52 protein-coding genes and 1 tRNA gene (1 of these 53 running past the window's edge) are annotated in these 56,231 nt (G+C 68.9%); 26 read left to right on the forward strand and 27 right to left on the reverse strand.

Annotated elements, in window-relative coordinates:
* Positions 1 to 499, forward strand: a 499-nt coding sequence (locus ACWEOI_RS28450) for a hypothetical protein (protein WP_452361555.1), incomplete at its 5' end; no start/stop codon positions are given.
* Positions 500 to 698: 199 nt separating this feature from the next.
* Here the strand turns inward: ACWEOI_RS28450 and ACWEOI_RS28455 are convergent.
* The 4 genes from ACWEOI_RS28455 to ACWEOI_RS28470 all read right to left on the reverse strand — a co-directional run bounded on the left by ACWEOI_RS28455 (position 699) and on the right by ACWEOI_RS28470 (position 2,476).
* Positions 699 to 1,109: a nuclear transport factor 2 family protein gene (locus ACWEOI_RS28455; RefSeq protein WP_452361556.1), complete on the reverse strand. Its 411-nt coding sequence runs from the start codon at positions 1,107 to 1,109 to the stop codon at positions 699 to 701.
* 11 nt (positions 1,110 to 1,120) lie between these two features.
* Positions 1,121 to 1,576: a hypothetical protein gene (locus tag ACWEOI_RS28460; protein WP_452361557.1), complete on the reverse strand. Its 456-nt coding sequence runs from the start codon at positions 1,574 to 1,576 to the stop codon at positions 1,121 to 1,123.
* 134 nt (positions 1,577 to 1,710) lie between these two features.
* Complete coding sequence (locus ACWEOI_RS28465; protein ID WP_452361558.1) at positions 1,711 to 2,190, reverse strand: hypothetical protein; 480 nt, start codon at positions 2,188 to 2,190, stop codon at positions 1,711 to 1,713.
* A gap of 100 nt (positions 2,191 to 2,290) precedes the next feature.
* A complete protein-coding gene (locus ACWEOI_RS28470; RefSeq protein ID WP_452361559.1) occupies positions 2,291 to 2,476 on the reverse strand; it encodes a YdeI/OmpD-associated family protein in 186 nt (61 codons plus the stop codon).
* 151 nt (positions 2,477 to 2,627) lie between these two features.
* On the opposite strand from ACWEOI_RS28470, the gene ACWEOI_RS28475 reads away from it, so the two are divergent.
* The 4 genes from ACWEOI_RS28475 (at position 2,628) to ACWEOI_RS28490 (ending at position 8,009) form a co-directional block, all read left to right on the forward strand.
* Positions 2,628 to 3,494, forward strand: coding sequence for an IclR family transcriptional regulator (locus tag ACWEOI_RS28475; protein ID WP_452361560.1), 867 nt, complete (start codon positions 2,628 to 2,630; stop codon positions 3,492 to 3,494).
* Positions 3,495 to 3,625: 131 nt separating this feature from the next.
* A complete protein-coding gene (locus ACWEOI_RS28480; protein ID WP_452361561.1) occupies positions 3,626 to 6,238 on the forward strand; it encodes an AAA family ATPase in 2,613 nt (870 codons plus the stop codon).
* 45 nt (positions 6,239 to 6,283) lie between these two features.
* Positions 6,284 to 6,508 (forward strand): hypothetical protein, encoded by a 225-nt coding sequence (locus ACWEOI_RS28485; protein ID WP_433671446.1) that lies wholly within the window; start codon positions 6,284 to 6,286, stop codon positions 6,506 to 6,508.
* Between the two features lie 88 nt (positions 6,509 to 6,596).
* The gene (locus tag ACWEOI_RS28490; RefSeq protein WP_452361562.1) at positions 6,597 to 8,009 is read left to right on the forward strand and encodes a serine/threonine-protein kinase; all 1,413 of its coding nucleotides are present in this window, start codon (positions 6,597 to 6,599) and stop codon (positions 8,007 to 8,009) included.
* A gap of 30 nt (positions 8,010 to 8,039) precedes the next feature.
* Here the strand turns inward: ACWEOI_RS28490 and ACWEOI_RS28495 are convergent, their stop codons facing one another.
* Genes ACWEOI_RS28495 through ACWEOI_RS28505 form a run of 3 tightly spaced genes read right to left on the reverse strand, consistent with a single transcriptional unit; the run spans position 8,040 to position 11,439 of the window.
* Positions 8,040 to 9,161 carry a hypothetical protein gene (locus ACWEOI_RS28495; protein WP_452361563.1) on the reverse strand — a complete coding sequence of 374 codons (1,122 nt, stop codon included), beginning with the start codon at positions 9,159 to 9,161 and terminating at the stop codon, positions 8,040 to 8,042.
* Between the two features lie 11 nt (positions 9,162 to 9,172).
* Entirely contained in the window at positions 9,173 to 10,693 is a 1,521-nt protein-coding gene (locus tag ACWEOI_RS28500) for a protein phosphatase 2C domain-containing protein (RefSeq protein ID WP_452361564.1), read from the reverse strand.
* Positions 10,694 to 10,701: 8 nt separating this feature from the next.
* Positions 10,702 to 11,439 (reverse strand): vWA domain-containing protein, encoded by a 738-nt coding sequence (locus tag ACWEOI_RS28505; protein WP_357090559.1) that lies wholly within the window; start codon positions 11,437 to 11,439, stop codon positions 10,702 to 10,704.
* A 259-nt stretch (positions 11,440 to 11,698) separates the two neighbouring features.
* Here ACWEOI_RS28505 and ACWEOI_RS28510 point away from each other — a divergent pair, with 259 nt between their 5' ends.
* The 3 genes from ACWEOI_RS28510 (at position 11,699) to ACWEOI_RS28520 (ending at position 13,689) form a co-directional block, all read left to right on the forward strand.
* Positions 11,699 to 12,580 carry a hypothetical protein gene (locus ACWEOI_RS28510; protein ID WP_452361565.1) on the forward strand — a complete coding sequence of 294 codons (882 nt, stop codon included), beginning with the start codon at positions 11,699 to 11,701 and terminating at the stop codon, positions 12,578 to 12,580.
* Positions 12,577 to 13,185 (forward strand): hypothetical protein, encoded by a 609-nt coding sequence (locus ACWEOI_RS28515; protein ID WP_452361566.1) that lies wholly within the window; start codon positions 12,577 to 12,579, stop codon positions 13,183 to 13,185. The genes ACWEOI_RS28510 and ACWEOI_RS28515 overlap by 4 nt, the downstream gene beginning before the upstream one ends.
* Positions 13,186 to 13,290: 105 nt before the next feature.
* Entirely contained in the window at positions 13,291 to 13,689 is a 399-nt protein-coding gene (locus ACWEOI_RS28520) for a PPOX class F420-dependent oxidoreductase (protein WP_433671437.1), read from the forward strand.
* 382 nt (positions 13,690 to 14,071) lie between these two features.
* On the opposite strand, the gene ACWEOI_RS28525 is transcribed toward ACWEOI_RS28520, so the two are convergent.
* Positions 14,072 to 14,188: an aromatic-ring hydroxylase C-terminal domain-containing protein gene (locus tag ACWEOI_RS28525; RefSeq protein ID WP_452361702.1), complete on the reverse strand. Its 117-nt coding sequence runs from the start codon at positions 14,186 to 14,188 to the stop codon at positions 14,072 to 14,074.
* Positions 14,189 to 14,270: 82 nt separating this feature from the next.
* The gene (locus ACWEOI_RS28530) at positions 14,271 to 15,215 is read right to left on the reverse strand and encodes a LysR family transcriptional regulator (protein WP_452361567.1); all 945 of its coding nucleotides are present in this window, start codon (positions 15,213 to 15,215) and stop codon (positions 14,271 to 14,273) included.
* A 242-nt stretch (positions 15,216 to 15,457) separates the two neighbouring features.
* On the opposite strand from ACWEOI_RS28530, the gene ACWEOI_RS28535 reads away from it, so the two are divergent.
* A complete protein-coding gene (locus tag ACWEOI_RS28535) occupies positions 15,458 to 16,336 on the forward strand; it encodes a LysR family transcriptional regulator (protein ID WP_452361568.1) in 879 nt (292 codons plus the stop codon).
* 2 nt (positions 16,337 to 16,338) lie between these two features.
* On the opposite strand, the gene ACWEOI_RS28540 is transcribed toward ACWEOI_RS28535, so the two are convergent.
* Positions 16,339 to 16,986 (reverse strand): NUDIX hydrolase, encoded by a 648-nt coding sequence (locus ACWEOI_RS28540; RefSeq protein ID WP_452361569.1) that lies wholly within the window; start codon positions 16,984 to 16,986, stop codon positions 16,339 to 16,341.
* 56 nt (positions 16,987 to 17,042) lie between these two features.
* Here ACWEOI_RS28540 and ACWEOI_RS28545 point away from each other — a divergent pair, with 56 nt between their 5' ends.
* A complete protein-coding gene (locus tag ACWEOI_RS28545; RefSeq protein ID WP_452361570.1) occupies positions 17,043 to 17,798 on the forward strand; it encodes an EI24 domain-containing protein in 756 nt (251 codons plus the stop codon).
* A 9-nt stretch (positions 17,799 to 17,807) separates the two neighbouring features.
* On the opposite strand, the gene ACWEOI_RS28550 is transcribed toward ACWEOI_RS28545, so the two are convergent.
* From ACWEOI_RS28550 to ACWEOI_RS28560, 3 genes are all read right to left on the reverse strand, one after another.
* On the reverse strand, positions 17,808 to 18,557 hold the full coding sequence (locus tag ACWEOI_RS28550) for a ZIP family metal transporter (RefSeq protein ID WP_433671425.1): 750 nt from the start codon (positions 18,555 to 18,557) through the stop codon (positions 17,808 to 17,810).
* Between the two features lie 56 nt (positions 18,558 to 18,613).
* A complete protein-coding gene (locus ACWEOI_RS28555; RefSeq protein WP_452361571.1) occupies positions 18,614 to 19,435 on the reverse strand; it encodes a thioesterase family protein in 822 nt (273 codons plus the stop codon).
* Positions 19,436 to 19,531: 96 nt separating this feature from the next.
* A complete protein-coding gene (locus ACWEOI_RS28560; protein ID WP_452361572.1) occupies positions 19,532 to 19,906 on the reverse strand; it encodes a cupin domain-containing protein in 375 nt (124 codons plus the stop codon).
* 79 nt (positions 19,907 to 19,985) lie between these two features.
* Here ACWEOI_RS28560 and ACWEOI_RS28565 point away from each other — a divergent pair, with 79 nt between their 5' ends.
* Positions 19,986 to 20,432 (forward strand): MarR family transcriptional regulator, encoded by a 447-nt coding sequence (locus ACWEOI_RS28565; protein WP_433671421.1) that lies wholly within the window; start codon positions 19,986 to 19,988, stop codon positions 20,430 to 20,432.
* 16 nt (positions 20,433 to 20,448) lie between these two features.
* Here ACWEOI_RS28565 and ACWEOI_RS28570 read toward each other — a convergent pair whose 3' ends face one another.
* Positions 20,449 to 21,306 carry a GNAT family N-acetyltransferase gene (locus tag ACWEOI_RS28570; RefSeq protein ID WP_452361573.1) on the reverse strand — a complete coding sequence of 286 codons (858 nt, stop codon included), beginning with the start codon at positions 21,304 to 21,306 and terminating at the stop codon, positions 20,449 to 20,451.
* A 188-nt stretch (positions 21,307 to 21,494) separates the two neighbouring features.
* Here ACWEOI_RS28570 and ACWEOI_RS28575 point away from each other — a divergent pair, with 188 nt between their 5' ends.
* Both ACWEOI_RS28575 and ACWEOI_RS28580 read left to right on the forward strand, forming a co-directional pair.
* Positions 21,495 to 21,809, forward strand: coding sequence for a hypothetical protein (locus ACWEOI_RS28575; protein ID WP_433673262.1), 315 nt, complete (start codon positions 21,495 to 21,497; stop codon positions 21,807 to 21,809).
* A 61-nt stretch (positions 21,810 to 21,870) separates the two neighbouring features.
* On the forward strand, positions 21,871 to 22,929 hold the full coding sequence (locus ACWEOI_RS28580) for a crotonase/enoyl-CoA hydratase family protein (protein WP_452361574.1): 1,059 nt from the start codon (positions 21,871 to 21,873) through the stop codon (positions 22,927 to 22,929).
* Positions 22,930 to 22,962: 33 nt separating this feature from the next.
* Here the strand turns inward: ACWEOI_RS28580 and ACWEOI_RS28585 are convergent, their stop codons facing one another.
* Positions 22,963 to 23,427 (reverse strand): MarR family winged helix-turn-helix transcriptional regulator, encoded by a 465-nt coding sequence (locus tag ACWEOI_RS28585; RefSeq protein WP_452361575.1) that lies wholly within the window; start codon positions 23,425 to 23,427, stop codon positions 22,963 to 22,965.
* A 318-nt stretch (positions 23,428 to 23,745) separates the two neighbouring features.
* Here ACWEOI_RS28585 and ACWEOI_RS28590 point away from each other — a divergent pair, with 318 nt between their 5' ends.
* Entirely contained in the window at positions 23,746 to 24,051 is a 306-nt protein-coding gene (locus ACWEOI_RS28590; protein WP_357284238.1) for an excalibur calcium-binding domain-containing protein, read from the forward strand.
* Positions 24,052 to 24,139: 88 nt separating this feature from the next.
* On the opposite strand, the gene ACWEOI_RS28595 is transcribed toward ACWEOI_RS28590, so the two are convergent.
* Positions 24,140 to 24,364, reverse strand: coding sequence for a DUF3618 domain-containing protein (locus ACWEOI_RS28595; protein WP_357090596.1), 225 nt, complete (start codon positions 24,362 to 24,364; stop codon positions 24,140 to 24,142).
* Between the two features lie 142 nt (positions 24,365 to 24,506).
* Between ACWEOI_RS28595 and bcp the strand changes: the two genes are divergently transcribed.
* Positions 24,507 to 24,980, forward strand: a complete 474-nt coding sequence (bcp, locus tag ACWEOI_RS28600; protein WP_433671416.1) for a thioredoxin-dependent thiol peroxidase — start codon at positions 24,507 to 24,509, stop codon at positions 24,978 to 24,980.
* A 94-nt stretch (positions 24,981 to 25,074) separates the two neighbouring features.
* Here the strand turns inward: bcp and ACWEOI_RS28605 are convergent, their stop codons facing one another.
* Positions 25,075 to 26,358, reverse strand: coding sequence for a hypothetical protein (locus ACWEOI_RS28605; RefSeq protein WP_452361576.1), 1,284 nt, complete (start codon positions 26,356 to 26,358; stop codon positions 25,075 to 25,077).
* Positions 26,359 to 26,695: 337 nt separating this feature from the next.
* Here ACWEOI_RS28605 and ACWEOI_RS28610 point away from each other — a divergent pair, with 337 nt between their 5' ends.
* Positions 26,696 to 27,334, forward strand: a complete 639-nt coding sequence (locus tag ACWEOI_RS28610) for a TetR/AcrR family transcriptional regulator (protein WP_357284577.1) — start codon at positions 26,696 to 26,698, stop codon at positions 27,332 to 27,334.
* Positions 27,335 to 27,354: 20 nt separating this feature from the next.
* On the opposite strand, the gene acpS is transcribed toward ACWEOI_RS28610, so the two are convergent.
* Positions 27,355 to 27,777, reverse strand: a complete 423-nt coding sequence (acpS, locus tag ACWEOI_RS28615; protein ID WP_326311540.1) for a holo-ACP synthase AcpS — start codon at positions 27,775 to 27,777, stop codon at positions 27,355 to 27,357.
* A gap of 184 nt (positions 27,778 to 27,961) precedes the next feature.
* Positions 27,962 to 37,300, reverse strand: coding sequence for a fatty acid synthase subunit beta domain-containing protein (locus ACWEOI_RS28620; RefSeq protein WP_452361577.1), 9,339 nt, complete (start codon positions 37,298 to 37,300; stop codon positions 27,962 to 27,964).
* A gap of 390 nt (positions 37,301 to 37,690) precedes the next feature.
* On the opposite strand from ACWEOI_RS28620, the gene ACWEOI_RS28625 reads away from it, so the two are divergent.
* A tRNA-Leu gene (locus ACWEOI_RS28625) sits at positions 37,691 to 37,772 on the forward strand.
* 246 nt (positions 37,773 to 38,018) lie between these two features.
* On the forward strand, positions 38,019 to 39,287 hold the full coding sequence (locus ACWEOI_RS28630) for a YncE family protein (protein WP_452361578.1): 1,269 nt from the start codon (positions 38,019 to 38,021) through the stop codon (positions 39,285 to 39,287).
* Here the strand turns inward: ACWEOI_RS28630 and ACWEOI_RS28635 are convergent.
* The 3 genes from ACWEOI_RS28635 to ACWEOI_RS28645 form a co-directional block, all read right to left on the reverse strand.
* Entirely contained in the window at positions 39,277 to 39,705 is a 429-nt protein-coding gene (locus ACWEOI_RS28635; RefSeq protein ID WP_433671409.1) for a hypothetical protein, read from the reverse strand. The two genes, ACWEOI_RS28630 and ACWEOI_RS28635, sit on opposite strands and share 11 nt — an antisense overlap.
* A 293-nt stretch (positions 39,706 to 39,998) precedes the next feature.
* Positions 39,999 to 40,739: a spermidine synthase gene (locus ACWEOI_RS28640; RefSeq protein ID WP_452361579.1), complete on the reverse strand. Its 741-nt coding sequence runs from the start codon at positions 40,737 to 40,739 to the stop codon at positions 39,999 to 40,001.
* Positions 40,740 to 40,810: 71 nt separating this feature from the next.
* On the reverse strand, positions 40,811 to 41,710 hold the full coding sequence (locus tag ACWEOI_RS28645) for a tyrosine-protein phosphatase (RefSeq protein ID WP_452361580.1): 900 nt from the start codon (positions 41,708 to 41,710) through the stop codon (positions 40,811 to 40,813).
* Positions 41,711 to 41,943: 233 nt separating this feature from the next.
* Between ACWEOI_RS28645 and ACWEOI_RS28650 the strand changes: the two genes are divergently transcribed.
* Positions 41,944 to 42,888, forward strand: a complete 945-nt coding sequence (locus ACWEOI_RS28650; protein ID WP_452361581.1) for a LysR family transcriptional regulator — start codon at positions 41,944 to 41,946, stop codon at positions 42,886 to 42,888.
* Positions 42,889 to 43,287: 399 nt separating this feature from the next.
* Here ACWEOI_RS28650 and ACWEOI_RS28655 read toward each other — a convergent pair whose 3' ends face one another.
* Both ACWEOI_RS28655 and ACWEOI_RS28660 read right to left on the reverse strand, forming a co-directional pair.
* Positions 43,288 to 44,292 (reverse strand): alpha/beta hydrolase, encoded by a 1,005-nt coding sequence (locus ACWEOI_RS28655; RefSeq protein ID WP_452361582.1) that lies wholly within the window; start codon positions 44,290 to 44,292, stop codon positions 43,288 to 43,290.
* Positions 44,293 to 44,378: 86 nt separating this feature from the next.
* Positions 44,379 to 45,086 (reverse strand): hypothetical protein, encoded by a 708-nt coding sequence (locus ACWEOI_RS28660; RefSeq protein ID WP_433671399.1) that lies wholly within the window; start codon positions 45,084 to 45,086, stop codon positions 44,379 to 44,381.
* Between the two features lie 315 nt (positions 45,087 to 45,401).
* Between ACWEOI_RS28660 and ACWEOI_RS28665 the strand changes: the two genes are divergently transcribed.
* Positions 45,402 to 45,632, forward strand: a complete 231-nt coding sequence (locus ACWEOI_RS28665) for a hypothetical protein (protein ID WP_452361583.1) — start codon at positions 45,402 to 45,404, stop codon at positions 45,630 to 45,632.
* Between the two features lie 61 nt (positions 45,633 to 45,693).
* Here the strand turns inward: ACWEOI_RS28665 and ACWEOI_RS28670 are convergent, their stop codons facing one another.
* Together ACWEOI_RS28670 and ACWEOI_RS28675 are read right to left on the reverse strand one after the other, a co-directional pair.
* Positions 45,694 to 46,446, reverse strand: coding sequence for a hypothetical protein (locus ACWEOI_RS28670; protein ID WP_452361584.1), 753 nt, complete (start codon positions 46,444 to 46,446; stop codon positions 45,694 to 45,696).
* 174 nt (positions 46,447 to 46,620) lie between these two features.
* A complete protein-coding gene (locus ACWEOI_RS28675; protein ID WP_452361585.1) occupies positions 46,621 to 48,159 on the reverse strand; it encodes an endoglycoceramidase I in 1,539 nt (512 codons plus the stop codon).
* A 196-nt stretch (positions 48,160 to 48,355) separates the two neighbouring features.
* Here ACWEOI_RS28675 and ACWEOI_RS28680 point away from each other — a divergent pair, with 196 nt between their 5' ends.
* Positions 48,356 to 49,831 carry a glycoside hydrolase family 5 protein gene (locus ACWEOI_RS28680; RefSeq protein WP_452361586.1) on the forward strand — a complete coding sequence of 492 codons (1,476 nt, stop codon included), beginning with the start codon at positions 48,356 to 48,358 and terminating at the stop codon, positions 49,829 to 49,831.
* A gap of 42 nt (positions 49,832 to 49,873) precedes the next feature.
* Positions 49,874 to 50,812: a tyrosine-protein phosphatase gene (locus ACWEOI_RS28685; RefSeq protein WP_433671390.1), complete on the forward strand. Its 939-nt coding sequence runs from the start codon at positions 49,874 to 49,876 to the stop codon at positions 50,810 to 50,812.
* 10 nt (positions 50,813 to 50,822) lie between these two features.
* Here the strand turns inward: ACWEOI_RS28685 and ACWEOI_RS28690 are convergent, their stop codons facing one another.
* On the reverse strand, positions 50,823 to 51,365 hold the full coding sequence (locus ACWEOI_RS28690) for an SMI1/KNR4 family protein (RefSeq protein ID WP_452361587.1): 543 nt from the start codon (positions 51,363 to 51,365) through the stop codon (positions 50,823 to 50,825).
* 116 nt (positions 51,366 to 51,481) lie between these two features.
* Between ACWEOI_RS28690 and ACWEOI_RS28695 the strand changes: the two genes are divergently transcribed.
* The 4 genes from ACWEOI_RS28695 to ACWEOI_RS28710 all read left to right on the forward strand — a co-directional run.
* On the forward strand, positions 51,482 to 52,552 hold the full coding sequence (locus ACWEOI_RS28695; protein WP_452361588.1) for a LysR substrate-binding domain-containing protein: 1,071 nt from the start codon (positions 51,482 to 51,484) through the stop codon (positions 52,550 to 52,552).
* 105 nt (positions 52,553 to 52,657) lie between these two features.
* Entirely contained in the window at positions 52,658 to 54,517 is a 1,860-nt protein-coding gene (locus tag ACWEOI_RS28700) for a glycoside hydrolase family 5 protein (protein WP_452361589.1), read from the forward strand.
* 80 nt (positions 54,518 to 54,597) lie between these two features.
* Positions 54,598 to 56,052 carry a flavin-containing monooxygenase gene (locus tag ACWEOI_RS28705; RefSeq protein WP_452361590.1) on the forward strand — a complete coding sequence of 485 codons (1,455 nt, stop codon included), beginning with the start codon at positions 54,598 to 54,600 and terminating at the stop codon, positions 56,050 to 56,052.
* A 135-nt stretch (positions 56,053 to 56,187) separates the two neighbouring features.
* Positions 56,188 to 56,231, forward strand: partial view of a transglycosylase family protein gene (locus ACWEOI_RS28710; protein ID WP_452361591.1) — the 5' end (the start) only. It continues 223 nt past the right edge of the window; 44 of the gene's 267 nt are visible here — the first part of the coding sequence; the start codon lies at positions 56,188 to 56,190; its stop codon lies beyond the right edge, outside the window.

Consider the following 56,231-nt stretch of genomic DNA (forward strand, 5'->3'; position numbering starts at 1 on the left):
CAGCGAAATCGACAGATTACCTACCGCGTTCAAGATGCCAAGTTCACAACCTGGCCATCTCTGGCACCATGAACCGCTCACTGCACTGAATTCGGCATTATGGTGCGTACCGGTGTTCCGCGACGGCGCGAATCCCATTGAAGGACAACGAGCGATGTCTGACAGTAACGAACCCGCAGTGCGCTACTACGCATTGATCGATGACGAGAGAGGCTACCCCGATGGCTGGCGCGCGCGTCGGATTACCGGGCTTGTGCGCCGGACCGCCACCCGACCTGTGCCGACCGACGAAGCGCTTGGCAGGGACTTCGAATGGTCTCCTACCGAGTACCTCCAGCGCTACAACCCCGGAACGGACGAGCCTCACGAGGAGATCTCCGCCGAGTCAGCCGAGCGATTGATAGAGAGTTGGCGCGCCTCGTGGACGAGCCGCGAGGCCGAACGCGCCGAACGCGCACGCCCCGAGTCAAACCCACCCATCGACGATGCACAAACCTGATCGGCTTGGGGCGCGGACAAACCGGCCGGGCATGGGAGCCGTTCCCGACTCAGCTGTCCCAAGTCCCATCGACCGATCGGTCGGCACCCACCTCGCAACGGAGCTCCACGCCGTACCTGGTCCACGTCTCAATTCCCGCAGTGGCAAGAGCCGCCCGGTCAGCGGCATGAGCGGATATCTTGCAGGACCTAGGATTCGATCACTCGGTCAGCGTGGCCAGTACCGCGGAGGTGTCGTGGTAGTACGGGCGAAACTCGGTGATCAAGCCGTCTCGAAAGCTGATCCATTGCAGTAGTGACGTTTTCAGTGTTCGGCCGGTGCGTCGTGCGCGCAGTCGGCCGCGGCTGTAGACCACGACCCGATTCTGATCGCTGAGGAACTGCTGTTCGTCGAACCACAGACCGTCCCAGTTCTCGCCCATGGCGGCTATGAACTTCCGGAAGCCCTCGTGCCCACGCCATTCGCCACCGTAGGGCAGACTGGATGCCTGGTACATAACGACGTCCGAGGCCAAGTGCGCAGCCATCTGCTCGAACTCGGCGCCCTCGGTGAGGTACGCGGCCTCGGCCGCATAGAAGGCCTGCAGAGTGGTCATCACATCAACTGACATTCTCCCGATCCTCACAGCGACTGATCCTCCACGCTGGCGGGATTCCGACTTCGCGATTCGACACCGGTGTCAGTGCCCAGATTCACGCTCATCGGCATGAGCGAACGTTCGACGGTCGTGCCCGAGGCTATGACCTGCTCGCGCGCGGCCGCATGACGAACGTCTGTGTAGTAGACCGTGCCGAACGCGATGTCGGAGTATCGATCCCAGTGAGCGCGCCCGTGCCGACCGCAGAGCAGGCTGTCCCGTTCGTCGCCCCGGTACTCGATGACGACGACTGGTTTGCTGGAGGTGAAGTCATCGATCGCCTTCCACTGCTCGTACGGATCGGTGTAGCGATCGAACTTGATCCACCTGGCAGGCATATTCGTGGCACCTCTGTTTGCATGGGGCCGCTGGCTTCCAGCGCCTGGCGGCGGGTCCGTGGCGGTGGGCTGGCCTGCTGCTCCATTCTCGAGTGGTTTCAAGCAGTTTCCTGACTCGGAGGCACCGAAAATGGAGCAAAAGGCCAGCTTCGACCTCCGTCACAGGGTCGCTGGTTCGATCCGGCTAGAAGACCAACCTGACCGACAGGACGAAAACCATTGCTGCGTAAGGGCGGTCAGAGTTGTGTGTGCCCGGAGCCGGTGAGGATGATCAGGGGCATCATCAGAACACCGAGAATGTCGTTTCCGGTGCACTGGGCCGAGGCGCTGGAGCTACCGGTCGGTTGGCTGCCGCAGTTCTGGACCGTCATGGACTTGGTCGACGAACCCTGTGTGGCGGTGAGGCTGTAGACGCCTTCGGGGAGCTTCGAGCGATAGACGTACTGGATGGTCCCGGTGCCGGCCGTGGATCCGGCTTGCGGGGCGAACGTGCCGACGTTCAGCCCGCCCAAGGTGACCGTGACCGGCGCCAGGGCGTCCGCGCCGCTCGTGGACACGAAGATCGTGCAGGTATTGCCTGCCCCTTCACATCCTCCGATGCCGGTGTCGATCTGTGTCAGATTCACATTGTCGACCGTGGCCGACGCCGATGCCGCCGCGACGACCGGTATCGCCAGCATGGCCACCGTGGCGGCGGCCCAACTCAATTGCTTCATCTGTACTTTCCCGTTGGAGTGGCGTTGCCGGCACCTGAGTGCCGCTCCGACGGTAACCGCGTGGCGAGGCCCTGCGCGTACGAATTGAAATGCCGGTACTTCAACCTCGCAAGGTGGCGATGGCTTTCTCGATGCGGCGTTGGCGGGTTTCGGGCTTCTTGGCGCTGTCGATGGCGTGGACGTGTTCGCGTTTGCGGCTGTGGGAGAGGTTGTCGTAGGCGGCGCGGGCGAGGGGGTCGGCGTCGAGGGCTTGGGCGATTGCTCCGGCTCCGATGGCCGCTCCCATTTCCTACACCAAGATCATCGCGGAGCCTCGAAGCGCTGGGTCCCGCGCCGCGCCGGGCACTCTCACCTCTGGATTGTGTTTTCCTGAGAACAGGGGCGGTGTGTGCGACAGTCGGATCGATGGTCGTCCCGTACCTGGGAGGAGTCGGCAGATGACCGATGATCACACGGTGGTCGGCCGGGTGGTCGCGATTCTGGACGCGGTCGCCGACGCGCCGGCACCCTTGCCGCTGCGCGAGCTGACCCGGCGGACCGGGATACCGAAACCCACCGTCCGGCGGATCGCCAACGACCTGGTCGCGCGGGGCATGCTGGTGCGCACCGAGGACGGCTACTGGGCCGGGTCACGGCTGATGAACCAAGGGCTGCAGTCCGCCTACCAGCAGCGGATGCCAATGACCGTGCAGCCGTATCTACAAGAGCTGCACTATGTTTCGCGCGGTGAGATCGCCTGGTACGCGACGGTGCACGATGGCAGTCTGGTGACGGTCGGCGCCGCTTTCGGACCGCGGTACGCGGCCGCCATGCAGCGCGGGTGGTGGCCCAATCTCGAGATGTTCGGCAACAGCGCGGTGCTGTTCGCCTCGGGTCGGCTCCAGTTCGCGCACGCGCCGGACCGCGCGGACCGGGTGCTGTCCACCGGGTGGAGTCCGATGACGCCGCAGTCCGTGACCGATCGGCACACCATGACCGACCTACTGAAACAGGCCTACGACACCGGATACACCGAGGAACAGGAGCAGGTCGCGCTCGGATACCGGTGCGCCGCGGCCGCATTGCGCGACGACGCCGGTCGGCTCACCGGCGTGGTGGGTGTCACCGGCTGCACGAACTCGGTGACCGCCGCCGACCTGCGGACCGCGCTGTCGAAATCAGCCGACGGTCTCGAACGCGATATCCGCGAAGTCGTCGGAAGGGTGCCAGACCCCGCCACAGTGCTGCCGTCCTATCTACGACTCCGATCCGGGGTCGGATACACCTGGCCCGCCTTGCCCACGGCTACCCGAGTCACTGAATGACACGGTGTGGTGCGCTGCCGCCCGGTGCGGCCGATACTCGTGCTGCGCAGCGCAATTCACCGCCGATACACCGGCGGCGACGGCAGCCGATGCGCCACACCTGAGAATCCGGGGGGGAGGTCGCGGTGTCCATGACGACCGATAACGCTCTGGTGCAGTCCGTTTGGCCACTGATCGGGCGGACCGAGGAACTGCGCCGCGCCCAAGCGGCGGTACGCGGCCCGCGCGCCGGGGTCGTGCTCGCGGGCGCGTCCGGGGTCGGCAAGAGCCGGCTCTCCAGGGAACTACTCGAAACGCTCTCCGGCCGCTACGAGGTGCGCTGGGCCGCCGCCACCGCCTCGGCCCGGTCACTGCCGCTGGGCGTCTTCGCCGAATGGGTGCCCGCCACCGCGGGCACCGATCCGATCCGACAGGTCCACGCCGTGGTGAACGCACTGTCGGCGAGCCCGGAGAATCGGCCGGTGATCGTCGGCGTCGACGACGCCCACCTGGTCGACGATCTGTCGGCGCTGGTCCTGCAACAGCTCGTCGATCGCCGAGCCGCCCGCCTGGTCCTCACCGTGCGATCCGGGCAACCCGCCCCCGACGCCGTCGTCGGCCTGTGGAAGAACGAACGGGTCGAGCGGCTCGAGGTGCTGCCACTGGCCCGCGAGGAATCCGACCGCCTGGTCGCCCGGGTGCTCGGCCAGCCGCCGGATCCGCCCACCGCACACCGGCTGTGGCAGCTGACGCGCGGCAATGTGCTGTTCCTGCGTCATCTGGTCGAGCAGGAGCGGGAGGCCGGACGGCTGCTGACCCGGCCCGGATCAGCGATGTGGACCGGCAATCCGGTGATCTCCGGCACCCTCGGCGAACTGATCGACGCGCAGATGGGCTCGCTGTCACCGGAATTGGCGCTGGTCGTCGACAGCGTCGCGGTCAGCGAACCGGTCGACGCCACCGTCCTCGTCGACGTCGTCGACGAACTGGCGTTGGATCTCGCGCTCGCCCGCGGACTGGTTCGCATCGACCACACCGGCCGCCGCGAACTGGTGCTCCTGGGCCATCCCCTCTACGGGGAGATTCGCCGGGACCGCACCAGCCCGGCACGGCTGCGACGCCTGCGCGGCCGGATCGCCTCGGCCGGCGGCACGGTCGCGGCCGACGGGCCCACCGCACTGGTCCGGCAGGCGCTCATGGCGCTGGACTCCGATCTGCCACCGGATTCCGGATTGTTCACCGCCGGCGCCGGCGCCGCGATGCAGCTGCTGGACGGTGCCGGCGCGGCCCGGCTCGCCGGAGCCGCGCGGGTGGCGGGCGGCGGCTACGACGCGATCCTGCTCGAATTGTCGGCCACCCAGTTGATCGGCTCCCCGGAGAACGTGGAGAGCCTGGTCGCCGACCTGGATCCGGACGAGATCGGCATCGGGCCCTGGGAAACCGCCGACCTGGTCGTGCGCCGGGCCGCCAACCTGACCTACGGCGCCGGCGAACCCGCCCGAGCCGCCGAGATTCTCGCCGCCGCCCGAGCCGAGCTCCCCGCCGCCTGCGCACCCGTGCTCGACGCGTTCGCGGCCGGAGTCGACGCCATGGCGGGCCGGCTCCCCACGGACGCGGTGGCCGGTCTGCCGGACCACCCGGAGCTCCCGGACTTCGCGCGCCTCACCGGGCTGTGCGCGTTGTTGACGATCCACGCGTCGACCGGCGATGTCGCGGCGGCGGACGCCGTCGCCCAACGCGGCGCGCAACTGCTGAACCGGTCCGCCGCCGCGGCCCCGCTGGTGTTCTTCCTGACCTGGCATCACCTGCGCGCGCTGCTGCTCGCCGGGCGGCTCGCGGCCGCCGACCGGATCGCCGAGCGGATCGAGATCCGCACCGTGGGGCTCCCCGCGCTGTTCGGCCGATTCGCCGTGCAGCTCCGCGGCCACGCCGATCTGGCCGCGGGCCGCCTCGGCACCGCCGTCCCCGCGCTGCGCCGGGCTGTGGACGTGTACGCGCGCGACGGTTCGAACGCGTTCGGGCTCATCGACTCTCGGATCGATCTCGCCACGGGGCTGGCCATGTCGGGGCACGCCGACGAGGCCGACGCCGTACTCGCCGAGCTGACCGCCGAACCGAACCCGTTCCCTATCCTCGACCCGCCCCTGCTGCTGGCGCGGGCGTGGACCGCCGCCGCGCAGGGGGCCAGGACCGTAGCCGTCGACACCGCCCGGGTCGCCGCCGGGCGCGCGGCCGAATTACACACTCCCGCACAGGAAGTGGTCTGCCTACAGGTCGCCACCCGATTCGGAGACCGTGGCGCGGCCGCACGCCTGACCGAACTCGCGACCCTCGTCGGCGGCCCCCGGGCCGGGACCGCCGCCGCGCACGCCCGGGCCTGGGCCGCCGGGGACGGCGAGGGCCTGCTGGCCAGCGCGGCCGACGCGGAGGCGGGCGGCGACCGGGCCACCGCGATCGACGTGGCAGCCCAGGCCGCGGCGGTCTTCCGCCGCCGCGGCCTGCGCGGATCGGCGATGTCGGCCTTGGAACGCGCACACCGGCTCGCCGACGAATGCGCCTTCGCCACACCGGCTCTCAACGCGGCGGACGACCGGTCCACCCGTACGGACCGGCAGCGGGAGATCATCGCGCTGGTCGGTGAAGGCCTCACCAACCGCGAGATCGCGGCCCAGCTGAACGTCTCGGTCCGCACGGTGGAGGGACACCGCTACCGCGCCGCCCGCCGCCAGACCGGAAGTGTCGGCGCCACGCCGGGATTGGCGTAGTGGACTACCCCAGGCGGGCCGCCCGACCGGGCGGACCATCGAACGGTGAACGATTCGGTCGACCCACGTGAGGCCGCGCTCCGGCGGTTGCCCACCGCGTACTCGCTGGCGCTCCGGCTCCGCGAGGCCGGGGTGGAACCGGACCTGATCTGTGAATACCTCGGCATCGAACCCGAGGCGCTCGCCCCGCTGCTGGACATCGCGGAGGCGAAACTCACGTGTGCGCTCCAACCGGACGGATCGAGGGAGACGGCCTGGGAATTGGAGTAGCGCACTACGCCAGCCCGCGACGGCGCGGGCACGCACGATGAGGTCGGTCCCGTCCGAGGGCCACAGGACGAGGCGAAAGCGAGGCGGCGTGCTAGGACCGCTGCTGCCCGGCGATCCGGGCCGGATCGGGCCGTTCGTACTGCACGGACGGCTCGGCGCCGGCGGGATGGGCGTGGTGTACCAGGGTTTCGGGCCCGACGGCACCGTGGTCGCGATCAAAGTGCCCAAGCCCGAGCTCGCGCACGATCGCGAATTCCGGGCCCGCTTCCGGCACGAGGTGGCCGCCGCCCGCCGAGTGCACGGCGACTTCGTGGCCGAGGTCGTGAACGCCGACGTCGACGCGCCCCGGCCGTGGATGGCGAGCGCGTTCGTCGGCGGGGAACCCCTCCAGGACGTGGTGGCCCGGCGCGGGCCGCTCACCGGCAGCGCACTCGACGAGTTCACCTCCGGACTGGCACAGGCGATCGCGTCCGTGCATCGGGCCGACGTGGTGCACCGGGATCTCAAGCCCGGCAACATCCTGCTCACCCTCGACGGGCCGAAGATCATCGACTTCGGGCTGGCCTTCACGCCGGACAGCACCCGGATCACCGCGCCCGGCGTGGTGATCGGCACGATCGCGTGGATGGCCCCGGAGCAGTTCGGGACCGGGGACGCGGGGCCACCGGTCGACATCTTCGCGTGGGGCACGTGCGTCGCCTTCGCCGCGACCGGCCGGATTCCGTTCAATGGCGAGAACGTCTCGTCGGTGATGGTCCGGATCGTGCGCGGCACACCGGATCTGGACGGGCTGTCCGGCAAGTACCAGAGAATGCTGGCGGTCAGCCTGAGCAAGGATCCGGAATTGCGGCCGACCGCCGAGGACCTGGTGACGGCCTTCGCGCGGCCGAGTCCGCCACGCCGCCCGATGCCCGCCACGCCGCCGGATCATGTCGTGATCGATTCCAGACCACGGGATTCCGAACCTACCGAGCCGGCCGACCCGTGGCTCACCTACCTCGCTCCCGCCGATCTGCCGGACACGGTCCCGGTTCCGCTCCCCCACACCACCCTCCTGAATCCGGCTCGCCGCACCGATCCCACCGTCGTGCACACCGATCCCACCGTGGTGCACAGCGCCCCGCGACCACCCGCACCCGATCCCGCGGCGACCGTGCCGACCACCGTCGTCACCGATGACGATCCTTCCCAGCCGATTTCGTCCCAGCGGCTGCGGCCATCGCACGCGACCGACCGGTCGGGCTCGGCATCGCGGCAGCGGGCACGCCGCAGCCGGGTGCCGACCTACCTTCCCCTGGCGTGGATTTCGCTGATCCCGCCGCTCGGCCTGCTGTTCGGACCGGCGGCGCTCGTCCAGGCGACCCGAGCCCGGGTGTACGCCCGCCGGGCGTATGCCGAACCGCCGCAGCGAACCCGGCTCGCGACCCTGGTGGGCGTGGCCGGGCTGCTCATCGGGGCACTGAGCGTCCTGGTGGCGCTCCGGCTGCTCACCGGCCACTGAATCGGCCGTTCCGACGTCACGGCGGGTCCGTCAGCCGTGCATCGCGATCCCGAGCACCACCAGGATGATCAGGGCGGCCAGCGCCGCCGCCAGCAGAACCGGCACCAGCTTCGACGCCCGGTCGGAAGCCTCGACCGGCAGATCCTGGACTGCGGCAACAGGTTCCGCCACCATGGTCATCTCGGCGAGGTGCGCGACGCGCATGGCGGGCGACCAGCGTTCGAGCAGCACCGTGTCGGTGCGCCGGAACGTCCCCCCGTCCGGACGCACCACCGACTGCCAGGCCCGCGCCAGCGACCGCAGGTCGGCCGAGGTCAGCGCCGGCGCCGGTGAGGTCAGCAGGGCATCGATGGCTTCGAAATCCGACATCGGCAGCAGCTGGCCGAAGCGCCCGTAGTCGATCCGGTCGGCCGCCAGATCCTCCGCGAGGCAGCGGATCGCGAGCAGCGCGAACTTGAACAGGTCGGTGGTCGGCGTGAAACCGTCCCCGTTCGCGTACTGCGGCCGCCAGGGCAGCGGATCCAGATTCGGCATGGCGGAATGGCCATCGATCAGGAACGAGTCGCAGTCCAGGAAGTAGTTCTCGGTCACGACCGGCTGCCCGGCGGGCGCGGCGCCGGTGACGAGAATATTGTTCGGCTGCAGATCACCGATCACGATCCCGTTGTCGTGCAGGAAGTCCAGATCACCGAGCAGCCGCCCGAGCCGGGCCAGCTTGTGCGGGAAGTCGTAGTACTCGAATCCGCGCCGCGTCGCCACCTGCTCCGGCACCGCCAACCGGGTGAAATGCCTCGGCTTCCAGCCGCTTCCGGGATTGTGGAAGTACATGGCCGGGGCCTCGGGCAGCACCACGCCGACGATCTCCGCGCCGTCGGTGACGACGGCGCTCGGCCATGCGCATCGGGCCAGCAGTCGTTCGCGGTCCTCGGGGGCCAGCCGCCGCGGCCAGGCCACCAGCTGCCGCAACCGGTCGCCGTCCAGGTCGGCGCGGGCCTCGTCCCGGAATCGCTTGAATACCAGGTGGTCCCGATCCGGCACCGTGCACCGCCAGATCTCCGCCGCGCCGCCCTCCCCCAGCGGCCCACCGGGATCCAGGCGCAGGCTGCGCAGTCGGTACCACGCCTGGCCATCGGTGGATTCGGCCGCAGTCATCGACACCCCGGCTATCGGCCGACCGGCCAGGCCGCGACGATCGTCCGGTCGTCGTGCAGGCCGGGCAGCTGGAAACCGACGATCTCGGCGAAGACGTGCTCGGCCGGCGCGGGGCCCGCGAGCTCCGGGAGGATCGTCGAAAACTGCTGCGGCACCAGTCGAATCGCGTCCGCCATACCGTCGCTCGCCAGCACCACCATGCGCCGGCCGGACAACACCTCGGCGCCGGTGACCAGGCGGTCGGCATTGCGCGGCAGCGACGCGGTGACATTGCTGACCCGGCCGCCGGACTTGGTGTCGTTGCGGGTGAGCCAGTTCGTCGCCCCGGTACCGAGATCGACGGTGAGCGCGTCGCAGTCACCGACCGCTGCCCACAGCATCGGATAGCCGCCGGGACCCACCGGACCCAGCGCGGCGAAGGTCAAGGTGCAGGCCGGAACCGAGGTCCGCTTGCCCTCCGCGGTGCCGTGCGGATCGCGATAGCCGATCTCGGCCGCCAAGCGGGTGAGGTCCTCGGCGCCCAGATTGCGCGCGACCTCGGCGGCGACGTCGCGCGCGAGCACGGACCACTGCGCGGCCACATCTCCGGGACGGTACCCGGGCACGCGCTTGTGCAGGGCCTCGATGGCGACGCGGCACGCCCGCTGCGCCGCGACATGCGAATTCTCCGCGGAACCGAGGCCGTCCGCGACCGCCAGGAAGACCCAATTGTGTTCCGGTGCACCGCCGATGGCGTAGGCGTCCTCACGGGTGTGCCCGTTTCGCGCGTGCTGCAATCCGACCTGGGTCGCGGCATAGACCTCGAAACTTCCGCTTCGACCGCGATCCACGGTCAATCCGCTGACACCGGAGGTGGTGACCGCCGCCAACTCGACCGGCCGGGCGGCCTTGGCGACCGGAGGCGGTTCGGCCGCGGAAGGCCGCGGGGTCTCCCCGGGTAGGGCACCGGAGGCCGGAGCCGGACTCCGATCACCGATGGCGGACAACACCACTACCGCTCCTCCCGTCACCAGGGCGGCCGCGGCGGCCACCAGCGCCGCCGGGAGCAGCCCTCGGTCCGCGGTGCGCGGCGGGTCGGCCAGCACGAGCATCACGTCGCCGTTATTGCCCGTTCGGCTCAGATACGCGGCCGGGTTCTTCTGGGTAGAGCTGATTCCGAGCGTCACGCACGGCACATCACGGCCGTTCGGCGGTCTATCCGCCCGGTTCGGATTCGGAAAGACCAGTCCCACAACGCCGCCGGGCAGCCCCGGAATCTCGCCCGCCGCTGTAGTGGTCGAAGGCTGGCCGTTCGGATTGCTCTCGGTGGACCCCGCGGGCGGCACCGAGCCGGCCGGGCAACCGCTGACCGGCGGGCGACTCGCCGCCGCGGATACGGCGCTCTGGTCCACCGGTTTCGGCGAGGAATCACCGAGCCACTGGACGATCAGCGCCACCAGGAAGAAGCCGATCGTCGCGACCAGCACCACCAGCGACGTCGTGTGCACCCGCACGAACCGCCGCCGCAGACCGGGTCGCCTCGGTCGAGTCATCGAATTCCTCACTCCAGCCGCCGCATTCCCGCGGGTGTGCGGAACAGGAAGGCTCCCTGTCCCACGCTGCTGCTGATCGAGAACTTGATGCTGTTGATGATGGCGCGCAACAGATCTCCCGGCGCCACGCCGCCCGTCGCCACACAGGCCGCACCGACCGGGTCGATCGACCGCAGCTGCCGCACCGTGCCCTCGGTGACCTCACCGATGCCCAGGGCCACCACCACCGGCCGGAACGGATGTCCCGGCGCCTCCAGCGCGTGCCGGACCGGCAGCCACACCTCGTCCCGCTGCAACTGGCCGTTGACCTGTGGATTCCCATCGGTCAGGAAGAACACGACCGGCGTGTAGGACTGCAGTCCCGCACGGGCGAAACGCTGCTGATCATCGCGGAGCATCCGGTTCAGGAACGAGAACACCTGGGCGTAATCGGTCGAGCCCTGCCTGGGCAGGCGCGGTAGCGCCGGATCGGACCGCAGCGGGGTCAACGGGAGCACCGGGACCGGGGAATCGCCGAACGCGATCACACTCAGATGCGCGGTGTCGTAGGTGGTCGGGTCGTCCGCGAGCACACCCAGCATGTCGGGCAACGACTGCTCGATGGTGTCCAAGGGCGTGATCGGCTGTCCCGGATTGAAATCCGGATCCCACATCGACCGCGAGACGTCGCACACGATGTAGAACGGGAACACCCGGCGGGCGCTGACACCGGCCTGGGTCACCCCGAAACGAGATTCGCTACGCATCACACCACCGCCGCCACGGCCTCATGCCCGAGTCGCCTTCCCGCGCCACTCGGCGCGCCTCTTCGTCGACCATGCCCCCGATCGCCGACGGCGGCGGAGGTAGCGGACTACTCGATTTCGGGACGGCGACTACTCCAGCCCGAACCGATCCGTGCCGACCGGCAGGCACCGGAAATGAGGTAGCGCACTACCTCCGTATCCGGACAGGGACCGGCCCACCATGGGTCATGGCCGTGAACCGGCCAGGGAGGAACCCGCGATGCCACAGGCGAACTCGCACCGCCGCCATCGATGCCTCGACAGTGCCCGGCTGCTGCTCGCCGTCGTCGCGGTCCTGCTGTGCGTGGGCACCGGCTCGGTCGCGATCGCCGCTCCGACAACGACTCCCAGCTCCCCGTCGGTGCCGCCCCAGGGCGGCGGTACCCACGACGGACCGGGCCCGTCACTCATCGTCCCGGCGACCGCGCGGCGTGGAACCACGATTTCCGTCTCCGGCGACAACTGGGTCTGCACCAGCGATCTCACCCTGACCACGAGTTGGTCGAGCAGCGCAACCACGAAGGTGACGAACTACTCCTTCACAACCCGCCTCGCGATTTCCGATCACGTGCCGCTCGGGCCGCAGACTGTGACCGCCACCTGCACCTACGTGAATGTGCGAACGACGGCGCCCGGGTATGCGGCACCCTGCTGCTCGGACACCATCACCCGTAGCGCGCCCATCACCATCCAAGCGGCGCACGTGGATCCACCGGTGCCGAACGGACCCACAGGCGGCAACCACGGCGGAACGCCACCGCAGGTCGAAATAGCGCCGCCGCCCAGCTCGACCGACGCGGGCGGGCCGGAATCCACCCCACCGGTCGTGCCGGCGGCCGTGATCGGCGTCGTCGCCGTGGCCGGAATCGCCCTGACCTCCGTGATTGTCCGGCGCCGCCGATCCGCCGCCCCGCAACAGCTCTACCGGCAGCCACCGCATCGCGCACCGGCCCGTCAGCCGACGGTCCGAGTGTCGGTCTCACCGGATATGAACCCGCAGACGGGCATTCGCGAGATCGGCCGTCCGACACGTCCGCTCACCGTCCACGTCCGCATGCACCTCGGCACACCCGAGGTATTCGTCAGGGAGCTGTCACGATGACCACCCCGTTGATCTCGGCGCGGACGGTGGCGCTCGGCTACTCGGCGCCCGCCGCCGACGACCTCGCGAACTACCTGCGTTCCAGCGGAATCGACCGCATCGCGCTGCGCGGAGCGCTCGCGATCACCGAGCCGCTGCGCACGGCGGCCCTCGCCGAGATCGCCCAGGCGATCGACGGGTTGCTCAATATCAGCCTGGCACAGGTCGCTGTCGAGGGCTGGTGCCGCTACGACAAGTTGCTCCGCGCCGCGGATCGCACCCGCCGCGGCGGCAGTTCCGAGAAGGTCCCGCTGCTCGAACACGAAATCTCGCACACCTACCACCCGGCCCTCGAGGTCTATGTGGATGACCAGCAGGTCAGCAGATTCGAGATCACGGTCGACATCTCGCTGCGCGTGTTGCCGCTCGAGGCGACCGTCCGCGGTGGCAGACTCGTCGAGCTCGGCCCCGGTGACTGCACCGCGACCGTATCGATCGGCACACCGGACCTCGGGCCGATCCTGGTGCGGGACCACACATTCCAGACCTCGAGGGCCTTCGACCTCCGTCGCCCGATAACCCTCTCGGGTCCGAGCCCTCGAACCGGCACTCCCCGCCCGCGGTAGCGATCCGAAAATCTAGCAACGCTAGACAGGTCCTGCGATCGATGTTACCGTTGCTCCAGAATCTAGCGCTGCTAGATTCAAGGTAACCGACGAGGAGTAATCGCCATGAGCTTCACCACCAATGAACAGAAGTTCCTCGCTGAGGCCGGGCTCGGTCGACTGGCCACGGTGTCGCCCGACGGGGTCGTGCAGAACAACCCGACCAGCTACCGGGTCAACGCCGACGGCACCATCGACATCGGCGGCATGCGAATGGTCGCCACTCGAAAGTACCGCAATATCCAGGCCGGCAGCCGCGTGTCATTCGTTGTCGACGAACAGGTTTCGCTGGACCCGTACGAGATTCGCGGCATCGAGGTCCGCGGCACCGCCGAGACGATCGAAGACATCGATCCCCCGTTCCCGGTCCAGGAACGCGCCATCATCCGCATCCACCCCGAACGCATCATCTCCTGGGGCATCGACGGCGCCTCCTTCGACTTCACCAGCCGCCGCGCCGAGTAATCAGGCGGCGGAGGCGATCCCCTCGCCGCCCGGCGGGACGGGGGTTGGGTCGGTACGATCCTCTCGCGGTTCATCGGGGGTGGATCGCCCCGGTGGGTCCGGGAGTTCGAGAGTGAGTCGACGTGACCAGCGAGCAGTTTCAGTCCTATCCGAATCCGGAGGCTTACGATCCGTTCGGGGGTGGGCGGTCGCAATCGGCCAGACCGACACCGCCTCGGTCTGTGGTCTACGCGTTCTACCTCATGCAGGCAATCCAGCGCCTACTTCCGCCCTGCCCCGCACAGCACGCCGCAATCCCCCGGCCCGGGTCAGCCCGGCCCCTGGATCTACTGACGCAACCTTCGTCATGCCCCGGCAATCACTTGCCGGGGCATGACGCGTTTCAGTGGGTCATCGGGGCGCCGAACCAGGTCGACAGGGCCCGGTGGAGGGCGGAGGTGGCGGATTCGGCGGGTTGGGCGAAATCCGCTGCCCAGGCGATGTAGGCGTCGGGGCGGATATCGACTCCAGGACAGGGTCCTCATCGACGACCGGTTCCGAGGTTTCGGGTTCCTGGTACAAACAGGATTTGGAACGCCAGATCATGAGCTCTCTTCCACGGCCGCGCGCACGGCGCGGATCAATTCGGTTACCAGGGGTTCCGACGCCCGCGCGGTCCAGACCACCGCCGCGTCGATGGGCGGCGCGTCGGTGATCGGGACCACGCTGGTGGCGGGGTCGGCGTAATGGCGGCCCAGGGACTCCGGCGCGAGCCAGATGCCCTGCCGCCGGGCGGCGATGATCGGCCCGTCCGCGGTGTCGAGGACCGTCGGCTCCGGACGTCCGGCGGCGGGACGCAGGGCGGCGGCCCAATACCGTTCGACCGGATCGGACAAGAAGATGGCCGGGAGCACCAGGGTCTCCGCGGCCAGGTCGGCCAGCGGCAGCCGCTCCCGCCCGGCGAGCCGGTGATCTCGTGCGAGCACCGCCACCCACGAGTCCTGCCCGATCACGCTGTAGCGCAGGACGTTTCCTTCGAGCGGCAGCCACATCAGGCCCGCGTCCGCCCGGCCCGACTCGAGTTCGCGCAGGCTCTCCGGCATCGACCGGACACTCACCAGCACCACCCGCAGCCCGGGATCGGCCTCCTCCAGCCGGTCGGCGATCCGGATCAGGAACGACGAGGTCGAACGGGGGCTGCACACCACCCGCAGCTGGTTGATCGACTGCCCCGCAACGGTATTCATCCGTGCGGACAGTTCCATCAACCCGGCCACCATGGTTTTCGCGCCGTCCGCGAAGATCTCGCCGGCAGCGGTGAGACTCACCCCTCGAGAGTCTCGCACCAGAAGCATCACTCCCAGCGCCCGCTCCAGCTGTTTGATCTGCGCGGACAGCGTCTGCTGGGTGGTGTGCAGCCGGACCGCCGCCCGCGTGATGCTGCCCTCCTCCGCGACCGCCCGGAACGACTCGAGCTGACGCATGTTCAACTCCGGCAGCACCGAGCGGGGACGGCCGTCCGGTGGCCGATCCGCCGGGTCAGACATCCCGCGGCCACCGGTGCAGCGGAACCCGTTCCGCCACCGAATCTGATGTCGGAGAACCGACAACGGACGTCATTCGACAACTCCTCGAAAAGGGATCGCGACCGAACCGGTCACCGAGACGGAACCCCTGCTCACACCGGACGTCAGGGGCTCACGTACTAGAGTGGTCGCCCGGCCACCGCCGAACAACGACAGAACCAGCAATGCCGCATTAACCGCGGAGTTAACGAGACAGGGATTCCGTGGAGCTGCGCGAGATCGAGATCTTCTTGACGCTGGCCGAAGAACTGCACTTCGGCCGGACCGCCGAGCGACTCAATGTCACCCCGGCGCGCATCACGCAGGCGATCAAGAAGCAGGAGCGGCAGATCGGCGCGCTGCTGTTCGAACGCACCAATCGCACGGTGCGGCTCACCTCGGTCGGCGAGCAACTACGCGACGACCTGCGACCTTTGTTCGAGGGATTGGAACGCAGTGTGCGGCGCGCCAAGCAGGCCGCCCGCGGGCACACCGCGGTCCTGAAACTGGCCCTGCTGCCGTTCAATATCGCCGAATTCCACACCTACTGGAACGAATTCCGCGCCCGCCACCCGCAATGGGAGCTCCAGGTCCACCGACTTCCCTACACCGACGTCTTCGGGTCCCTGCGCAACGGCGACTACGACGTGATCGCCGTGTGGGGCCCGGTCCCCGACGACATCACCATCGGCCCAGCCCTTTTCAGCGACGACCGCGTCCTGACGGTCAGCCACCACCATCCCCTCGCCGACCACGACACCGTGTCGGTCGAGGACTTCGCCGACCACCCGCACTCCATGCCGCCCGGCAACCCCCGCGAATGGGAGGAGACCTACCTCCCCTTCACCACCCCCGGCGGCCGCCCCATCAACCGCCTGCGTCCCGTCACCAATGTCGACGACCTCATCGAATGGGTCCTCAACGGCGACATCATCCACCCCTTCCCCGCACACGTCACCGAGTTCTGGAAGATGTCACACGTCCGCTTCATCCCCATCCCGGACCTGCCGCCACTCACCTACCACCTCTGCTGGCGCGCCGAGGGCGAGACCGAACCCATCCGCGCCCTCGCCCAGGTCCTCACCGACCTGCGCGGCGCATAGGCCTACTCCCAGGCGAAACGGGGCTGGTCGAAGTGGTCGACGCGGGTCGCGCGGCCGTGCAGAGCCACCTCGCGGAACTGGTGCAGGATCGCGGCGGTGGGGGCGTGCAGGTGGCCGCCGAGCAGGGGGAGCTGGATGGTGGGGCGGTCGGAACCGGGGACGGTGGCGAAGCGTGGGTCCACGTCGAGTTCGGCGAGTGGGATCCAGTGCACGGAAGCCACTTCGGCGGGGTTCGGGGCGAGAGCCGGCGGATCGGCGACCCAGGCCACGACGGGGGTCATGATGTAGCCGGAACGGGTCGGGTAGTCGTCGAGGAGACCGAGGACGGCCGATCGGGGCAGGGCGATGCCCAGTTCCTCGTGGAGCTCGCGCAAGGCGGCGGCCTGCGGATCCTCGCCCGGGTCGAGTCTGCCGCCGGGGAGGGCCAGCTGGCCGGCGTGGGCGCGCAGGCTAGGCGCCCGCTCGGTCAGCCAAATACCCTGCTCCGCACCGCGATCGACGATCGCGATCAGGACCGCGGCGGGCTTGCGGCCCTCCGGGTCGACGGTCCGGCGGGGAAACGCGTCCATCGCCTCGGCGACCACTGCCCGCAACCGATTCGCGGGCACGTCGTTCCAGCGGTATCCGCTGCGATCTTGATCGACGGCCATGCGCCGAACCTAGATCGCGGCGGCGGGCAGCGTCAAGCAGCCAGTATCGTTCCGGCATGCGCGATTTCGGGATGGGATTTGCCCAGTTCTTGGCGGGGCAGCGGTGGGCGGCTCGGCATCGCCGGGAGTACGGGCTGGGACTGGTGCCCGCGCTGATCACGCTGGTGATCTACGGGGCGGCGCTGGTCGGGGTGATCGCCTGGGGCGGGGACGTGACGGAGACGCTGACGCCGTTCGCGAACGGATGGCCGAGTCCCTGGCTGGGGTTGTTCCGCGGGGCGCTGATGGTGGCGTTGATCGCACTGGCGGTGCTGGTGGCGGCATTGACCTTCACCGCGGTGACCCTGTTGATCGGATCGCCCTTCTACGACGTGATCTCCGAGCGGGTCGACCGGTCGGTCTCGCCGGACGGGAGCGCCCCGGAATCAGGGCTGGCCTGGTGGGTCGAGTTGTGGATATCCGTGCGGGACAGCGCCCGAATCCTGGTGCGAGCCATGCTGTGGGCGGTACTGCTGTTCGTCCTGGGGTTCGTACCCGTCATCGGGCAGACGGTGATCCCCGTGCTCGCGGTGTTCGTCACCGGATTCTTCCTGACCCAGGAACTGACTTCGGTTGCGCTGCAACGACGCGGGGTGCACCTGAACCAGCAGATGGCCATGCTGCGGTCCCGCAAGGCCGTGGCCTGGGGCTTCGGCGCACCGCTCGCCGCGGCGTTCCTCATCCCGGTGGTGGCCGTGTTCCTCATGCCCGGAGCGGTCGCCGGGGCCACACTGCTGAGCCGCCAGCTGCTGGGGGAACCGACCCGGGCCTGACCCCGCCGCTCACAGGGTCGAGAGTGCGAAGGCGGTGAGGAATCCGGCGACGGTGACCAAACCCGTGACCAGGTGGGCGTTTTCGAAGGCCTCCGGAATCATCGTGTCGGCGATCATGGTCAGGATCGCGCCCGCCGCCAGCGCGATGATCGCGGCCAGGACAGACGCGGACAGCACGTCCGACAAGGTGAAACCCAGCATGGCCGCCGCCGCGCTGAGCACGGCGATGCCGCCCCACAGGCCGAATATGTAGGCGGGAGTGCGGCCCGCGCGGCGCATGCCGGTCGCGCTGGACAGGCCCTCGGGGATATTGCTGATGAACACCGCTGCGACGGTCGCGACGCTGACCGCGCCGCCGGAGGCGATGCCCACACCGATGATCATCGATTCGGGGATGCCGTCGAGCAGTGCGCCCAATGCGATCGCGGTGCCCGAACCTTCCTGATCGGCCTCCGAAGGCTGTTGATCACCGGACCGTTTGCGATGCCGAGCGCCACGGCGAGCCAGCGCGCTGTTCGCGCCGGTGTACACCACGGCCCCGGCCAGCGCGCCGACAGTCGTGGGCGCCAGACCGCCGCGCGCGTGCGCCTCGTCGATCAATTCGAACGAGACCGCCGACAGCAGTACGCCACTGCCGAACGCCATGACGGTCGCCACCAGCTTGGCGGGAACCTGGACCAGGTAGCCCAGACCCGCGCCCATCACCAATGCCGCGCCAGCGAGCAGCCCCCAGCCACCCGCCTCGACCACAGTGCCCATGTCCAGTGACTACCACCGGATCCGGCCCGACGGTGCGCGACCGGCCGATGGACGACTCAGCTCGTGACGACGGGCAGGGACTGGGCTTCGGCGAATGCCGCCATGTCGACCATGCGGCGGGCATTGGACAGCGCGGTGATGGTGCACACGCCCAGCGCGCCCGTGCGGTCGTAGAGGGTGGCGGTGGAGACCGCGATGCCGTTCGCGGACACGTGATCCCGGGCGTGCACGCCGATCTCCGGGCCCTCCGGCAGGCGCGACAGGGTCATGGTGACATCGGTGTTGATGTAGCCGACGCCCGCGGTGCCCCAGTTGCACACCAGGTTGGTGGTGTCGGCGGCGAAGGCCGCGCGCTCGAACGGGGTGATGGGCTCGCCCGCGATCAGGGGCGGGACATTGTTCCAGGCGGTCTTGCGGTGCGGGTTCACACCGGAGGCGAAATCGTGGGTCCAGTCGGCGGATCCGGATTTGAACAGCGGTGGCGCGCCCTCGGGACGGTCGAGCCGCTGGTCGGGGACCGGCAGGTCCTGGGTGGGCTGCCAGATCTCGCCGGGCGGCTCGGCCGCGGCGATCAGGAATTGGACGGTCGCGCGGGCCCGGACCTGGTCCTGCTGGACGATCGAGGCGTCGACCACGCGAATGCGGTTGCCGTCACGCACGATCGAGCTGTGCAGTTCGATCGGCTCGTTCAGGACGGGGCTGAACATGTCGACGGTGAAACGGGCGGGCACGAACTCCGGGCCGGGGCTGTGGGTTTCGAGCTCGTGGGCCAGCAGCCCGCAGACGGCGGTGCCCGCGAGCTGGCTGGAAGACCAGGCGCTGACCGCCATGCGGGTCGCCGTGTAGCGACCGTCCTCCCGAGTGAAGAACGCGGTCATGATGCCTCCCCTGCCTGGTGGTGATCTTCCAAATTAGAACACGTGTCAGAAACGCGGGGGAAGGCGCGCGTCCCGATCAGCGGGCAGCGGGCGGGGTCAGTTCACCCAGGGCGGGTTCACCACGGTGCCGTCGAGCAGCTCGCCGGTGAAGCCGACCGGGGCCGTGACCAGCACCTCGGCGGGCCGGTCGGACGGGTTGTCCAGGCGGATGACCGAATCCGCGGGGGCCACGCCCGCGTCACCGGCGGCGAGGCGCGCCGACTCCCCCTGAATGGTCAGCGTGATCGAGCCCGCCAGCACCACGAAGCCCTCCTCGCGGTGGATGCGGTGCGCGACACCCTGGGTGCCGGGCGCGATCTCGAGGCGCCACACGCACAGCTCGCTGCTGCCGGCGCTGGGGCGGATCAAAGGGGTGAAGCGGGAACCGTGCATCTCGTGGGACTGGATATCGGCGGCGTGGACGACGGGCATGGGCACTCTCCTTTAGTCAAGTAGCTTGACCATATAGTCAAGCTTGTTGACTTCTTTGTCAAGTGCCAAGATCTCAGACATGCCCGGACCCGCACAGGACCTGCCGCTGCTGCTGCTCGCGGCCGCCGCCGAGGTGACCGACGCCATCAACGACGGCTGCGTGGCGGCCGGGTTCACCGACATCCGGCCCACCCACGGCTTCGCCTTCGTGCGCATGGCGCCGTCCGGGGCGACGGTCGGCGAGATCGCCGAACACCTGGGCGTCACCAAGCAGGCGGCCAGCCAGCTGGTCGACGAACTCGTCAAAAAGGGCTACGCGCAGCGCAATCCACATCCCACGGATGCCCGCGCCAAGCTCGTCACGCTCACCGACCGCGGCTGGGCCTGCACCCGCGCCGCCGACGCGGCCGCGGCCCGATTCACCGAGCAGTGGGCGGCGACACTCGGGCTCGAAGCGACGGTGGGGCTGCGCAACGCCCTCGCGCGCGTGGTCACGCCGGGCCGCGTGCGCCCCTCGGCCTGGTGACCGATCCGCGTGGCACTCAGCCCAGTTCGAGGGTGGTCGCGCCGAACACCCGATCCAGCCGGAAGTCCCGCACCGGCCCGGTGTACATGCGCGCGGTCTCGAAGCTCGGCGTCAGACCGGCCTCCTCCATCAGGCGCACCGCGGGCTCGTTGACCAGCGGAACATCCACCGCCAGCGGCATTCCCGCCGCATGCGCGGCCAGCGCGGCCAGCAGCTGACGCGCGTCAGCGGGCGTATCCGCGAACAGGGGTCCGACCCGCAGGGTGTCCCGGGCCGGGCGCAGGACGGCGTACCCGGTGAGCGTGCCGTCGACAATGCGCGCGAACGTCCGATGCCCCGGCTCGTCGAGCCAGGCGGTGAGAAATGCCGGGCGATCCGCCGGATAGCACGCGGAGTCGTACGGCAGCAGTTCCGCCGTATCCGCCGGGGCGAGCGCCGTGACGGCGTTGTCAGGCAAGGGCAGTCGCAGCACCCCGATGAATCGCGCACTGCTGTAGGCGAGTTCGAATCCGCTGCGCCGATAGTTGTCCTGCTGTGCGGGCACCCCGTCCAGGCCGACCACCCGGTTTCCCGCGTGCTTCAACCCGGCCTCCCAGGTTGCCAGCCCGAATCCACGCCCGCGCAGCTCCGGCCGCACCAGATAGAAACCCAGGAAGGCGTAGTCCGCGCCGTAGTTGACGACCGAGACCGCGGACGCGGGCTCCCCGTTCACCCGTCCGAGGAAGAACCCGTCGGGATCCTGCGCGAAATACGAAGTGGTATCCCGCCGCCCCGGATTCCAGCCCTCGGCGGCGGCCCACTCCACCACGGTGGCCCACTCCCCCGGCGTCGCCCGGGAAACGACCAGATCATCGATGCGCACGGTCTCCGGCATGCGATCAACGGTAGTCGCAAAACCGCTGCTACTCGGCAGGATTCGCGGAGCCCGGCACAGAGCGACAGCAGCGCGGGCCGGTCGCGCCGGCGGGGGCCCGAGCGGGCGGCCGATCGGGGTCGGAACTCCGGTAGGGTCGGTGTGTCATGGCCCGCGACCTGCGAGGTTGCGCGGAGTTCGAGGAAGAGATGGCCGACTACGCACATTCCGATCACGCCAGCCGGAGCCGCGAGGAGAAGGCTCGGCGGCTGGCCGCGTATGTCTGGGCACGCGGGATCAGCGGGGACGAACTGCTCGAACTCCCGGTGGCGCAGCGGCGGAAACTGGCCCGGGCGGCGGACACCAATCCGCCCAGCACCGAGGAGACCTGGCAGGTGGTGGCCCGGCTGCTCGGCGAGAAGGACGCCTGGGCGGCCCGGAATCCGGGGCATCCGGCGGCCGTGCGCGATCACGCGGACGAGAAGATCCTGTGGGTGAAACCGCCGGTCAAGCCCTGGGAGTAGCGGCAAACCCGTCGCCCGTGAACTCTTGACATCAAGAAATGAACCAGGGTTCACTGCTTGAGTGTCCCCCGACTATGAGAACCACGCCGGCACCCGCCCGGCCGCCTGGCGCGACGACCTGACCGCTGGCGACGACTCGCTGTTCGCGGGCCGCCCGGAACCGGTGAACGAGTACACCGGGCGCACCCTGACCTACGAGGTGACCGGCCGGATCGCGCGCATCACCTTCAACCGGCCCGAACGCGGCAATGCCATCACCGTCGACACCCCGATCGAACTGGCCGCGGCCGTCGAACGCGCCGACCTGGATCCGCGGGTGCACGTCATCGTGGTGAGCGGGCGCGGCAAGGGCTTCTGCGGCGGCTACGACCTGTCGATCTTCGCCGAGAACGGCCTCGAACCGGCCGAGGGCGCCCAGCCCGCCGAGGGCAGCGTGCTCGATCCGGTCGTGCAGGCGCGCAATCACAATCCCTGGGCCACCTGGGATCCCATGGTCGACTACGCCATGATGTCGCGCTTCAACCGCGGCTTCTCCAGCCTGCTGCACGCCAACAAGCCGACCGTGGCCAAGGTGCACGGCTTCGCCATCGCGGGCGGCACCGATATCGCGCTGTTCGCCGACCAGATCATCTGCGCCGACGACGCCCGCTTCGGCTACCCGCCCACCCGCACCTGGGGCATCCCCGCCGCGGGCATGTGGGCGCACCGCGTCGGCGATCAGCGGGCCAAGCGCCTGCTGTTCACCGGCGACAGCCTCAGCGGCACACAGGCCCTCGAATGGGGCCTCGCCATCGAGGCCCCGCCCGCCGACGAACTGGACGCGCGCACCGAGGAACTGCTGGAACGCATTTCGATGGTGCCGATCAACCAACTGGTCATGGCGAAGCTGGCCCTCAACAGCGCGCTGCTCAGCCAGGGCGTGGCCAACTCCGGCATGGTCAGCACCGTGTTCGACGGGATCTCACGGCACACCCGCGAGGGCTACGCCTTCCAATTGCGCTCGGCCACCGCCGGTTTCCGCGAGGCCGTGCGGGAGCGCGACGAACCGTTCGGCGATTGGAAGCGCGCGCAATTCGAGAAGCCCGCCGGCGAGTCGAAACCGGCCGAGCCCGAGGCGTAGCCGGGCCGAGTCTGGGCCCCCGCCGGTCGCGGCTCAGTCGACCCCGTCCGGATCCGTGCGCTCGACCTCGGCGACCACCCGGTCGGCCAGCGAGCGCACGGCCTTCGCCTCCTCGGCGGTCATCTCGTCGATGAGCAGCCGACGCACCAGCTCGACGTGATTCGGCGCGGCGGCCGCGAGGGCGGCGCGGCCCGCGTCGGTGAGCCGGATCTCGCGGCCGCGGGCGTCGTCGGCGGCCTGGCAGCGGTCCACCAGGCCGCGGGTCGCCATCCGGGACAGATGCTTGGACAGGCGGCTCTTGTCCCAGCAGATCTCCGCGCCAAGTTCCTTGGCGCGCAGCTGGCCATCGGCCGCGGACAGCGCGACCAGCACTTCGTAGTCGGAGAACGACAGCCCGTCCCGGGTCAGCCCGGCGGCGATCGCCGAGTCCAGGCGTTGCCGCATGCGGATGAAGGACTGCCAGGTCGTCTGTTCCTCATCGGTCAGCCAGCGCGTCATGACATCCATGGTATCGGGAAATAGTTGACATGGACACCATGACAATCCTCAGGAAGTTCACGGAGAATCCGTGCCACCCCCGGCATGCAACCTTCGGTACAGTACTGACCGTTCGATTTGCGTAGTTCTGGCGGAAATCGTCAATGCCCGAGCGCATTTCGGTCAGGACGAATGAGACACATAGTGGCAGAAGAGGTTCCGGCATTCGGGGTAAATCCCCTAATTCACCTCTATGCATAGCTCATCCGGTTGACAATGCAACGTTGCGCCAGAACACTCGGGCCAGCTAACCCTAACCGCGCCGACATTGAGGAATACATGAACGTTCGCCGGCTACTCGTCACCGCCAGCGTCGCGGGCCTGACGACCATCGCAGCCCAGACCGCCGTCGCCACCGCCGATGTCATCACCGGATCCGCCGGTACCGGATCCTCCGCCATCGACACCGGTTCGGCCGCCACCGGCTCCGCGGGTCTCAGCCAGACCGGCTCCGCCGGCGGCCCCGTGTACCAGAACTGCGACCAGGCCCGCGCCGCCGGCGCCGCTCCGCTGTTCCGCGGCCAGCCCGGCTACAGCCCGCACCTGGACCCCGACGGCACCGGCATGGCTTGCCCGACGGTCTGAGCGAGACCCAAAAATGTGGCCCGGTCCAATTGGACCGGGCCACATTCATGTTCGGGTCGGAGGGCTGTCCCCCGGGTACCGCTGCCGCTCAGCGGCGGAAGATCTTCACCACGACCAGGGTCGCGATCAGGGCGCCCGCGCCGATCAGGCTGTACTTGATCTTCGGCTCGTTGATCTTGGCCACCAGGGACTGTTTCGCGTTCTCCGCCAGCCGCTGAGGGTCGGCGCGTACCGCCAGCTCGTCGAGGGTGCTCGCGAGCCGGTTGCGTGCGGCCTCGATCTCCCGCTCGATCGCCTCGGTATCTCTCGCCACGTCACACTCCTGTCTGAAAGCCGCGCGGAATCCGCGGCGCCGTCGAATCGGGGCCGCTCTCGCGCGACGCACGCGCAGGCGAGCCGACCTGCCGAGAGTGTATCGCCAACACCGGCTCGAGCCCGTCGACTAGCGTGGCGGCATGACCGAGAATCACCGACTCAGTCCCGGGGACACCGCGCCCGCCTTCACCCTGCCCGACGCCGACGGCAAGGACGTCTCGCTGTCGGACTACCGCGGCCGCAAGGTGATCGTGTACTTCTACCCGGCCGCCAGCACTCCCGGCTGCACCAAGCAGGCCTGCGATTTCCGCGACAACCTGGCCGATCTCGACGGCGCGGGCATCGACGTCATCGGCGTCTCCCCCGACAAGCCGGCCAAGCTGGCCAAGTTCCGCGACACCGAACAGCTCACCTTCCCCCTGCTGTCGGATCCGGAGAAGGAGACGCTGGCCGCCTACGGCGCCTTCGGCGAAAAGATGATGTACGGCAAGAAAGTGACCGGCGTCATCCGGTCCACCTTCCTGATCGACGAGAACGGCAAGGTCGAGGTCGCCCAGTACAACGTGCGGGCCACCGGCCACGTAGCCAAGCTGCGCCGAGACCTGTCGGTCTAGGCGAGACCCGGCGGACACCGCCGCCGAACACAGCGAGCCCCGGTCCGCGTCGCGGATCGGGGCTCGTCAGGTCAGGACTTCGGGTGTCGACCCGCTAGGCCTTGGGCATCATCTGGGCGGCCCACTGCAGCATCATGCGCCAGTGGTTGTCCCACCAGGAGGCGAACTCCGCGGTGCCCGGGGCCGGTGGCGCGAGTTCGCCCGGGAACAAGCCGGATGCGCCCGGGGAGCCCGCCGTGCGGGTCGGAGCGGGGATGATCGACTCCGGGCTCGAGGCCATCGTGGACTCCGGCTCGGCCTTGATCAGCGGCCGCGGCTTGCCACCGGAACGCGCGGGACCCCAGTTCAGGGTGGCCGGGTCGACGCTCCACACATCGCCGGGCTGCAATTCGGTCGCGGGCTGCGGGTCCGCGTTCGGGGCCACACCGTCCTCCCCTGCCACCGGGCCGATCGGCAGGCCGTCGGCCCCGAGGACGGAACCCGAGTCTTGGCCGGGGACGGCGGCGTCACCCATCCGGTGCTCGCCGTTGTTCCCGTCGGCGGTGACCCGGGAATCGGTGAGGACGGGTTCGGGCACCTTCTTGGACTCGCTGCCCGAGGCGAGGACGCCGCCCACCACCAGGCCGCCCGCCAGCACGCCGGCCGCCGCGAACAGCGCCGCGGAACCACGGGCCCGGCGAATGCGCTCGGCCACCTCCCCGACGAACTCCGCCTCGGGCAGTGCGGTCAGCGCCGCGCCGAGGGCCGGGGCGGCCGCCGCCACCTGGCAGGGGATCACGGGCGCGCCGAAGCCGGACTCCAGCGCCGCCACCACGGCGGATTCGGTTGCGGCGGAGCCGATCAGCACCACCGCGTCCGGCTTCACCCCGGCCGCGTCGAACTGGTCCCAGGCGGCGGTGACCGCGGAACGCATGGCGTCGTCGGTGGCCGCGCCGCCGGTCAGCGTCACCGCGGCGAGCACCCGGGCGCGGTCCGGGGAGATGAGGGAGAACGCCTGGAAGCCGGGCACCACCTCGCAGATAGCGAGATCCTCGAATTCGTCCACCCAGGTCATGGCGCGGGCCACCGCCAGGTGCGAGGCCTTGGCGGACACCAGCGAGGCGTCGTGCCAGGGACCAGCGGCCAGCTTGGTGACGATGGCGCGGCGCTCGGCGGCGTCACGGTAGGTGACGGCCGCGCCGATGATCTCCCGATCCGCGCCGATCTTGTCGGCGATGTCCTCGAGCGCCGTCTCCACCGCGACCGCCAAGTCGGCCTTCGCATCTCCGCCGATCGGCAGGACGCGCTCGAGCACCACGCGATCGGTCAGCTTGTCGCCCGTGTCGGCGAGGGCCACGGCGCGCACCGTGCCGCGCTCGGTGGCGACGCCGAGCGTCACCGCGGTACGAACAGGGGTAGAAGCAACCACAATCAGCCTTCCAACGTCGACGTACAGGCGAGGATCACGCGGTCGAGAGAGGAGAACCGAGGACGAAACGGGTTCGAAAGAGGCCGGGCCCCTTTCAACGGAGAACCGCAGCTGAGAGGCAGCTGCGATGATTCTTCGGAGCCGACGACGGCTCGGATGGGTCGGATTCGGTGACACACGAACTACCGCAGCGTGTCATGCGCGTGTCGTAACCCGTAGGCTGTTGAGCGTGGAAGCACGCACGGGAACCAGGTCGGCGCGACGACCGGACCCTGCGTTGGAGCTGCAGGACGACCCACAGGAGCTGATGCCCCGTCGCCGCCCGACGCAGGAACGATCGAAGCGCAAGTTCGACGCCCTGTTGCAGGCCTCCCGCGAATTACTGGTCGAGGTCGGCTTCGAATCGTTCACCTGCGAAGAGGTCGCGGCCCGCGCGGAGGTGCCGATCGGCACGCTCTACCAGTTCTTCGCCAACAAGTACGTCATCGTCTGCGAGCTGAATCGCCAAGACCTGGTGGCGGTTTCACAGGAGCTGGCCGACTTCCACGGCGAGATCCCGTCCATGGACTGGCTGCGGCACATGACCCAGCTCGTCGACCACTTGGCCGACCTGTGGATGACCGACCCCTCCCGGCGCGAGGTGTGGCTGGCCATGCAGTCCACCCCGTCCACCCGGGCCACCGGCGCGATCCACGAAAAGGAGTTCGCCGAAGCGGTTTCGCAGATGCTGCGCCCGCTGATGCCGCGCACCCCCCGCGGCCGCCGCTCCATGATGGCGCAGGTGCTGGTGCACGTCGTGTACTCGATGCTGAACTTCTCGGTCCAGGACGGCCTGGCCCACGAGGACGCCGTCGCCGAGCTCAAGCGCCTCATGGTGGCGTATCTGCTGATCGCGGAGAAGGAATCGCGATCCGGCGGGCAGCGCACCACCTTCGATCCGGAGTAGCGCGCACCCGCGAAACCGCGTCAGTCGCGGATCAGATCGGCGAGCTCGCCCGGATCCTCGAGCACCACCATGGCGGCGGCGGTGTCGCCATCGTGGGTGAGCGACAGGTGAACTCGCACCCGCGGCAGGAATTCCGCTGCCAGCCCGTGCAATTTGATGCTGGGCCGTCCCCAGGCGTCGTTGACGACCTCGATCAGCGGATACGGATTGTCGCCGATCTGCGGGCTGCGGGCGAAGCGGGATGACGCCCACGCCTTGATGACCGCCTCCTTCGCGGCCCAGCGGGTGGCATAGCTGCGTGCCGGGTCGGTGCCCTTGCTTTGGCAATAGCGCCGCTCCCCAGCGGTGAAACTCTCCCGGAGCATGGTGGTTCCGGTGCGTTCCATTTGCTCGGCGAACTCGGAGATGGTGACCAAGTCCAGGCCGATACCCAGGATCGTCACAGTGCGGGACTCCTAGATTCCTCGTAGTGCAGTCGAATTGGCTGCGAACATACCAGCGGACCTACGGCACCGTAGGCTCCGCGCTTCTACCGTCGGATCACCGACATGGAACGGCGGGCCCGCGTCCGGTGCTCGCGCGGAGCACAGGACACGAACCCGCCGTGTCGAACCTGCCGTGAGCTACTTACCGGCAGGCCGGTCCTTGCGGCGCCGTCACGTAGACGGCGTCGGAGCCCAGCCGCGCCTGCTGCGAGAGCAGCATGTCGGCCTCGAGCTGCCGCGACTGCTTGGCCGGGGTGCCGTCGCCGCCCAGGCGGCGGTCGGCGGGCCGCTCGTACATCGGAGCGCCACCGCACATCGCCTCGGCGAAGCGCTGACGGCCCGCGAGCTGACGCTCTTCGGCCTTGCGCTGGTACGCCTCTCGCGCCTCGGCGTCGGCAATGGCCTCCACGAAGGCCTGCGGGTGCACGATGGCGACCAGGCCGGAGACGTGGCCGAAGCCGAGCGAGGTGACCAGACCGGCCTTGAGCGGGAAGCGATCTCCCACGGTCAGCGCCTCGCGCAGCCACACCAGGTGCGGGTACTGGGCCATCTTCTCGTCCACGCAGTCGAGGCTGCGGTTGGGCGGGATGACGCCCTGCTCGAGCACCTGGCACAGGCCGATCATCTGGAACGCCGCCGCGCCGCCCTTCGCGTGACCGGTGAGGGTCTTCTGCGAGATGACGAACAGCGGAGCGCCTTCCGAGCGCCCGATCGCCGAGGCCAGCCGCTCGTGCAGCTCGGACTCGTTGGGATCGTTTGCGGCGGTGGAGGTGTCGTGCTTGGAGATGACCGCGATCTCGTCGGCGCCGACGCCCAGCTTGCCGAGTTCCTTGGCCAGCTTGGACTCCGGGCCACCGCGGCCCGCGCCCAGGGCGCCCAGGCCCGGAGCCGGGATCGAGGTGTGCACGCCGTCGGCGAAGGACTGCGCGAACGCGACCACACCCAGCACCGGCAGACCCATCTCCAGGGCCACCGAACCGCGGGCCAGCAGCACCGTGCCGCCACCCTGCGATTCCACGAAGCCGCCGCGGCGACGGTCGTTGGCGCGGGAGAAGTAGCGGTCGCTGATGCCCTTGGCGGACATGACGGCCGAGTCGGCGGTGGCGGACATGTCGCCGAAGCCGACGATGCCCTCGATGCCGAGATCGTCGTAGCCGCCGGCCACGACCAGGTCGGCCTTGCCGAGCTTGATCTTGTCCACACCCTCCTCGACGGAGACCGCCGCGGTCGCGCAGGCCGCGACCGGGTGGATCATGCCGCCGTAGGAGCCGACGTAGCTCTGCACCACGTGCGCCAGGGCGACGTTGGGCAGGGCCTCCTGCAAGATGTCGTTGGCGTGCGGCTCACCGAGCAGGTTGTCGATGTAGAGCGAGCGCATCGACGACATGCCGCCCATACCGGTGCCCTGGGTGTTGGCCACCATGGCCGGGTGCACCCAGCTCATCAGTTCGGCGGGGCTGAAGCCGGAGCTCAGGAACGCGTCCACGGTGCAGACGATGTTCCACAGCGCCACCCGGTCGACCGAGCTCACCATGTCGGCGGAGATGCCCCACTTGGTGGGGTCCCAGCCGGTGGGGATCTGGCCGCCGACGGTGCGGGTCAGCTTGGCCTTGCGGGGCACGCGAATCTCGGTGCCCGCCTTGCGCGTCACCTGCCAGTCGCCGGTTCCGGCGACCGGGGTGACGACCGTCTGCTCCGGGTTGGCGGCGAAGAAGGCGCGGGCCTCGGCCTCGGTGTTGACCACGAAGGACAGGTCCTTGTCCAGGAACACCGAGGTGAGCAGCGGGGCCGCGTTCTCGATCATGGCGCCGTCGTCGCCGTAGCGACGGACGCCGCAGCGCTCCACCACGGTGTCGTGGTAGCGGTCGGCCAGCTCGGATTCCTCGACGTACTCACCGGATTCGGTGTCGTACCAGCCCGGCTTGGGGTCGTTCTCCCAGGTGACCAGGCCGGTGGTCCAGGCCAGCTCCAGCACGCCCGCGGCGGAGAGCTGGTCGGAGACCTCCATCTCGAAGCGGGTGCGCGCCGAACCGTAGGGGCCGAGCTCGCCCGCGCCGACGATGACGACCATGTCGTCGAGATCGGCGGTGACCGAACCCCATTCGGGGGTGACCAGCTTGGAGCTCAGGGTCGGCGGAGCGGGCAGGGCGGAAATGGTCGCGCCGTCAACGCCTTCGGAGTCGGCAGCCGCGGCCTCGGCCTGCTCGCGCGCCTCCTTGGCGAGGGCGGGCAGATCCAGCTTGGCCCCGGCCAGACCGCCGGTGAGGTCGATCTGCTGCGGTCCGGACGCGGTCACCACGCGGGCCCGCGAGGTGCACCACTTGAGCAGCTCGTCGGCCATCTGGATGGTGGACCAGGTCTGCACGCCGGCCTTCTCGACGGCCTCGACCAGCGGGTCGTTGCCGCCCATCAGGCCGGTGCCGCGCACCCAGCCGATCAGCGCGTGCACCAGGGTGACCCGCTCGGACCAGGAGGTCTCCGCGCGCCACTTGGCGACGATGGCGTCCAGGGCGGCCTTGGACTCGCCGTAGGCGCCGTCCCCGCCGAACATGCCGCGGTTGGGCGAACCCGGCAGCACCACATGCAGTTTCGCGTCCACGTCGTGGTCGGCGCCGATGGCGGACAGGCCGCCGATCAGGCGTTCCACCGACCACAGCAGCACCCGCATCTCCATCTCGGCGCGAGCGCCGGCGTCGGAGAGGTCGCCGGCCACGCGGGGCGCGGCGAACGGCAGCAGCAGGGTGGGGGTCATCGCCTCCTTGACCAGGATCTTGGCGCCACCGGCATTGTCGACCTGCTCGGTGCCGACCCAGTCGATGAGCGCGTCGATGTCGGTGTAGGAGGCCATGTTCGCCGGAACCACCCACAGCGCGGCGCCCTTGCGGGCGTTGTCGCGGTAGAGCTGCTTGTAGAAGCTCATGCGGTCGTCGTTCAGCGAGGAGGTGGTGACCACGACGGTCGCGCCACCCGCGAGCAGCCGGCCGGTGGCCGCCGCCGCGATGGAACCCTTGCTGGCGCCGGTGATCACGGCGATGTCGGAGGACCAGATGCCCGGCTCGGCCGAGCTGAGCGCGGCCTCGGCGATGGCGCCGTAGACGCCGGCCAGCACCGAGCGGGCCTCCTTCATGGCGCGGTTGCGCCACCAGGTGGCCTGCGCCGCAACGGCTTCACCGGCGCCGAGGTAGCCCTCGACGGCGGGTTCGGCGGGCAGCGAGCCGTCGTTGCCGAACCACAGGCGGGCCAGATCCTCACGGGCCGAGGCCCACCGGTCGTCGATCAGGACGGCCTTCTTGGCGTCGAAGGCGGGCGCGACCAGACGCGGCCAGTCCGAACCCAGTTCGGCCGACACCAGATCCACCAGGGTGTCCTCGGTGGCCTCCGGCGCGGACGCCTGCTCGGCGTGGCCGAGGGACTCCAGGATCACCCGGGCGGCCTGCGCCAGCACGCCGTCGCGGCCGGTGATCTGCTCGGTGAACTCGCCCAGCGCGGCGGCGTCGACGGTCGCGCCGCCCGCACCGCCACCGGCGGAGGGCATGGAGACCGCGACTCCGCGGCGCGCGGCCACGGACTGCACAGCGGCGTCGATCGCGGCGTCCACGGACGCGGCGTCCGACAGTCCGCCCGCCACCAGGCCGCCCAGGTCGCCACCGCGGACCGACTGGCCCTCACGGGTGCCGAGGGAGACCTCGGCGGTGACGTGGCTGGCCCAGCCGTCGCCCAGACCCCAGGTCTTCTTGACCCGGTCGGCGATGGCCGCCGGACGCTTGCCGGACGGGCCGAACACCTTGCGCAGGTGGTCGCCGATGGAGTCGGACAGCACCGAACCGAACGGCTTGTAGGTGCGGGCCAGGCGGTCGACGGTGTTGGACAGCGCGCCCATGTCGGCGTCCGCGGCACCGTCGATGGCGCCGAGCGAGAGCTCCGCGCCGAGGTCGACGAGCAGCTGGTTGCGGCGCGAGGACACGCCGTCGCACAGGCCCTCGATGGTGTCCACCGGGCCGATCTGGTCCATCCGCAGCTTGGTCCACAGCGCGATCAGCACGCGGGTGGCGTCGGCGGCGGAGAACGCGATGTCGTCCGGCGTCGGGCCGCCGGTCGGCACGGCCACGGGGGCCGGGGCGGCAGCGGCGGCGGGCGCCGGTGCGGCGGAAGCGGTCTCGGCCGGGGTCTCCTCCGGCTCCTCCACGGGGGCCGGGTCGGTGTCGGTCGAGTAGACGATGCCGCGCTCGCGCTCGATATTGAGCACCTCGACGACAGCGCTGCCGAACTGCGGCAGCTTCAGCGTGTTCGAGGCCAGGTTCGCCACGGTCGGCGTCGCGGCCAGACCGATCTCGACGAACCGCTCGACGCCCACGCCGCCGTGCTCCACATCGGTGAACAGCAGGTCCTGGGTCTCGATCCAGCGGACCGGGCTGGCGAACTGCCAGGCCAGCAGCTCGACCAGGACCACACGGCACAGCTCGACGCGCTTGGCCTCGGAAGACCAGTCGGCCCAGTTCGCCAGCACCTCGGCCAGCGGCTCCGACGGCACCAGATCCGCGATCTCCTGGACGAATTCACGCTCCAGGTTGAACGGCTTGGGCACCAGGTTCGGAATGTAGCGGCCGATCAGCAGCTCCGGCTGCAGGTCCGCGGGCAGCAGGTCGAGCAGCTTGGTGCGGAACTCCGGCACGCCGGCGCGCAGCACGGTCGAGTGGAACGGCACGTCGATGCCCGGGATGAGCACGAACGCGCGCTTGCCGCCGGTCTCGGCGCGCAGACGCTCGATCTCGTCCTCGAGCGCCTCCATGCCCTTCACCGTGCCCGCGATGGCGTACTGCGCGCCCCGCAGGTTCAGGTTCACGACCTCGAGGAACTCGCCGGCCTGCTCGCCCAGGCCCTTGACCCAGCCGATGACCTCGTCGTCGGCGATGCCGATCTGCGAGGGGCGGATGGCGGCCATGCGGTAGTCGCTGCGGCCCTGGGCATCCCGGGGCACCAGCTCGTGCATGGCCGAACCGCGCTGGAACACGACCTCCAGCACCGCGTTCAGCGGCAGCACGCCCGCCGCGGCGGCGAGGGCGTTGTACTCACCGACGGAGTGGCCCGCCAGCATCGCGCCCTCGATGAAGGCGCCCGCCTCGCGCAGCTCGGCGACCTGGGCGACACCGAGGGTGGCCATGGCCACCTGGGTGAACTGGGTCAGGTGCAGCACGCCCTGCGGGTGGCGGTATTCCACGCCCCGCGCCTTGAGGTAGGTCGGGTTGTCGCGCACCACGGCCAGGATCGAGAAGCCCAGGGCCTCACGGGTGTGCTTGTCGGCGCGGTCCCAGATCTCCTTGGCGGCCTTGGACCGGGTGCGTGCGTCCAGGCCCATCCCCTTGGCCTGAATGCCCTGCCCCGGGAAGGCGTAGACCGTCTTCGGCGGCGCGATGCGGCCGGTGGCGGTCATCACGAGGTTGCCGTCGATGCGGCAGGAGACCTCGACGATCTCCGAACCGTGGTCCACCGCAACGCGTTCCACGCGCACGTCGATCTGCGCGCCGAGGCGGACCATGCCCAGGAAGCGGGTGGTCCAGGCGGTGATGGTGCGCGGCGGCACCTTGTCGCCCAGGTCGATCGCCGAGACGGCGTGCTGGGCGGCGGCCGAGAGCCACATGCCGTGCACGATCGGGGTGCCCAGACCGGCCAGGCGAGCGGCGTTCTCGGAGGTGTGGATCGGGTTGAAGTCACCCGACACGTGCGCGAAGGCGCCCATGGCGCGCGGGGCCACCAGGGCCACGTCGCGGCGGCGGCGACGCGGGGTGTCGGTGGCGTCGTCGGACAGCGAACCGGCGGCACGCGGCGGGTCGGTCAGCTCGGCTTGGCCGGTGCGGCCGCGAATGGCGAAGCGCTCCACCAGAGTCGCGACGGCCGGGGTCTCCAGGCCGTGATCCCGCATGACGCCGACGGTGACCTTGACCTCGACGACGCGGCCCAGGTCGGTGTCGAGCACCTCGGCCGACTCGGCGCGGACCGCGAGCACGGCGTGCTCGGCGGGCAGCGCGCCCAGCAGCTCGATCTGGTGGTCGAGGTGGACCAGGTCCAGCATGCCCTCGATGACGGAGTGCGAGTCCGCGGTGCGGGTCGCGCCCAGAACCGCGAAAACGGCGGGCCAGCAAGCGCCCACGAGCACGTCGGGGGCGGTGCGGCCGAGGGTGGACAGGCTGTCCGGCAGGCCGGCGCCGGTGACACCGGCGTGGTCGGCGATCAGGTCCGGGCTCCAGGCCAGGTTGACGTGCGCGACCTGCGCGCCGTCGACCGACTTGACCTCGGGCAGCGACTTGCCCGCGGCGACCGCGAGCAGCGCCGACATGGCGGCCTCGGCGTCGTCCTCGGTGATGACCGGCGCGCCACCGTTGTACACGGAGACCGGGACGGTCATACGGATGCGGACGGCGTCCTGGCCCAGCAGCGGGACCGCCAATTCCAGGTAGGCGCAATCACTCTCGGGGCCATCGGTGGCCGAGAGGGTGGAGCCGGTCGGCGGGTGCTTGGCGCCCTTGCCGTTCATGACCCACTCGCCCAGATCGCCGAGGCGGTGGATGGGGTTGACGGTGGTGCGGCCGGCCCACTGCACATCCGGTGCGGCCAGCACGATGTCGAGCAGTCCGCCCGCGACCTCGGTGCGGCGGCGGCCGTCCACGGCGGCCGGGACCACGCCCGCGCGCACCAGGGTGAAGGCGGTGTCCTGCTCGAAGCGGTCGAGGAGTTCACCGACCGGCTCGTCCACGCGGGTGATGCCCGCGACGGCGACGGTGCCGGGGATGACGCAGACCTGGTCGGCGGTGTAGCGGGCATCGTGGGCCTGCCACAGCGAATCCGAACGCCACCAGCGGCGCACGTCCTGGTCCACGACCGGGACGAAGTTGACCGGCTTGCCCGGGATCTTGCACAGCGACACGAAGAACGGCACGTCGGCCGGGTGCAGCACGGTGTCGGCGGCGGCCGGGTATTCGGCCTTCAGGGTGCAGATGGCCTGCACCGGGGTCTCGAAGGCGGAGTCGTCGGCGAACAGGGTCGCGATCTCGCCGCGGTCGGCCGGGTTGAGGCGGGATTCGGTGCGGCGCACCATCTCCGCGAACCGGTCGCGCCAGGTGATGTCGAGCCAGACCGAGCGGGTGGCGTCGGCGATGGCGTCGGCGAAGTCGGCGCCGCAGTCGAAGTCCTTGCGGCGGTCCAGGCCCACGGCCAGCTCGACGTAGCGCTCCAGCCACTCCAGGTAGGTCATGGTGGCGACATCGCCGAAGTACGGCTTGGCGGTGCCGTCGAGCGCCTCGATGATCTCGGCGCGGCGCGCGGCCACGGCGTCGGCGTCACCGGCGACCTCGTCCAGCAGGCGGCCGGTGCGGGAGGCGGCGTTGTCGATCTCGTGGATGTCCGCGCCCAATTGGCTACGGCCGGAAGCCATGCCACCGACCGCGGTGCCCGCGCCGACCCAGTCGGGGGTGCCGGGGGTGTCGACCAGCAGCTGCTTGACCTCGGGGGCGGTGGTGGCCTCGAGCGTCGCCATGGCGGCGGTGCCGACCAGGACGCCGTCCAGCGGCATGGCCGGGTAGCCGTGCTGCTGCGACCAAACGCCGGTGAGGTATTCGGTGGCGCGCTCGGGCGTGCCGATGCCGCCGCCGACGCAGACCACGACATTGTCGCGGCCGCGCAGCTCGGCGTAGGTGTCGAGGAGCAGGTCGTCGAGGTCTTCCCAGGAGTGGTGACCGCCGGCCTTGCCGCCCTCGATGTGCATGATCACCGGGTAGCCGGGGACCGCGTCGGCGATGCGCAGCACGGCGCGGATCTGCGCCACGGTGCCGGGCTTGAACGCCACGTGGGTGATGCCGACCTCGGACAGTTCCTCGATCAGGCCCACGGCCTCTTCGAGTTCCGGGATGCCGGCGGTGACGATGACGCCGTCCAGCGGCGCACCGGCGGTGCGGGCGCGCTGCACGATGCGCTTGCCGCCCAGCTGCAGCTTCCACAGGTACGGGTCCAGGAACAGCGAGTTGAACTGCACCGCGCGACCGGGCTGCAGCAGGCTCTTCAGCTCCTCGACGCGGTCGGCGAAGATCTGCTCGGTGACCTGACCGCCACCGGCCAGCTCGGCCCAGTGGCCGGCGTTGGCCGCGGCCGCAACGATTTTCGCGTCGACCGTGGTGGGGGTCATGCCCGCCAGCAGGATCGGGGAACGACCGGTGAGGCGGGTGAAGGAGGTCTCCACGACGACGCGGCCGTTGGGCAGGCGGATCGGCTTGGGCGCGAATTCGCTCCAGGCCGAGGCGACCTCGGGGGCCGCGCCGGGGGTGAACAGGCTGCGCTGGCCCGGGCGGGTGGAGGCGGCGAGCACGCCGACGCCGGTGCCCTTGAGCGAACCGGCGGTGAGGCGGGTCAGCAGGTCGCCGGGACCGAGGTCCAGGATCCACTGCGCGCCCGCGGTGACGGTCTCGTCGACGATGCCGACCCAGTCGATCGGGTCGACCAGCACTTCCTGGGTGAGGGTGGCGGCCAGGTCGGCGTCCAGGCCGCACTGCTGGGCCCAGCCGCGGACCAGGTCCACGGTCTCGGCGAGCGCCGGGTGGTGGAAGGCCACCTCGACCGGGATGTCCTCGAAGACGGGGGCGAAGACCGCGCCGCCACGCTTCTTGGCGTCGCGCTCGGCGGCCTGCTCGGCATTGATCTCGGCGGCGCGCTGACGGACGCGGTCGAGCTGGGCGACCGGGCCGCTGAGCACGACGCGACGGCGGCCGTTGCGGATGGACAGCACGGCGGCCTTCTCCGGCGCGACACCGGTCATGACCTCGGCGACAACGGCTTTCAGGGCCTCGGGGTCGACATTGGAGACGGCGACCATCGGGGACTTCTCACCGATCGGCAGCAGGCCGCGGCGGCGGGCGACGAGGCTGGCGGAGGCGCCGACCAGCTGGGCGATGGCCAGCAGTTCGGCGTCACGCCGGCCGTGGGCCTCGGCGGCGGTGGCGGCCAGGCGGCCCTGCGAGTGGCCGATGATGGCGGTGGGCGCGTGCGCGACGATGTCGAGGCCCTGCAGGCGCAGCGCGCGCAGCGCGGCGATCTGGGTCAGGAGCACACCCGGCATGGAGACGGCGGCGGAGCGCAACACCTGCGCTGACGGCGCTCCCGAGACCTCCCCCTGCTCCGGGTCGGCAATCTCTTCTTCCAGCATCCACGCGATGGGGTCGAACCCGACCGGCCGGACCACGAGCAGCTGCGCCGCAATCGGTTCCAGCGCGGCGGCGGCCTCGTTGACCAGCGCGGTCAGTTCGGGCTCGAGCGCGGAGTCGCGCCCGATCTCCTCCAGCTCGGTGAGCCACTGCGCGCCCTGGCCGCCGAAGGCGAGCGCGTACGGCGCGCCGTCCAGCAACCGGTCCAGCAGCGACGACCTGATCCCGCTCTCCCGTGACTTCCCCGCCGCCCTGGACTTCGATCCGGTCCCGGTGCTCTCGTTGATCGTCAAGACGTTCGACTTCCTTCTCCTGGCGGCCCGTCTCCACAGGACTGGACCGCGCTCACGGTGCGCAGGTATCCCTCCGGCCCGCAGGCCCTGGTAGATGCCGAGGATCGCACAAAATCATGAGGATCTCCTCATGTTTGGCCCGCCGACCAGGGGTTTACCGCCGAGTATTTATGTACGTCCGTACCAGAATAATCAGAAACATGACCCTCCCTCATGTTTGAAGCCGCTGGTGAGCTCGGTTACGCCGGTGTAGGAAACGTGAGCCTCCCTCACATTGGCATTTATCAAATCGTTATAATCGCAGGTGAGGTTACCGACCAGTACGCCACACGTCCCCGATGCTTCGCGATCCCCGTTGGACCCGGTAAAGTTTGGACGGTCGTACCGTTAGCGCGAGTGGCGAAATTGGCATACGCGCCAGATTTAGGTTCTGGTGTCCTAGGACGTGCGGGTTCAAGTCCCGCCTCGCGCACACATTCCGCAGTCCCGGCCACCCCCGGCCGGGACGTCCACTTTGCCCGAATCACCGGGTTAGCCAACGATCTCCGCGCACGGCACCGCAACCAATCAGCAAACCCTTTGCGGCTCTCGTCCGCTCCTGTCCGGTCCCGCCCCCTCCCCGACCGGAAAAGGCCTTCCGTCACGAACTTTCCCGGGCTGGAATATCGGGGACCGAATAGCCTTACCCGCACCCAGATTCGCAACCGAAGGGCGTTCCATGCGAGTTCCATCCCGCACCTCACGACGCGGCCGCATGCGGCGCAAGGCGGCCGGCCTGGCCGCGGCGGTCGTCGCGGCATCAGTCGGCGCGGGGATCGCGCCCGCGAGCGCGGATCCTGGATTGCGGGAGGTGATGTTGGTCGGTAGCAATTGGCAAGGGACGGCCGACATCATCAGGGCCCGTGGGGATTTCGGGAAGATCGGGTCGATCGATCTGATTCCCGACAAGGATGAGCGGCTGCGGGAGATCTATCTGAATCCGGTGAAGCTGGCTTACTTTCTCGGGATTCGGCTGACCGTTGGCGAGGGGCACGACCAGTACGTCGATGACATGTATACGACGCCGGACGGGTCGGCGGTGGTGGCGTCGCGGCCCAGTTTCGCCGATGTGGTGTCCGTCGACAGCGCGACCGGAAAGGTGAAGTGGCGGTTCGCGGTGTCGGGGAATCGCGCTGATCACATGGCGGTGTCGCCGGATGGGCGGCGGGTCGCGGTGTCGGCTTCGACCGGCAATGTCGTGCACGTGCTGGACATCGAGACCGGGGTCGAGCTCGGGCGGTTCCCGACCGGCGACAAGCCGCACGAGAACGTCTTCGCCAAGGACGGGACCATCTGGAACATGGCGATCGGGGATGTGAACACGCCGTTCGACGATCCGCTGCTGGACTGGACGAAGGGGGATCGCAAGATCACCGTCGCCGATGCCACCACCTATCGGGTGGTGAGGACCATCGATATGCGGGAGCGGCTGGACGCGTTCGGTCGCAAGGATCTGTCCGATGCGATCCGCCCGGTCGCGTTCCTGCCCGACGAGTCGAAGCTCTACTTCCAGGTGTCGTTCTTCAACGGCTTCCTCGAATACGACGTGGCCGCCGACAAGATCCTGCGGGTCGCCGAGCTGCCGAAGAACCCGGCCACCAGCCCGGACCGCACGACCTGGGTCAACGACTCACGCCACCACGGGCTTTCGATGGACCCGGACGGCAAGAAGCTGTGCGTCGCGGGAACCATGGACGACTACGCCACCGTCGTCACCCTCGCCGATCTGTCGGCGGGTCCGCTGATCCCCGCCGCCAAGCCGTACTGGGCCACCGTGAGCGGCGACGGGAAGGCGTGCCTCATCTCCGAGAGCGCCGCCGACCAGGTCACCGCGATCGACTTCGCCACCGGCGCGAAGATCACCTCGGTGCCGGTCGGCGACCACCCGCAGCGCGTCCGCCTGGGACACCTTCCGGCGGACTGGAAGTCGCCGACCGCTACCCGGTGAGGCGGGACAGCGGGCCTTCGAGAATCGCCAGGCGGACCGCGGACAGCACCACGGCGCGGTGGGGCAGGCGGAGTCCGCCCGGTTCCGGCTCGTCGGCCCAATGCCAGCCGCCGGGCTGGTCGCTGGTGGGCAACATGATTCGGGTGCCGGGCGCGGGGAGCGTCACCGAGTAGCCCTGGAGGAAGGTGCGAAGCCGCTGGGGCACACGGTGATTCGGGAGTGGCGGGGCGACCAGGAAGGTCCAGTGGCGGTCGCGCGGGTCGGCGATCACGGGCGTGGACGGGAGCTCGGACAGGCGGTCGAGGACCTGGCGGCCGAGTGGTTCGGGGAGGGTCAGGGCTTCGACGGCCGCGCCGAGGGTAAGCAGGGGCCGGTCGGCGTAGAGCTCGACGGGTAGGCCGTAGCGGGCGCGGAGCACGTGAGCCGATTCACGAGGGGAACAACACGATTCGAACATCGGGACCTCCGGACGCACGGTAGGGGTTGCACCCGGTGCCGAAGGTGTCCGCGGTCCGTGGCCGACGCGAGGGCATGAACGGAGGTGTCGCGTCGAGAGCGGACACCGGGCGAAGTGGAGGCTCGACGACCGGCACCGGGTGCGAGGAATAGTCTCGGGATCGCGGGTGCCGGGGCGGTGACGCGGCGATGGCGTTTCGATGACCGACTGTAAAGCTGTGTCCCCCGAAGTCGGAGCAAACCCTGTGAGGTGGCTCACCGCCCGGGCAGCGGGTCGGGAGCTTCGGCCGCGACGCGCACCGGCGGAAATGCGTGTTCCGCTTGCCGATAGAGGGATTCGAGCGGCAGCGGGACGCGACTGGCCGCCAGGACCTGGTTGCCGGTGTATCCGGCGAAGACGTCGCCGTCGAGCATGGCCCGGTACGGGAAGGCCGCGCGGATGTCGTCCAAATGGTGGCGGGTGCCGACCAGGTTCAGGAGATAGAGGCCGTCCGGGCGCAGGACTCGCGCCACCTCGGCGGTGAAGGCGGGGCCGGTGATGCCCTGGGCGATCCGCAGGCCTTCGAAGGCGTCGGCCACCATCACATCCGCGGAAGCCGTTGGCAGGGTGGCGATTTCGGTGAGTCCGTCGCCGAGCCGCAGGTCGAGGCCGGGCACCGAGCGCAGGCCGAGGCATTCGTCGACGAATTCGGCCAGCGCCTCGTCGGCCTCGATCACCAGGTGGCGGGAGCCGGGCCGCACGGCCGCGAGGTAGCGCGGGAAGGTGCAGCCGCCTCCGCCGATGTGCACCACGTCCAGGGGCGCGTCGGCGGGTTCCAGGGAGTCGACGACGTATCCGAAGTAGCGGACGTATTCGAGTTCGAGATAGGTCGGGTCGTCCAGGTCGATGTAGGACTGGGCGATGCCGTTGACGGTCAGCAGCCACCCGCCCGGCCGTTCCGCGTCGGCGCGTAGCTCGGCGTGCCCGAACCGCACGTCCCGTGACCGGTTACTCATCGGTACATGATCGCAGGACCGAAGCGGGTCCCCCGCAGCGCTGCCTCGGGGGAACCGCCGGAGCCGGAGCCCTACTTCTGGATCAGCTTGTGCTTGAGCTGCTCGATGGTCTGCCCCTTCAGGCCGAGCCCGTCCTTCAGGTACTTGTCGACCGAGCCGTAATCGGCGGTGAGCTGGTCGATTCCGGCCTGCAGGAAGCTCGCCTCGACACCCAGCAGCGGCTGGTAGACGGCGGCTGCGCCGGCGCCCTTGGCGGCGGTGATCTGCGCGAGGGTGGCCGCGATGGACTTCGCGGAGTACTCGTTGGTGAGCAGGTAGTCGTTCATGATGGTCTGCTGGTCGACGCCCGCGAGGCTGAGCAGCAGGTAGGACGTCCAGCCGGTGCGGTCCTTGCCGGCGGTGCAGTGGAAGACGGCCGGGCCCTGCTGGTCGGCGAGCTGGGTCAGCAGGTCGGCGAAGCGGGCGCGCTCGTAGGCGCCGGTGACGAACTGGCGGTTGAGGGCGCGCATGGCCTCGCGGGCGGCCTCGGGGCTGGTGAGGTTGCCCATGGAGCCGGACAGGTCGCCGCTCAGGATCGAGATGTTGACGTAGGAGGTGCCGGTCGGCAGGCGGTCCGGCTTGGCCGCGATCTCACCGCTGGTGCGCAGGTCGAAGGCGGTGCCGAGGTGCAGGCCGGTGAGGGTCGCCAGGTCGGCGTCGTTGGGGGTCAGCGCGTTGGAGCGGTAGAAGACGCCCTTGTTGACGTGATGGCTGCCCTGCGCGTCGTAGCCCGCGCCGGTGCCGGCGACGTCGCGGAAGTTGTCGACGCTGGCGAGGCGGGGGGCGTCGGCGCCCTGATCCTGGCTGGGCTTGGCGACGGCGGCCGGCAGCGCCGACAGCTCACCGCCGGCCAGGTTTCCGAGCAGCGGGCTGACCAGCAGCCCACCGCTGAGCGCGACAACGACGGCGGTACGACGCCACGAAACTGACAACTGACTCACTCCTAATCGCGTGTTGATCGCCGACAGATCTACGCGGGCGGAGTGAACCAGCGGAAACCAGACAGAGAACAGTCCGGCCGGTCTCGTTCAGTGGGACATCCCCTGGTTCGAGGTCGCGGTGACGCCTATGAGCGCTTGCAGTACTGCCGCAAATTTGCCGATGTCTCTCCGAAGCTTTGGTAAAACAACCCATTTCAGTCGCCTGACCTGCCTAGACTGCCCGCATGGAGGTCCACACCCGGCAGTTGCAGTATTTCGTCGCGGTCGCGGAGGAGCTGAGCTTCACCCGCGCCGCACAGCGACTGCACGTCTCCCAGCAAGGCCTGAGCACCCAGATCAAACAGCTCGAACACGACATGGACGTCACCCTGTTCTCCCGAACAACCCGGCAGGTGGAGTTGACCGCCGCCGGGGCCGCGTTCCTGAAGCATGTCCGAAATGCGTTCGCCGCCTTGAGTTCCGGACTCGAGGAAGCCCGCGCGGTGCACCGCGGCGAACACGACCGACTGGTCCTGGGCTGCCTCGAGGGCGCGGCGCTCACCCTCACCGAGCCGATCCTGGCCGCCTTCCGGGCACGGCACCCCGAGGTCACCATCGAGCTGAGTCACTTCACCTACGAGACCCCGTCGGCCGGACTGGCGAACGGCGAGGTGGACGTCGCGTTCGTGCGCCGCCCCTTCGTGGATGACGGCCTGCGCTTCGAGCCGCTGTTCCGCCAGCCCCTGATGGCCATGCTGCCGACCCGCCACCGCCTCGCCGCCCGCACCGAGGTCAGCGCCGCGGAACTGCTCGACGAACCGATCCTGACCTCCGGCCCCGCCGACCCGGTGTGGAATGCCTTCTGGCGCTTGGAGTCCCACCGCGACGGCCGTCCCGCCCCGGTCGTCCACCCGGTCAAGACGCTGCTCGAGGAACTACACCAGGTCGCGACGGGCATGGGCATCGCCATGACGGTCCCGTGCGCCGCCTGGATCAAATGGCCTGGCGTGCGCGTGATTCCGGTGACCGACGCCGCCCCGAACGAGGTCGCGGTGTGCTGGCGTGCGGGCAGCCAGAGCCCGCTGGTGCGCTCGTTCGTCGAGGTGGCCCGCCGGGTCCGCGACGAGAACCCGGACCTGGTCGCGCGCTTGCAGGAGCTTCATCATGCCGTGCCCGCGATGTCGTCCTGAATCAACAACTTCCGCTTGTCGATAATCCAGAACAATTGATTTCAGTTCTTTTCCGCTGTCGCATAACGTTTCTCGGCGTGAGCGAAAGCTCATTCTGGAAACATCTGAAGGAGAAGAACACATGGGTTCCGTCGCCAACTTCCTCTTGGACGCTCTCATCTCGGAGCTGACCAAGAAGCTCTTCAGCGGTTCCGCTGGAAAGTAGATCATCGCGCTTCACGCGCGATATCGAAGGGGCAGTGCCGAGTCGAACATCAGGCGACTCGGCACCGCCCCTTTTTGGCGGAAAACATTGACAATCGACAATTGTCGATCCGCCGACACAAGTGATTCATCGAGATCCGGCCCGCGCCCTGCCTGCCTTGCGCGAAGCTGTGGGATCAGCCCCGGTGAACGGCGCTAGTCCACCCCGAGCGCGGCGGCGAGCAGCGGCCACGAATTGTGGAGGTCGCGCTCCCAGTAGGCCCAGGTGTGGGTGCCGACGGGCCGGAAGTCGACCTGGGCCGGAATATTCAGTGCCGCAAGGCGATCGGCGAGCTGATGGGTGCAGGAGTTGGTGGCGGCCTCGATCAGTCCGCCGAGCACCATCTGGTTCGCCTTGGTGATGACCTGGTCCGGTGTGGGCTGCGCGCCCAGGGACTCGGCCGGGCCGGGCAGACCGGTGCCGCTGGCGAGGTAGATGGCCTTGCCGCGCAAGCTGTCCGCGTTGAGAACGGTGTCGTGGGCGCGCCAGGCCGGATCGTCGTCGGGGCCCCACATGTTCTCGGGATCGGCGTCGCCGCGCGCGAGCACGAGCCGGATGTAGGCGCGGCCGGCCGGATCGGAGGTGGAGGCGCACCCGCTGTACGCGGCGACCCCGGCGTACACGTCCGGTGCGGCGGAGATCAGATCCAGCGCCGAGGTGGCCGACATGGACACGCCCGCAATGGCGTTCACGCCCGAGGCGTGCAGCGTCGCGTCGATGATGGGCGGCAGTTCCCGGGTCAGGAAGGTCTCCCACCGATTGCGCCCGATCTTCGGATCGTCACGCTGCCAGTCGGTGTAATAGGAGAATTCACCGCCGACGGGCGTCACCACATTCACGTTCTTCTCCCAGAAGAACGCCGCGATGTCGGTCCGGCTGTACCAATTGGTGATATCGGTTCCGCCGCTGGCGCCATTGAGGAGATACAGCGTCGGCGCGTTGGGCTTCGCGGCGGCCATCACCTGCAGCGGTATAACTCGTTGCATGGCAGCCGAATACACGTAGAACATCTGCTGCCGCTGTCCCGCGCGATCGATGTGGTCCAGATGGGACGCGACATCGGCCCGCGAGACCTGGAAGACGCCCGGGGCGACGGTGAGCAGAGCCGCGGCGGCGGCACACGAGAGAACGAGCGACGATACGGTCCGCCAGGGCGACACCACTGACTCCTCGGGGAAGCGATGAAAGGTCCTGGGCCGCGGCGGCCGCGCGCACACCGCGGCCCAGGGGTTTTCGAGCCGGTGACTCAGCTGCCCATCAGGCGCCGGATCACATTGGCGATGGTGTCGCTGACCGACCCGGTGGAGCTGAGCCCGTTCTGCGAGGAACCGAAGCCGCCCTGGTCGAGGCTGCCCAGCAGGGCCTCACCGGGATTCGCGCCGCGACCGGTGAAGCACACGCCCATGCTCGGCTGCTCGGAACCCGAGCCGACGGTGCCGTGGACCTGCATGCCGCCGCTGAGGACCGTCTGTCCATCGGTGATGGAGGCGGGCACCCGGTAGGTGAAGGCGGCGGTGACCGGGTTGCCGGAGTTGACGAACCACCCGGTGCTGTTGACCCGCCAGCCACCGTTGTCCGGCTCGGGCGACACCTCCGCCGGCTGCTCGCCCTGCCCGAAGTGATACGCCGTGACCACGACCTTGACCGGCTTCTCGAAGCCTGGCGGCGGGAAGTCCACGATGCCGTTGATGTACGGGTTGCCGATGCTGGTGGTACCGACCCGCAGCGAGTAGGTGACCAGTGTGCCCGCCGCGGCGGTCTTGATGTCGACCGACTTGTCGTAGGTGTGGGTGATCCAGACGCTGGAGATGCCCGGGTTGTAGTCCACATGCTTCGACTGCTCACAGGACGGGGTGTCCGCGGTGGCGGGCGCGGTGCCGAGCGCGATACCCGCCCCCGACATCACCAATGCGGCCGCCGCGACTCCGGCAGCCAATTTCGGGGTCTTACTCATGATTCCTTCCAGCAGTTCCGGCCGAGCGCGGAACCGATAGCTAGTGAGCCGGTGGGGAATTCGAGCTTTCGCTCACGCCGAGAAACGCTAGAGCACAACGGAAGAGAACTTAAATCCGAATTTCGGGACCACTGACAACCCTGGCTTGTGAATCGCCACCGTGCCGGCCCGCAGCCTGCCACGAACTACAACGACAGGTTGTAGACGAACCGTGAATTGTGATTTCTCACGCGACCTGCACCGTCCTAGCATTTTCCGGCGTGAGCGAAAAGGCTCACGGTCGAATGAAGTTCTAGAGACACAAGGGAATTCGCCATGGGACGAGCCGTGAAAAACACCGCCGCGGGCACCCCCCTGACCACCGGGATCGCCTACTCCCAGGCGACCTGGGGCGTCGTCGACAGCGACACCACCAAGGGTCCCTCGATCACGGTCGGCGGAACGCCCGGCGGCGGCACCGGCGGCGGCAATTCCGGCAGCAGCAGCCTGCCCGCCCCGCTCAACGCCCTGACCTCGCTGCTCGGCGGTACCGGCTCCAGCAAGTAACACAGCGCACGACGAAAAGGCCCGGAACCGTTGGTTCCGGGCCTTTTCGGTGCGGCTCGGGCTAGGAGCCGGCGGAACCGGTCAGGGTCCGCAGCCACGGAAGCTGCGCGGAACCCGAGCCGAGGCTGCCGGAGCCGGAGTCACCGCCCGGGGTGCCGCCGGGATTGCCGCCCGGGGTGCCCGCGGACACGGTGGTCGTGGTCAGGGTCGGCGCGGGGCTCGGGTAGCACTTCACCGGCACGTCCACCGCGCCGAGAATCGTTCCGGAGTCCACCGAGGCGGTGAAGGTGAGGCCCGGATCGTCGTAGCTCGTGCCCGCGATGGTGCTGGTCAGGGTGCCGACGGCGGACGCGGTGAGGTTGACGGTCACCGCGGGCAGGGTGAAGGTCGCACCCGCCGCGGTCGAGCCGGGGGCGTTGAGGGTGATCTTGCCCGCCGACTGGGCGACGGTCGCCGTGACCGTGCCGCCGGATACCGAGGACGACACGTAGGTCGAATCGGCCGGCACCGGCATGATCAGCTTGATGCCGCGAATGCTGCGCAGGGGGTGCCCGGAGACGGTCGCCGGGACCTGCATGGCCGCGGGGGTGAGCGTGATCGCCACGGCGTCACCGGTCTTCGCGGTGCTCGGCGCGGCGCCGGTCACCCCGAGAGCCATGGTGAAGGTCTGCGCGCCGCTGATCGGCGGCGTGGCCTGGCACTGGAAATTGATGGTGGTCGGGAGCGGATCCGCCTGAGCGGGGCCCGCCGCGAGGCCGAGCGGCAGCAGCGCCAGGGGCGCGAGAGCGGCTGCGGTGACAAGAGTGGATTTCATGGGTGTACTCCTCGGACTCGCGAATGCGAAAAGCCTTTTCGGCCTCGGCATTCCGTACCAGAACGCACCGAAAACGCTAGAACACATTGGGAGACAAGAGAAATCACAATTTCGAAGCCACTAACAATGTCTGGGTGTCAATCGGTTCGGTGAATTACCGGATACCGGTACGAATCAGGAGCCCGAGCCGGAGGACGAGCCCGAGCCGCCGGAGCCGCTGGCCGAACCCGACGCGGAGCCGGAGGCCGAGCCGGTGCCCACCGGGCCGTCGGGCACGCTCGCGCCCTTCGAACCGGGGCGGTTGATGTAGACCGACACCGGAGTGGAGGCGTTCGCCTCGACGGTCACCACGCGCGCACCGGGCGCGGAGGTCACCGTGCCGCCGTCGACTCGCACCTGATATCCGTTGGGGTAGTGCAGATCCGAGACGTAGATCTCGGTCGGCTTGCCCGTGGCCCGCGGCGTGTACCGGTAGGCGAAGTCACCGGTGGCCGGGTCGAAGATCATGCGGCCGGGGGTGCCGGAGGTGGCCTGCGGATAGGTGCGGACCAGCTGGTTGCCGATCTCGCCGAGGAACGGGTCGGCGCCGCGGCCCGCGCCGTACTGCCAGTACTGCCATCCGATGAACCGATCGTCGGCATTGATCAGGGTGTTGCTCAGCACCGTCGCGTCGCCGTCGCCGAATTCGGTGACCAGCGAGGGGATTCCGGTGCGGTGGGTGAAGGCGTCGATATTGCCCCAGGTCTTGCCCTGCTGCAGCGGGCACAGGCCGCGCAGGAAGGTGGGCAGCCCGCTGTAGATGGCCATCTGGCTGGGGATGCAGTAGTCGTGCGGGGCGAACACGATGTTCGGGGCGCTGATCGGCGGATTCTTGCCCAGATTGCTGGGCATGGTCTCGTTCCAGGTGACATTGGGTTCCCACAGCACCATCAGGCCGGCGTTGCGGGCGCGCACCGCGTCGGTCAGCTTCTGCATGGCGGCCTGGTACTTGGCGTCGAATCCGGTGCAGCCGTTGGGGAAACAGGACAGGAACGCGGTGCCGGGCCACGGCTCGTTGAGCAGTTCGAGCCCGAGCGCGCCCGGATGGCCGTTCATCTTGTCCGCGAGCGCGGCGAGGGCCTGGCCGAGATAGTCGAGGGCGCCGTAGGTGTTGTTCCAGACCTCGTCCCAGCCCGCGTTCATGGTGGGCATCAGGTAGTTGAGGGGGAAGCCGGGGTTGGGTTCACCGGCGGCCGGCCGGGCGTGGATGGCCCATTCGGGGAAGCCGTTGCCGCCCCAGATCTTCGACAACCCGTCCTGGTGGTTGTCGAGGACGGTGTGTATTCCATACTGCGCCAACATGTCCACGGCGGCCGCGACCCGGTCCAGGTAGGCCGTGTCGACGACGCCCTCGGTCGGCATGAGCCCGTCGAAGTTGACGCCGAGACGCACGGTATTGAACCCGTGCCGGGACAGCAGCTCCGCGTCCTGGGCGGTGATCGTGGTTTCCGGCGCGAAATAGGGCGGTTCCTTGTTGACGCTGTTCACGCCGTGCAACAGAACGACTCGACCGTTCTCGTCGACGAATCGGGAGCCGTCGATATGCAATGCCGGGAGGCTGTCGGTCGCGGCCGCGGCGGCCGGAAGCGACGACCCCGGCACACCCGGCGTCACAGCGAACAGAATCGCGGCGGCGACGAGCGAAATGATGGATGTCGAATAGCGTCTGCGCACGCCGGGAGACGCTAGGGCACCGAAGAAGAGAAGTTAAACCCAATTCTCCCATTCATTCACAAGCTGACCTTGTCAATCGGCGGGGAACTACTGTTTCCACTCGCTGCCGCAGTCCCGCTAGGTTTTTCGTGCGGCCGACCGGCAGCCCCGCGGACGAGACGCCGCACTGTTCATTCACGAAGAGGTTCATATGCTGATGAGAGGCCGAGTACTGGCCCCGGTCGCCGCGGCGGCTCTCGCATTCACCGGCATCGCGGCGCACCAGGCGCCCGATGCCGCCGCGGAACCCGGCGGGTGGACCCTGCCTCAACTCACCGTCTCGAACGGCGTGATCACCGATGTCACCGGTCGCACGGTGTTGTTGCGCGGCACGAATGTCAATCAGCTCAACGACTACGCGCAGAACGATCAGCCGCTGCCGACCGCCGCGCCGCTGGATCACACCGACTTCGAGCAGATGGCGGCCCTCGGCTTCAATGTGGTCCGGCTGAACCTGGCCTGGTCCGCGCTGGAACCGACGCCGGGCGCGTTCGACCAGGCGTACCTGGCCCGGATCCACACGGCCGTGAACGACGCCAAGGCGAACGGCATCTACACCGTGCTGGACATGCATCAGGACGCGTGGGGCAAGGCCGTGGGCACGCCGAAGGGCCAGGGCTGCCCGATCTTCATGAAGCCCGGCATCGGCTGGGACGGCGCGCCCGCGTGGGCGACCCTCACCGACGGCTGGACCACCTGCAATTTCGGCGGGGTCCGTGAGACCGCGCCGGCGGTGGCGCGCTCCTTCCAGAACTTCTACGACGACACCCAGGGCATCCAGGGACACCTGGTGAACACCTGGGCCAAGCTGGCGGCGGAGTTCAAGGACGAGCCCGCGATCGCCGGGTACGACCTGCTCAACGAGCCCAATCCCGGTTTGCGCGACCCGTTTTCGGCGGCGGACCAGCTCGGCAAGTTCTATCAGCGGGTGATCGCGGCCATCCGGCAGGCCGAGCACGGCAGCGCGCCGCACCTGGCGATCTTCGAGCCGTCCGCGATCTGGTCGGCCCTCGGGATCGACGCCACCCCGCCCGCGAAGTACATCACCGATCCGCTGGCGGTGTTCTCCCCGCACCTGTACAGCGAGTCCATCAATATCGTCAACGCCTTCCCGAGCATCGAACTGGGCTTCAAGATCGGCCTGGACGCCGCCGCCAAATACAAAGCGCCCCTGTGGACGGGCGAATGGGGCTGGTTCGGCGACCCGAGTTCCGATGCGCCCAAGGTGGATCGGTTCATCGACCAGCTCAACGCGAACCGCGTGGGCGGCACCTGGTGGTCGTGGAAGCAGGCGTGCGGTGATCCGCACAGCGTGCGTGACGGCAATACGAACAAGGTGCAGGGCAACCTGAACCGCATCGACTGCCCCTCCGGCGTTCCGCTGGGCCTGGCTCCCGGCTACGCCCGCCCGGTGTCGCGCGCGTATCCGCGCGCGGTGCCCGGCGCTCTCGCCACCGTGACGGCGACCGGCTTCACCGGCACCGGGACCGGTCGCGTGGAAGCCTGGTACCCCGGCACCGCGCGCCCGAATGTCCAGTCCACCAACGTTTCCGACCTCACCCTCACCCAGGTGGAGGGCGGCTGGCAGCTGATCGGCACCACGGTCGGCGCGTACTCGATCAAACAGTCCTGACGGAGCCCGGTCCCGGCGCTCCCCACAGTTAGTAGGTCCTCTGTGTCTTCACACAAGCAGCTCCGCGCCGATACCGCGGCTGTCGCCATGGCCGGTCTGATTGCGCTGGGCGCGGCCCTGGGCGCCGCGCCGGCGACCGCGCAGCCGAGCGATATCGCCTCGGGATCCGGATCCGGTTCCGGCTCAGGGAGTTTCGGCTCCTCGGGCTCTGCCGATTCGGGTTCGGCCAAGGTCGACGACCCGGTATCCACGCTGCCCGCCCCCGCCGTCACCGCCATCCGGCTGGACGGAGCGCGCAACTTCCGCGATATCGGCGGCTACCGCACGACGGACGGCCACACGGTGCGCTCCGGCGTGGTGTTCCGCACCAACCGCATCGACAAGCTCACCGACGCCGATCTGGCCAAGCTGGTCACGGCCGGGGTGACCCTGGACGTGGACCTGCGCAATGGTTCCGAGCGCAGCAGCGCGCCCGACCGGGTGCCGACCGGCGCGACCTACAAGGTCGCCGACGTGGTCAGCTTCGACAGCGGCATCGGCTTCCACGAGCTCCCGCCGATTACGCTGGGGCGCGCGGTGATCGACGGCCTGATCAACGGCTCCTCGAACATGGGCCTGTCGATCCAGTACCCGTTCATGGTGAACTTCCACGGTTCCGACGTCGCCTTCGGCACGCTGCTGCGCTCGATCGCGGGCAACACTGGCGCGACGATGTACCACTGCATGGACGGCAAGGACCGCACCGGCTGGGCGACCGCCGTGCTGCTCACCCTGCTCGGGGTGCCGCGCGATGTGGTGAACGCCGACTTCCTGGCCAGCAATACCGAGCTCGGCAACCCGGACGCCGTCGAATTGTCCTGGCTGCACGCCGCTTTCGCCGAAGTGGACCGGCTCTACGGCAGTGTCGACAAGTACGTGCGCGAGGGGCTGGGCCTGGATCAGGCCACCATCGACGCGCTGCGCGCGAAGCTGCTGGTCTGATCCGGCCGGGTCAGCGCAGGCAACGCTCGTCCGCGATCTCCTCGCACAGCGCGTTGGAGATCGCGGCGGCTTCCTCTCGCGCCCACACGCCGAAGCCGGGGTAGCACAGGTCCGCGCCGGACAAGCAGTCCCAGCAGGCATTCGCGCCGCGCGGCGGCCGAACCGGGAACAGCATCACGATGAAGCGCTGCGGCACAGCGGTTTTCCCGACCACGACGCGCCGGTAGCCCTGCGGCACGACCAGCGAGCCCGAAGCCGTGGTGGCGAAGTAGACCTCGGCGAACGCCGAAGCCCGGCGCCACTTCTCGGAGGTGGCCAGTTCGCCGGCGCCGAAGAGGTGGATGTTCCCGAACCGCGACCAGCCGTCACAACACCGCAGGAAGTCGCGGTAGGCGGCGTCGAAGGAGACGCCCAGCCGCTGCTCGGCCGCGTCGATCTCGGCGTCGGTGGCGGGCGGATTGGGGGCAGCCGACAGGTCCGGTTCGCCGAGGCGCTCCGCGACGTCGCACTGCAGGGTGAACAGCTTGCCCACCAGGGCATTCCAATTCGTCACAGGCTTCCTCCGCTACCGGATCGCTCAGGAACAAATGTGCAAGGGAACCGGAGCGCGAATGGGATACTGAATACTTCCTATTCCGGCCGCGGTGAACGCCCGGTAAACGGTAGTGCATGGTGGTGCGGAAGAGAAATCATTCCGAGGCGGCGATTCACAACCCCGATTTGTCAATGACCGTGGAGGCTTCCGGAAAAGCTTCCACCTGGATGGAAAGTCAATCTAGACTGCGCGCCATGGAAGTTCACACCCGCCAGCTGCAATACTTCATCGCTGTCGCGGAGGAGCTGAGTTTCACCCGCGCGGCGCAGCGATTACACGTTTCGCAGCAGGGTTTGAGCACCCAGATCAAACAGCTGGAACACGCGATGGACGTGGTGTTGTTCTCCCGCACCACCCGCAATGTCGAACTGACCGCCGCCGGCGCGGTCTTCCTGCGCGATGTGCGGGGCGCGCTGACCGGACTGGACGTGGCGGTCGAGCGGGCCCGCTCGGTGCACCGCGGCGAACAGGACCGCCTGGTGCTGGGCGCGCTCGAGGGGGCGGCGCTGACCCTCACCGAGCCGATCCTGTCGGCCTTCCGGCAACGCCATCCGGGGATCACTGTGGAGTTGCGACACTTCACCTACGAGGATCCCTCGGCGGGGCTGGCCAGCGGGTCGGTGGATGTCGCATTCGCCCGCAGGCCGTTCATCGATGACGGCGTGCAGTTCGAGACCCTGTTCTCCGAACCGCTCATGGTGATGGTGCCGACCACACATCGACTCGCCGACCGTCAGCAGGTGTTCGCCCATGAGTTGCTAGAGGAGCCGATCCTCGGGGCCGCCACCACCGATCCGGTGTGGAACGCGTTCTGGGAGTTGGACTCCTACCGCAGCGGAACCCCGGCGCCGGTGGTGTCCCGGTCGAACTCCCTGCTGGAGGAACTACACAAGGTCGCGACCGGTGTCGGCGTCGTGCTGACCGTGGCCTGCGCGCGCTGGATCCCCTTCCCGGGCGTACGCCTGCTGCCGATCGCCGATGTCCAGCCCAATGACGTCGCGGTCGGCTGGCGCACCGCCCACGAATCCGCGCTGGTCCGGTCGTTCGTCGAGGTCGCCCGATGCGTTCGCGACACCCATCCCGATCTGGTCACTCAACTGGAAAAACCGGATTTCACGGATTGCACGGTGCCGCCGCACCTCTGATTGACAATCGAATCTTGTCAAAGTCCGAGAAACACTGATTTCTCCTCGATTTCCTTGCGAACTAACGTTTCTCAGCAATCGTTGAGCAAGAGAATTCGAGGGCCGATGAGGGTTTTCACTGTTCTACTCCTGGCCGCCGGGCTGCTGATGGCCCCGGCCGTTCATCTCGAACCGGTCGCGCAGGCCGCGCCCGCCGGTCTCAAAGGCCCGCTGAACACCCGAGGCCGCTACATCGTCGACGAGTCCGGCAATCGGGTGAAGCTGAAGTCCGGCAACTGGCACGGCTCCAGCGGCACCTGGACCGGCAGCGGCGACGACGAGGATCCGGCGAACAATTTCTCCCAGGAGACCGGGCATCGCGCCCCGCTGGGCCTGGATCGAGTGCCGCTGGACAAGATCGTCGGGGACTTCAAGGAGCTGGGCCTCAACAGCATTCGGCTGCCCTTCTCCAACGAGATGATCACCGACAGCCGTCCGGTCAAGGGCCTGACCGCCAATCCGGCGTTGAACGGGCTCAAACCGCTGGAGGTCTACGACCGGGCGGTCGCGGCGCTGACCGGGGCCGGGCTCGGCGTCATCCTCAACAACCACACCACCTCCACGCGGTGGTGCTGTGCGGTGGACGGCAACGAACGCTGGAATTCCGGGCAGGACACCGCCAAGTGGGTGAGCGACTGGGCGTTCATGGCCGCCCGCTACAAGGGCGATCCGGGCGTCATCGGGGCGGACCTGCGCAACGAGGTACGTCGCGACACCTGGGACAACCCCAACTGGGGCATGGGCGACGGCCACGACTGGGAGGCCGCCGCGCACGAGGCCGGTGACCGGATCCTGAAGGACGCCAACCCGAATCTGCTCATCATGGTCGAGGGCCTCAACTGGATGGGCATCCCCACCGACCTGACCTGGCACGAGCGCCCGATGCTGAAGCCGGTCAAGACGCTCTCGGAAACGCTGATCCGGTCGCACAAGGTCGTCTACGCGGCGCACTTCTACGGCTACATCGGCCCGAACCACACCGGCGGTAGCGGCATCAGCGGCGGCGAGACCCACGATCCGCGCTTCCGCGACATGTCCCGCAGTGACCTGTTCAAGTCCATGGACGAGCTGGCCGGGTCCATCGCGACCACACCGGACAAGCACTTCACCGCGCCGGTCTGGGTGAGCGAGTTCGGCATCGGCAAGGGTGCGACCGGTGCGGACCAGGCGTGGTTCCCGAATATGGTCGACTATCTGATCGACCGCGACCTGGACTTCGCGTACTGGCCGATCGTCGGGTTCCAGCATCAGGACAAGGGCAACGACTGGGGTCTGCTCCGCTATGACACCGACGGCAGCAAGCGCAGCGTGATGGACAGCGACGACTGGCGGGGCGCGCACGTGCGGCGGCTGCTGGACGCGGCGGGACAGACCGGCCAGATCGCGCCGGTGCGCAGCTGGTCGATGCTCAACGCCATCCACGACGACCACAACGCGTCGCTGCGCGCGGCCGCCGACTGGGATTCGGGTGCGCACAAGCTGGTCTGCCCGGACGACCAGCGGCTGATCGGCATCAGCTCGCGCGGGCAGGGCGGCCTGTGCACCGACGCCACCGAGGGTGACCTCTGGCAACCGGGCACCTCGGCGACCAAGGTCGCCAGCGAGAAGGTGACGACGGACTGGGCCGGCGGATTCACCAAATACCAGTGTGCCGAGGGGCAATTCATGATCGGTTACAGCCTGCGCGGCGACGGCATGTCCGCCATCTTGTGCGCCCCCGCCCGGCGCGCGCTGGCCGGTGCGGGCCGGACCGTGTGGGACGACCGCGGCGACAATCGCCCGGCCTCGGGTGAGGGCGGTGATTACGCCAGCGGCTGGTACAAGGGCCAGTGCACCGCCGACGAGTACGCGGCGGGCATCGCGTTCTCCTGGGCCAACGCCCGCGGCGGCCATCCGGACGCCCTGTACTGCCGCAAGCTGAGGTAGCGGCCGCCGGTTGACATACCCCGGGAGTTCCAAATACCGTCAGTATTTGAATTCCTGGGGTATCCAACAAGGAGGTTGGGATGGGCACGCGGCGGCAGCCTCGGATCGTGATCATCGGGGCCGGCGTGTCCGGAATCGCGACCGCGATCACCTTGCAGCGCAAGGGGTTCGATGACTTCGTGATGCTGGAGAAGGGGTCCGACGTCGGCGGCGTCTGGCACTGGAACCGCTATCCCGGCCTGACCTGCGACGTGCCCTCGCAGCTGTACCAGTTCGGGTTCGCGCCGAAGCCGGACTGGTCGCACATCTTCGCGCCGGGACCGGAGATCCAGGGATACCTCGCCGACGTGGTAGACCAGTACGAGCTGCGACCGCACCTGCGGGTGAATTCCGAAGTGGTCGCCGCGACCTTCTCCGGCTCCGAATGGCAGGTCGAGACGATCGACGGCAGCACCTACACCGCCGACTTCGTCATCGCCGCCACCGGCGTCCTGCATCATCCGGCCGTGCCGAACATCCCCGGCCTGGGCGAGTTCACCGGCCCCATCGTGCACACCGCGCGCTGGGACGACACCGTCGCGACCGACGGCAAGCGGATCGCGGTGCTCGGCACCGGATCGACCGGCGTCCAGGTGGTTTCGGCGCTCCAGCCGAAGGCCGAGCGCATCACGCATTTCGTGCGCAGCCCGCAGTGGGTGATCTGGGCCCCGATGTGGCTGCCGCAGCCCGCGGTGGTGGGCGCGGCCCTCAAGCGCCTGCCGCAGGTGAATCGCGCGCTCTACCAAGCGGGAATGACCGGCGCGCGGCTGTTCACCGACGTGGTCACCCGGCCCAGCTGGCGGCGGCGCGCGGTGCAGGGGTACGCGCGCATGAGCCTGCGCACGCAGGTCACGGAACCGGGTCTGCGCGAACAGCTCACCCCCGATTACGAGCCGCTGTGCAAGCGCCAGGTGCTGTCGGGCACCTACTACCGGGCCCTGCGTGCCCGCAATGCCGAGCTGGTCACCACGGGCATCGACGCCGTGACCCCGACCGGCATCCGCACCGCCGACGGCCGTCACCACGAGGTCGACGTGATCGTGCTGGCCACCGGCTTCCGCGCCCACGACTACATGCGGCCGATGAATCTGACCGGCCGCGACGGCGTCTCGATCGACGACGCCTGGGCCAAGGGACCGCGCGCCTACCGGATGACCGCGATCCCGGGCTTCCCCAACCTGTTCACCGTGCTGGGCCCGCACTCCCCCACCGGCTCGATCCCGCTGCACCACGCCGCCGAGGTGACCGCGCGCTACATCACCCGCTGGATCCAGCGGTGGAGCGCGGGCGAATTCGACACCGTGGAGGTCACCGAGGCGGCGACCGAGCGCTTCGAGTCCGAGGTGGCCGCGGCCATGGGCCCGACGGTGTGGAACACCGGCTGCAACTCCTGGTATTTCACCGAGGGCGGCAGTATCGACCTGCTGCCGTTCGACCGCGCCACCATGGAGTCGATGCTGGCCGAACCGGATCCCGCGGACTTCAATTTCCAATAATGAGCGAATCTTCAGTTACCATCGTCTGATTGTTGCCCGCGCGTTCGTCTACCAGGGCGGAGATACGCCATGATCGGACAGCACGAGTTTCGAAGACCCGTTCGCACCCTCGCTCTCACACTGGGTTTCACAGCATTGACCTGCGCATTATCCGCCACAGCGGAGGCCCGGCCCCGGCA

It is taken from the genome of Nocardia sp. NPDC004340, from assembly GCF_053602575.1.

What these genes read in the sequence shown, in the direction of transcription:
- ACWEOI_RS28630 (WP_452361578.1), top strand. Translation starts at nt 38,019, where the DNA reads ATGCGAGTTCCATCCCGCACCTCACGACGCGGCCGCATGCGGCGCAAG.
- ACWEOI_RS28660 (WP_433671399.1), bottom strand. Translation starts at nt 45,086, where the DNA reads ATGAGTAAGACCCCGAAATTGGCTGCCGGAGTCGCGGCGGCCGCATTG.
- ACWEOI_RS28510 (WP_452361565.1), top strand. Translation starts at nt 11,699, where the DNA reads ATGCCACAGGCGAACTCGCACCGCCGCCATCGATGCCTCGACAGTGCC.
- ACWEOI_RS28545 (WP_452361570.1), top strand. Translation starts at nt 17,043, where the DNA reads ATGCGCGATTTCGGGATGGGATTTGCCCAGTTCTTGGCGGGGCAGCGG.
- ACWEOI_RS28555 (WP_452361571.1), bottom strand. Translation starts at nt 19,435, where the DNA reads ATGACCGCGTTCTTCACTCGGGAGGACGGTCGCTACACGGCGACCCGC.
- ACWEOI_RS28695 (WP_452361588.1), top strand. Translation starts at nt 51,482, where the DNA reads ATGGTGGTGCGGAAGAGAAATCATTCCGAGGCGGCGATTCACAACCCC.
- ACWEOI_RS28480 (WP_452361561.1), top strand. Translation starts at nt 3,626, where the DNA reads ATGACGACCGATAACGCTCTGGTGCAGTCCGTTTGGCCACTGATCGGG.
- ACWEOI_RS28705 (WP_452361590.1), top strand. Translation starts at nt 54,598, where the DNA reads ATGGGCACGCGGCGGCAGCCTCGGATCGTGATCATCGGGGCCGGCGTG.
- ACWEOI_RS28540 (WP_452361569.1), bottom strand. Translation starts at nt 16,986, where the DNA reads ATGGCCGTCGATCAAGATCGCAGCGGATACCGCTGGAACGACGTGCCC.
- ACWEOI_RS28590 (WP_357284238.1), top strand. Translation starts at nt 23,746, where the DNA reads ATGAACGTTCGCCGGCTACTCGTCACCGCCAGCGTCGCGGGCCTGACG.
- ACWEOI_RS28530 (WP_452361567.1), bottom strand. Translation starts at nt 15,215, where the DNA reads ATGTCTGACCCGGCGGATCGGCCACCGGACGGCCGTCCCCGCTCGGTG.
- ACWEOI_RS28455 (WP_452361556.1), bottom strand. Translation starts at nt 1,109, where the DNA reads ATGTCAGTTGATGTGATGACCACTCTGCAGGCCTTCTATGCGGCCGAG.
- ACWEOI_RS28560 (WP_452361572.1), bottom strand. Translation starts at nt 19,906, where the DNA reads ATGCCCGTCGTCCACGCCGCCGATATCCAGTCCCACGAGATGCACGGT.
- ACWEOI_RS28640 (WP_452361579.1), bottom strand. Translation starts at nt 40,739, where the DNA reads ATGAGTAACCGGTCACGGGACGTGCGGTTCGGGCACGCCGAGCTACGC.
- ACWEOI_RS28665 (WP_452361583.1), top strand. Translation starts at nt 45,402, where the DNA reads ATGGGACGAGCCGTGAAAAACACCGCCGCGGGCACCCCCCTGACCACC.
- ACWEOI_RS28700 (WP_452361589.1), top strand. Translation starts at nt 52,658, where the DNA reads ATGAGGGTTTTCACTGTTCTACTCCTGGCCGCCGGGCTGCTGATGGCC.
- ACWEOI_RS28505 (WP_357090559.1), bottom strand. Translation starts at nt 11,439, where the DNA reads ATGCGTAGCGAATCTCGTTTCGGGGTGACCCAGGCCGGTGTCAGCGCC.
- ACWEOI_RS28470 (WP_452361559.1), bottom strand. Translation starts at nt 2,476, where the DNA reads ATGGGAGCGGCCATCGGAGCCGGAGCAATCGCCCAAGCCCTCGACGCC.
- ACWEOI_RS28575 (WP_433673262.1), top strand. Translation starts at nt 21,495, where the DNA reads ATGGCCGACTACGCACATTCCGATCACGCCAGCCGGAGCCGCGAGGAG.
- ACWEOI_RS28585 (WP_452361575.1), bottom strand. Translation starts at nt 23,427, where the DNA reads ATGACGCGCTGGCTGACCGATGAGGAACAGACGACCTGGCAGTCCTTC.
- ACWEOI_RS28475 (WP_452361560.1), top strand. Translation starts at nt 2,628, where the DNA reads ATGACCGATGATCACACGGTGGTCGGCCGGGTGGTCGCGATTCTGGAC.
- ACWEOI_RS28465 (WP_452361558.1), bottom strand. Translation starts at nt 2,190, where the DNA reads ATGAAGCAATTGAGTTGGGCCGCCGCCACGGTGGCCATGCTGGCGATA.
- ACWEOI_RS28520 (WP_433671437.1), top strand. Translation starts at nt 13,291, where the DNA reads ATGAGCTTCACCACCAATGAACAGAAGTTCCTCGCTGAGGCCGGGCTC.
- ACWEOI_RS28570 (WP_452361573.1), bottom strand. Translation starts at nt 21,306, where the DNA reads ATGCCGGAGACCGTGCGCATCGATGATCTGGTCGTTTCCCGGGCGACG.
- ACWEOI_RS28610 (WP_357284577.1), top strand. Translation starts at nt 26,696, where the DNA reads ATGCCCCGTCGCCGCCCGACGCAGGAACGATCGAAGCGCAAGTTCGAC.
- ACWEOI_RS28495 (WP_452361563.1), bottom strand. Translation starts at nt 9,161, where the DNA reads ATGACTGCGGCCGAATCCACCGATGGCCAGGCGTGGTACCGACTGCGC.
- ACWEOI_RS28515 (WP_452361566.1), top strand. Translation starts at nt 12,577, where the DNA reads ATGACCACCCCGTTGATCTCGGCGCGGACGGTGGCGCTCGGCTACTCG.
- ACWEOI_RS28500 (WP_452361564.1), bottom strand. Translation starts at nt 10,693, where the DNA reads ATGACTCGACCGAGGCGACCCGGTCTGCGGCGGCGGTTCGTGCGGGTG.
- ACWEOI_RS28650 (WP_452361581.1), top strand. Translation starts at nt 41,944, where the DNA reads ATGGAGGTCCACACCCGGCAGTTGCAGTATTTCGTCGCGGTCGCGGAG.
- ACWEOI_RS28670 (WP_452361584.1), bottom strand. Translation starts at nt 46,446, where the DNA reads ATGAAATCCACTCTTGTCACCGCAGCCGCTCTCGCGCCCCTGGCGCTG.
- ACWEOI_RS28550 (WP_433671425.1), bottom strand. Translation starts at nt 18,557, where the DNA reads ATGGGCACTGTGGTCGAGGCGGGTGGCTGGGGGCTGCTCGCTGGCGCG.
- ACWEOI_RS28680 (WP_452361586.1), top strand. Translation starts at nt 48,356, where the DNA reads ATGAGAGGCCGAGTACTGGCCCCGGTCGCCGCGGCGGCTCTCGCATTC.
- bcp (WP_433671416.1), top strand. Translation starts at nt 24,507, where the DNA reads ATGACCGAGAATCACCGACTCAGTCCCGGGGACACCGCGCCCGCCTTC.
- ACWEOI_RS28565 (WP_433671421.1), top strand. Translation starts at nt 19,986, where the DNA reads ATGCCCGGACCCGCACAGGACCTGCCGCTGCTGCTGCTCGCGGCCGCC.